This window comes from Catenuloplanes japonicus, from assembly GCF_000717135.1.
Taxonomy (GTDB): domain Bacteria; phylum Actinomycetota; class Actinomycetes; order Mycobacteriales; family Micromonosporaceae; genus Catenuloplanes; species Catenuloplanes japonicus.
Map to the genome: position 1 here is coordinate 1 of NZ_JNXY01000048.1, position 43,145 is coordinate 43,145.

The 43,145-nt window shown below is 72.8% G+C and carries 38 protein-coding genes and 1 pseudogene; 24 read left to right on the forward strand and 15 right to left on the reverse strand.

What is annotated here, in order from left to right; translation table 11 throughout:
- Positions 1-147 precede the first annotated feature (147 nt).
- On the reverse strand, positions 148-732 hold the full coding sequence (gene aroQ, locus OP04_RS45615) for a gamma subclass chorismate mutase AroQ (RefSeq protein ID WP_198154273.1): 585 nt from the start codon (positions 730-732) through the stop codon (positions 148-150).
- 137 nt (positions 733-869) lie between these two features.
- Between aroQ and OP04_RS45620 the strand changes: the two genes are divergently transcribed.
- The 4 genes and pseudogenes from OP04_RS45620 to OP04_RS45630 all read left to right on the forward strand — a co-directional run bounded on the left by OP04_RS45620 (position 870) and on the right by OP04_RS45630 (position 5,089).
- Entirely contained in the window at positions 870-3,797 is a 2,928-nt protein-coding gene (locus OP04_RS45620; protein ID WP_157241240.1) for a DUF4132 domain-containing protein, read from the forward strand.
- Positions 3,798-3,962: 165 nt separating this feature from the next.
- A pseudogene (locus OP04_RS56265) lies at positions 3,963-4,208 on the forward strand (CocE/NonD family hydrolase); the annotation flags it as partial.
- Positions 4,209-4,228: 20 nt separating this feature from the next.
- A complete protein-coding gene (locus OP04_RS52700) occupies positions 4,229-4,840 on the forward strand; it encodes a CocE/NonD family hydrolase (RefSeq protein ID WP_232323998.1) in 612 nt (203 codons plus the stop codon).
- A 69-nt stretch (positions 4,841-4,909) separates the two neighbouring features.
- On the forward strand, positions 4,910-5,089 hold the full coding sequence (locus OP04_RS45630) for a hypothetical protein (RefSeq protein WP_033346320.1): 180 nt from the start codon (positions 4,910-4,912) through the stop codon (positions 5,087-5,089).
- A 12-nt stretch (positions 5,090-5,101) separates the two neighbouring features.
- On the opposite strand, the gene OP04_RS45635 is transcribed toward OP04_RS45630, so the two are convergent.
- The 5 genes from OP04_RS45635 to OP04_RS45655 all read right to left on the reverse strand — a co-directional run bounded on the left by OP04_RS45635 (position 5,102) and on the right by OP04_RS45655 (position 9,714).
- Entirely contained in the window at positions 5,102-5,986 is an 885-nt protein-coding gene (locus tag OP04_RS45635; RefSeq protein ID WP_033346321.1) for a helix-turn-helix transcriptional regulator, read from the reverse strand.
- Positions 5,987-6,029: 43 nt separating this feature from the next.
- Positions 6,030-7,067, reverse strand: a complete 1,038-nt coding sequence (locus OP04_RS45640; protein ID WP_033346322.1) for a zinc-binding dehydrogenase — start codon at positions 7,065-7,067, stop codon at positions 6,030-6,032.
- 102 nt (positions 7,068-7,169) lie between these two features.
- Complete coding sequence (locus OP04_RS45645) at positions 7,170-7,925, reverse strand: GNAT family N-acetyltransferase (RefSeq protein WP_033346323.1); 756 nt, start codon at positions 7,923-7,925, stop codon at positions 7,170-7,172.
- Between the two features lie 263 nt (positions 7,926-8,188).
- Positions 8,189-9,277 carry a DNA glycosylase AlkZ-like family protein gene (locus OP04_RS45650; RefSeq protein ID WP_033346324.1) on the reverse strand — a complete coding sequence of 363 codons (1,089 nt, stop codon included), beginning with the start codon at positions 9,275-9,277 and terminating at the stop codon, positions 8,189-8,191.
- A gap of 20 nt (positions 9,278-9,297) precedes the next feature.
- On the reverse strand, positions 9,298-9,714 hold the full coding sequence (locus OP04_RS45655) for a nitroreductase/quinone reductase family protein (RefSeq protein ID WP_033346325.1): 417 nt from the start codon (positions 9,712-9,714) through the stop codon (positions 9,298-9,300).
- An 84-nt stretch (positions 9,715-9,798) separates the two neighbouring features.
- Between OP04_RS45655 and OP04_RS45660 the strand changes: the two genes are divergently transcribed.
- From OP04_RS45660 to OP04_RS45675, 4 genes are all read left to right on the forward strand, one after another.
- Entirely contained in the window at positions 9,799-10,707 is a 909-nt protein-coding gene (locus tag OP04_RS45660; RefSeq protein WP_051800070.1) for an RNA polymerase sigma factor, read from the forward strand.
- Positions 10,708-10,799: 92 nt separating this feature from the next.
- The gene (locus OP04_RS45665) at positions 10,800-11,903 is read left to right on the forward strand and encodes an acyl-CoA dehydrogenase family protein (protein WP_051800071.1); all 1,104 of its coding nucleotides are present in this window, start codon (positions 10,800-10,802) and stop codon (positions 11,901-11,903) included.
- Positions 11,904-11,954: 51 nt separating this feature from the next.
- The gene (locus OP04_RS45670; protein WP_198154274.1) at positions 11,955-12,923 is read left to right on the forward strand and encodes a GlxA family transcriptional regulator; all 969 of its coding nucleotides are present in this window, start codon (positions 11,955-11,957) and stop codon (positions 12,921-12,923) included.
- 68 nt (positions 12,924-12,991) lie between these two features.
- Positions 12,992-13,345: a cupin domain-containing protein gene (locus OP04_RS45675; protein ID WP_033346329.1), complete on the forward strand. Its 354-nt coding sequence runs from the start codon at positions 12,992-12,994 to the stop codon at positions 13,343-13,345.
- A gap of 348 nt (positions 13,346-13,693) precedes the next feature.
- Here OP04_RS45675 and OP04_RS45680 read toward each other — a convergent pair whose 3' ends face one another.
- A complete protein-coding gene (locus tag OP04_RS45680) occupies positions 13,694-14,698 on the reverse strand; it encodes a hypothetical protein (protein WP_033346330.1) in 1,005 nt (334 codons plus the stop codon).
- A 71-nt stretch (positions 14,699-14,769) separates the two neighbouring features.
- On the opposite strand from OP04_RS45680, the gene OP04_RS45685 reads away from it, so the two are divergent.
- The gene (locus tag OP04_RS45685) at positions 14,770-15,345 is read left to right on the forward strand and encodes a TetR/AcrR family transcriptional regulator (protein ID WP_085067309.1); all 576 of its coding nucleotides are present in this window, start codon (positions 14,770-14,772) and stop codon (positions 15,343-15,345) included.
- On the opposite strand, the gene OP04_RS45690 is transcribed toward OP04_RS45685, so the two are convergent.
- On the reverse strand, positions 15,241-16,215 hold the full coding sequence (locus OP04_RS45690; protein ID WP_408606859.1) for a helix-turn-helix domain-containing protein: 975 nt from the start codon (positions 16,213-16,215) through the stop codon (positions 15,241-15,243). The two genes, OP04_RS45685 and OP04_RS45690, sit on opposite strands and share 105 nt — an antisense overlap.
- Before the next feature lie 34 nt (positions 16,216-16,249).
- On the opposite strand from OP04_RS45690, the gene OP04_RS45695 reads away from it, so the two are divergent.
- The 5 genes from OP04_RS45695 (at position 16,250) to OP04_RS50910 (ending at position 23,711) form a co-directional block, all read left to right on the forward strand.
- Positions 16,250-18,916, forward strand: a complete 2,667-nt coding sequence (locus OP04_RS45695; protein ID WP_033346332.1) for an ATP-binding protein — start codon at positions 16,250-16,252, stop codon at positions 18,914-18,916.
- Between the two features lie 111 nt (positions 18,917-19,027).
- Positions 19,028-19,846 (forward strand): alpha/beta fold hydrolase, encoded by an 819-nt coding sequence (locus OP04_RS45700; protein WP_033346333.1) that lies wholly within the window; start codon positions 19,028-19,030, stop codon positions 19,844-19,846.
- Positions 19,843-20,637: an alpha/beta hydrolase gene (locus tag OP04_RS45705; protein ID WP_033346334.1), complete on the forward strand. Its 795-nt coding sequence runs from the start codon at positions 19,843-19,845 to the stop codon at positions 20,635-20,637. Before OP04_RS45700 ends, OP04_RS45705 begins: the two co-directional genes overlap by 4 nt.
- Before the next feature lie 796 nt (positions 20,638-21,433).
- Positions 21,434-22,063, forward strand: coding sequence for a maleylpyruvate isomerase family mycothiol-dependent enzyme (locus OP04_RS45710; RefSeq protein WP_033346335.1), 630 nt, complete (start codon positions 21,434-21,436; stop codon positions 22,061-22,063).
- A gap of 28 nt (positions 22,064-22,091) precedes the next feature.
- Positions 22,092-23,711, forward strand: a complete 1,620-nt coding sequence (locus OP04_RS50910; protein WP_051800073.1) for a diguanylate cyclase domain-containing protein — start codon at positions 22,092-22,094, stop codon at positions 23,709-23,711.
- Here OP04_RS50910 and OP04_RS45720 read toward each other — a convergent pair.
- Entirely contained in the window at positions 23,698-24,690 is a 993-nt protein-coding gene (locus tag OP04_RS45720) for an NAD-dependent epimerase/dehydratase family protein (RefSeq protein WP_033346348.1), read from the reverse strand. The two genes, OP04_RS50910 and OP04_RS45720, sit on opposite strands and share 14 nt — an antisense overlap.
- Positions 24,691-24,777: 87 nt before the next feature.
- Here OP04_RS45720 and OP04_RS55180 point away from each other — a divergent pair, with 87 nt between their 5' ends.
- Genes OP04_RS55180 through OP04_RS45740 form a run of 4 tightly spaced genes read left to right on the forward strand, consistent with a single transcriptional unit; the run spans position 24,778 to position 29,918 of the window.
- The gene (locus OP04_RS55180; RefSeq protein WP_033346336.1) at positions 24,778-25,623 is read left to right on the forward strand and encodes a helix-turn-helix transcriptional regulator; all 846 of its coding nucleotides are present in this window, start codon (positions 24,778-24,780) and stop codon (positions 25,621-25,623) included.
- 17 nt (positions 25,624-25,640) lie between these two features.
- Entirely contained in the window at positions 25,641-28,445 is a 2,805-nt protein-coding gene (locus tag OP04_RS45730; protein ID WP_051800074.1) for a BTAD domain-containing putative transcriptional regulator, read from the forward strand.
- A gap of 24 nt (positions 28,446-28,469) precedes the next feature.
- Positions 28,470-28,991, forward strand: coding sequence for an acyl-CoA thioesterase (locus OP04_RS45735; protein WP_051800075.1), 522 nt, complete (start codon positions 28,470-28,472; stop codon positions 28,989-28,991).
- A gap of 51 nt (positions 28,992-29,042) precedes the next feature.
- On the forward strand, positions 29,043-29,918 hold the full coding sequence (locus OP04_RS45740; protein ID WP_033346337.1) for a cyclase family protein: 876 nt from the start codon (positions 29,043-29,045) through the stop codon (positions 29,916-29,918).
- Positions 29,919-29,978: 60 nt separating this feature from the next.
- Here OP04_RS45740 and OP04_RS45745 read toward each other — a convergent pair whose 3' ends face one another.
- Positions 29,979-30,329, reverse strand: coding sequence for a hypothetical protein (locus tag OP04_RS45745; RefSeq protein WP_033346338.1), 351 nt, complete (start codon positions 30,327-30,329; stop codon positions 29,979-29,981).
- 16 nt (positions 30,330-30,345) lie between these two features.
- The gene (locus tag OP04_RS45750; protein ID WP_198154275.1) at positions 30,346-30,675 is read right to left on the reverse strand and encodes a PadR family transcriptional regulator; all 330 of its coding nucleotides are present in this window, start codon (positions 30,673-30,675) and stop codon (positions 30,346-30,348) included.
- Between the two features lie 243 nt (positions 30,676-30,918).
- On the opposite strand from OP04_RS45750, the gene OP04_RS48915 reads away from it, so the two are divergent.
- Positions 30,919-33,129: a transglycosylase domain-containing protein gene (locus tag OP04_RS48915; protein ID WP_157241242.1), complete on the forward strand. Its 2,211-nt coding sequence runs from the start codon at positions 30,919-30,921 to the stop codon at positions 33,127-33,129.
- 64 nt (positions 33,130-33,193) lie between these two features.
- Here the strand turns inward: OP04_RS48915 and OP04_RS45760 are convergent, their stop codons facing one another.
- Complete coding sequence (locus OP04_RS45760) at positions 33,194-34,525, reverse strand: FAD-binding oxidoreductase (RefSeq protein WP_033346339.1); 1,332 nt, start codon at positions 34,523-34,525, stop codon at positions 33,194-33,196.
- 166 nt (positions 34,526-34,691) lie between these two features.
- On the opposite strand from OP04_RS45760, the gene OP04_RS50915 reads away from it, so the two are divergent.
- Together OP04_RS50915 and OP04_RS45770 are read left to right on the forward strand one after the other, a co-directional pair.
- Positions 34,692-35,606 carry an AraC family transcriptional regulator gene (locus OP04_RS50915; RefSeq protein ID WP_051800076.1) on the forward strand — a complete coding sequence of 305 codons (915 nt, stop codon included), beginning with the start codon at positions 34,692-34,694 and terminating at the stop codon, positions 35,604-35,606.
- 53 nt (positions 35,607-35,659) lie between these two features.
- Positions 35,660-36,463, forward strand: coding sequence for an SGNH/GDSL hydrolase family protein (locus tag OP04_RS45770; protein WP_033346340.1), 804 nt, complete (start codon positions 35,660-35,662; stop codon positions 36,461-36,463).
- On the opposite strand, the gene OP04_RS45775 is transcribed toward OP04_RS45770, so the two are convergent.
- A complete protein-coding gene (locus OP04_RS45775; RefSeq protein ID WP_033346341.1) occupies positions 36,447-37,322 on the reverse strand; it encodes an alpha/beta fold hydrolase in 876 nt (291 codons plus the stop codon). The two genes, OP04_RS45770 and OP04_RS45775, sit on opposite strands and share 17 nt — an antisense overlap.
- A 118-nt stretch (positions 37,323-37,440) precedes the next feature.
- On the opposite strand from OP04_RS45775, the gene OP04_RS45780 reads away from it, so the two are divergent.
- Both OP04_RS45780 and OP04_RS45785 read left to right on the forward strand, forming a co-directional pair.
- Positions 37,441-38,010 (forward strand): TetR family transcriptional regulator, encoded by a 570-nt coding sequence (locus OP04_RS45780; RefSeq protein ID WP_033346342.1) that lies wholly within the window; start codon positions 37,441-37,443, stop codon positions 38,008-38,010.
- A 78-nt stretch (positions 38,011-38,088) separates the two neighbouring features.
- Positions 38,089-39,564: an aldehyde dehydrogenase family protein gene (locus OP04_RS45785; RefSeq protein WP_033346343.1), complete on the forward strand. Its 1,476-nt coding sequence runs from the start codon at positions 38,089-38,091 to the stop codon at positions 39,562-39,564.
- Here the strand turns inward: OP04_RS45785 and OP04_RS45790 are convergent.
- Both OP04_RS45790 and OP04_RS45795 read right to left on the reverse strand, forming a co-directional pair.
- Positions 39,561-40,490, reverse strand: a complete 930-nt coding sequence (locus OP04_RS45790) for an alpha/beta fold hydrolase (RefSeq protein WP_033346344.1) — start codon at positions 40,488-40,490, stop codon at positions 39,561-39,563. The two genes, OP04_RS45785 and OP04_RS45790, sit on opposite strands and share 4 nt — an antisense overlap.
- Positions 40,491-40,617: 127 nt before the next feature.
- Positions 40,618-41,448, reverse strand: a complete 831-nt coding sequence (locus OP04_RS45795) for a helix-turn-helix transcriptional regulator (protein WP_033346345.1) — start codon at positions 41,446-41,448, stop codon at positions 40,618-40,620.
- 101 nt (positions 41,449-41,549) lie between these two features.
- Here OP04_RS45795 and OP04_RS45800 point away from each other — a divergent pair, with 101 nt between their 5' ends.
- Positions 41,550-42,998 carry an aldehyde dehydrogenase family protein gene (locus OP04_RS45800; RefSeq protein WP_033346353.1) on the forward strand — a complete coding sequence of 483 codons (1,449 nt, stop codon included), beginning with the start codon at positions 41,550-41,552 and terminating at the stop codon, positions 42,996-42,998.
- The last annotated feature ends 147 nt before the right edge of the window (positions 42,999-43,145 follow it).

Consider the following 43,145-nt stretch of genomic DNA (forward strand, 5'->3'; position numbering starts at 1 on the left):
GCCCACAAACTGGCAGGGAGGAGCGCCAGCGACGACCGGTGCCCGCGGGAGCAACGCTGCCGGACCACGCCGGAAGCGGGAACAGGAACTGGATCTTGACCTTGACGGGCCGGACGGGCGGCGGAACCACCCGTCCGGCATTCGTGGTCAGGCCGCGCAGACCGGGGTGATCGCGTCCCGGAGCGCACGCTCGTGGAGGCGGTCGAGGTGGTACTGGCGGTCGGCCTTGTGCTCGGCCACCACCAGCGAGACGCGGCAGCGGGTGGTCGGGGCGCGCAGCTCGTCGGTGGCGGACAGCTCGCCGATGAACGCGATCGTGATCCGGTCCAGCTCCGGCCGCACCTCGGTGGCCAGGTCCGGACGCTCGGCCGGGGCCAGCTCCGGGTGGGCGGTCCACAGGTCGAACAGGCCCTGCTGGACCAGCTTGCTGGACTCGATCTGCGCGCGGAAGAACGTGACCGTCTCCGCGGTGTCGAGACCGGCCTCGGCCGCGAGCGCGGCGGCCTGGTCCAGCACTACCTGTTCCCGGACCGGGTCCTCGATCGGCGAGGTGGTGCCGAACTTGGCCGCGGCCACCTTGTCCGCGAGCAGGATGCGCTCGGCGGACAGGCCGACCAGCGAGGTGAGGCGCGGTGCGGTGGAGGCCGCCGCCGCGGGCGTGGCGGTGGAGGCCAGCGCCCCGGTCAGCATCAGCGTGCAGAGCCCGACGCGCATAACAGTCTTTCCGGACACTCGGGTGATCCTCTCATCCGTGCGACGACATGATTTGCCGTTAATGTCGCGCCTCTCATCGTATGTCCAGAAAGGACCGGCGGTTCTGTCGCACCCCGTCGGTACGCTCGCGGCGTTCGATGCCAATGGAGGTATGGATGCGATTCGATCACGGCTGGGACATGCCGGAGGTGTGGCGGGGCGTGCAGCTCCCCCGGCGCGGCGGGCAGCCGTTCGAGGTGCCGACGGCCGATCCCGCGGCGACGGAGCTGCTGCTGTCGGTGCTGGCGGCGTCCGACCTCCAGGACGCGAAGGATGCGGAGTACGACCCGGAGCTGCTCGAGGAGGCCCGGCGGTACGCGGCGGACCTGCCTCGCCCCGGAGCACCACTGTCTCCGCGCGGGGCGGCCGCGGCCGCGATGATGGTCGCGGACCGGATCAGGGAGTGGCGGGAGTTCGCGAACGATCCGGAGCCGATGTTCGCGCTCGGGTGGATCGCCCGTGACGGCGTGGTGTTCGCGGCGCGGGCCGTGGCCGAGATGGCCGGCATGATGCTGCACCCGTTGCGCGCGCCGGAGGCGTTCTGCCGCCTGCCGCGGCAGACCGGCGTGCCGCGGGCGTGGCGTGCCGGCAAGGACCCGGTCCACCTGCGGCGTCAGGACGAGGACAACGCGGTGTTCCGGACCGCGTGCCTGGTCCGCACGCACCTTGCGGCCGCGGACGACGCGACCTGGGCGGCCGCGGCCGAGGCGCTCCGCGGCTACCGGAGCGGCCCGCTCCCGCAGCGGATCGCCGTGTCCTTCGTGCTCCCGGACCAGGACGACTGGATCGACGAGGACATCGACGCGATGCCCTCGTGGTACGCGCGGTATCCGGAGCCTGAGCAGCTGATGCTGCCCGTGCTGCCGGCGCTCTCCGCGACCTCGGCCGCGCAGGTGCAGCGGCACGCCGACGTGCTCGCCGCGTTCGACGAGGCCGAGGGCCGCGACTTCTACCACGCCAGGCTGCACGCCCTGTCCAGCCTCGGCGCGCGCCCGCTGATCGCGACGCTGCTGGACGGTCTCGGGTCCGAGGCGGTGCACTTCCTGACCGCGCACCGGCAATACCGCGCCGAGGTGGGCCTCCAGCTGATCTTCGCGAATGCCATGAACAACACGCAGCTGGGTTACGTGCTGCGGATCCCGGCGGACGAGGCGATGCGGCACGTCATCCGGCACACGCTGGAGCACCGGCAGGCCGACTTCCAGCAGATCGGCGTGGTCAGCCGCGATCCGGAGCGCGCGATGCGCCTGCTCGCCGAGCCGGGCCTCCCGCCGATCGCGGCAGACCTGCGCGGCATGCACCTGCTGGCCGTGCTGCCGGCGGAGGAGCGCGCGCTGGTCGGCACCCGCCTCGCGGCCCTGCTCGACGGGATGGAGCCGGGCACCGCAGACCGTAAGCAGGTGGTCACCTGGCTGGCCTCGATCGACACGGACGAGGCGTTCGCGCTGCTCGCCGCGCGTGCGGACCGCCCGCTGATCCGCCCGCTCGTGGTGAAGGCCGCGGCCCGCAAGCCCGAGCGCGCCCTGCGCATGCTCACCGGGGACCTGCTGCGGGACCACGTGCTCGCCCGCCCGGACCTCGTCGCCCGGATGCTGCCGAAGCTGGACGAGGCGGCCCGCGCACGGGTCGAGGCGGTCCTCCCGCCGCGGGTGCCGTCCGGCCCGGTCGCGCCGGAGTCCGCGCTGCCCGCGGCGCTGCAGGCCGGCGTGAAGGCGAGGGCGCTCCCGCACTGGCTGGTCGTGCCCGCGCTGCCGCCGGTCCCGCTACGGACGCACGACGGCGCGGTGCTGCCGGAGACCGCGGTGCGGCGGCTGCTGGCGCTGTTGTCGCTGTCCACGTTCGCGGCACCGCATCCGGGGCTGGCGGAGGTGCGGGAGGCCTGTGATCCGGCCGCGCTGACCGCGTTCGGCTGGGCGCTGTTCACCCAGTGGGCGCGGGTCGAGCATCCGGCCGCGGACAAGCAGGCGCTGGTCGCGCTCACGTTCCTCGGCGACGACACGGTGCTGCCGCGGCTGACCGACGAGGTGCTCGGCTGGAGCGAGCACGCGACCGCGCGCGCCAGGACCGGCCTGGAGGTGTTCCTGACGCTCGGCACCGACACCGCGCTCACCTGCCTGCAGCGGATGGCGCGCACCGCGAGGACGAAGAGCTTCCGGAAGCTCGCCGCGGCGAAGCTGGACGAGATGGCGCAGGCGCGCGGCCTGACCACGGCGGAGCTGAACGACCGGATCGTCTCCGACCTCGGGCTGGACGCGGACGGCCGGTTCCTCCTGGACTACGGCCCGCGGCGGTTCACGGTCACGTTCGACGTGAAGCTCAACCCGCTGGTCGCGGACGCGGACGGCCGCCGGTTGGCGGGCCTGCCGCGCGCCGCCGCCTCCGACGACGCCGCGCTGGCGGACGAGGCGAAGCGGGCGTTCGCCGCGTTGAAGAGGGACGCGCGGTCGCTGGCCACGGACCGGATCCGCGCGCTGGAGGAGGCGATGATCACCGGCCGCTCCTGGTCCGCGGCGGAGCTGCGCACGCTGCTGATCGGCCACCCGGCCGTGCGGTACCTGACGCGGGCGCTGCTGTGGCAGGCGGCCGACGGTCCCGCGTTCCGGGTCGCGGAGGACGGCACGCTCGCGGACGTGGCGGACACGACGGTCACGCTCGCCGACGATCGGCGTGTCACGCTCTACCACCCGGCGCTGGCCGGCCCGGAGCTCGCGACCTGGGTGGAGGTGTTCGCGGACTACGAGATCTTCCAGCCGTTCCGGCAGCTCGACCGCGAGGTCCACCGGCCGGACGCGGCCCAGGCGGCGGCCCGGACGATCGCGCTGGACACCAGCGAGAAACGGGAGATCCTGTACCCGCTGGTCACGCGCGGCTGGTCGTTCACGCCCGAGGACGGCGTGGAGCGGCGGTGGCCCGGCGGGTTCACCACCCACATCACGCCGTTCGACGTGAGCGTCACCTGGCCGACCGGGGCCACGTTCGGGGAGATCGGGGCGGTGGCGGTCTCGGAGACGTTGCGCGAGGCCTTCCGGCTGAACATCCGGTAGCGGGGCCCGGGAGACGCCACCCCGCACGCGCTCGACCTGTTCGACCTGTAAGGAGACAAGCCCGTGAGCAGACAACGATTCGCCCGGTGGCGGCAGGCGCGCACCTACCGGGGGCTCGCGCCCGGTCCGTACGACATCAGGCTCGAAAAGGATCTTCAGGTGCCGATGGATGACGGGGTCGTGCTGCGCGCGGACCTGATCACGCCGATCGGCGAGACCGATCCGCGGTTGCCGACGATCGTGATCCGCGGGCCGTACGGGCGCCGCGGCGGCGCGGCCGGATTCGCCGGCGCGCTGGCCCGCGAGGGGTTCACCGTGCTGTTCCAGAGCTGCCGCGGCACGTCCGGCTCCGGCGGCGTGTTCACGCCGCAACTCGACGAGGAGCGCGACGGCCTCGCCACCCACCGCTGGGTGCCGAACAGTGGCACGATCTGCCCGCCTGGCCGCCGCCCGGTACCGCACCCGAGGTCTGGCACCTGCACCGCGAGGGCCGGCTCGACCCGGCCGTGCCGGACGGGGGTGTCACCCGCTACGTCTACGACCCGGACGACCCCACGCCCGCGGTCGGCGGCCCGAGCCTGATGCCACGCTCCGGCCCGGTCGACAACGCCGCGCACGAACGCCGCCCGGACGTCACGGTCTTCCGGAGCGAACCGCTGACCTCGCCGGTCACGGTCACGGTCGCGGGCGTGCCGGTCGCCCACCTCCGGTTCCGGTCCTCCCGGCCCAGTGCGGACGTGTTCGTCCGGATCTGTGACGTGCACCCGGACGGCCGGTCGATGACGGTCTGCGACGGCATTCGCCGTGTTGCCGCCGACGGCGCCGGGGACGTGGAGGTGCCGCTGTGGCCCACGTTCCACCGGTTCGCGGCCGGGCATCGGATCAGCGTGCAGGTCAGCTCCGGCGCGCACCCGCGTTACGCGCGTAATCCCGGCACCTGCGAACCGGCCGCCGTCGCCGCTGTCACGCACCGCGCCGAGCAGGAGATATCCCATGATCCGGGGCATCCGTCGCGGGTCACCCTGCCGGTGTGGCAGGCGTAACCCCGCGAAAGAACGCGCCGTGCCGCATGTCAGGCTTCAGAATGGTCTGCGACGAAAGGACCAACCACCATGGTGAAACAACCCAGCGAGTCTCTGAGCCGCCGCTCCGGCCGCGGCACGGACGCCTCCACGCTCGCCGGCCGCGTCGAGAACCAGTCCGAGGCGGCCCGCCGCAAGCAGAGCCTCGCCGAGAAGATGCGCGCCCGCACCCAGGACGCCACCAAACAGGACGGCGACAAGCCCGCCTGACCCGCACCGGCCTCAGTGGATCTCCGTCCGCTGGGGCCGGTCGCTCGTCTCATGGGTGACGGCCCAGGAGGCCAGCAGTGCGAGCGCGTCCGCGTGGGGTGTGCCGGGCTCGGCGGAGAAGATGGTCAGGACGTGGCCGGGCTCGGCCTGGAGGTCCAGGCTCTCGTAGGCCAGCGAGAGGTCCCCGACCACGTGGTGGTGGAACGTCTTCACCCCGCCGCCGTGGATGCGCACGTCGTGCGAGCCCCACCGTCGGCGGAACTCGTCGCTGCGGGTGGAGAGCTCGCCGACCAGTTCCTGGAGGGCGCGGTCGAAGGGATCGCAGCCCACGGCGGTACGGAGGTTCGCCACGCACATGTCGGCCGCGTGCGCCCACTGCGGGTAGAGGCGGTGCGCGGCCGCGTCGAGGAACGTGAAACGGATCAGGTTCGGGACACCGCCGGTGTAGACGTCGGTGTAGAGCGCGCGGCCGAGCAGGTTCGCCGCGACCAGGTCGGAGCGGCTGTTGGCCACGATCGCCGGGCCGGTGGTGATCGCGTCGAGCGCCCACCGCAGGCTCGGCCGGACCGCGGGCGACCGGGGCTCGCGTCGGCGGGGGCGCATCGCCGCGGTGGTCCCGTCCGCGGCCTGGGCCAGGTGGAACAGGTGGGCGCGCTCGGCGTCGTCGAGCTGCAGCGCGCGGGCCAGGGCGTCCAGGACGCCGGCCGAGACGCCGCCGAGCGCGCCGCGTTCCAGCTTCGTGTAGTACTCGACGCTGACCCCGGCCAGCGCGGCGACCTCGCCTCGGCGCAGGCCGGGGACCCGGCGTCGACCGGCCTGCGGCACGTGCGCCCGCTCCGGGGTGATCTTGGCTCGCCGCGAGGTCAGGAACTCGCGGACTTCAGCGCGGTTGTCCACCCCGCCACGGTACGTCGGCGCAGGTCAGCCGAGACAGACCCGCTCAGTACACCCTTATCAGCACCTTGAGCGCGGATCGGTCGTCCATGGCCCGGTACGCGTCCGGGATCTCCTCGAGGCCGAGCGTCCGGTCGAAGACCCGGCCGGGGTCGATCGTGCCGTCCAGCACGTCCGGCAGCAGCTCCTCGATGTAGTTGCGGACCGGGGCCGGACCGCCGGTCAGCGTGAGGTTGCGGCCGAACAGTCTCCAGCCGACGTCGCCGTCCGCGTACTGCGGCACGCCGACCCGGCTGATCACGCCACCGGCCCGGACCACGCCGAGCGCCTGCTCGTAGGCCGGCCGGTGCCCGACGCATTCCAGCACCGCGTGCGTGCCGTCGCCGCCGGTCAGCTCGCGGACCCGCGCGATGCCCTCCTCGCCGCGCGCCGCGACCACGTCGGTCGCGCCGAACTCGAGGCCGAGATCGGTGCGCGCCTTGTGCCGGCCCATCAGGATGATCCGCTCCGCGCCGAGCCGCCGCGCGGCGAGCACCGCGAGCAGGCCGACCGCGCCGTCACCGATCACGGTCACCGTGGTGCGCGCGGTGACCCGCCCGCGGACGGCCGCGTGGTGGCCGGTGGCGAGCACGTCCGCGAGCGTGAGCAGCGACGGCAGCAGCGCGGCGTCCTCCGCGACCGGCAGCCGGACCAGCGTGCCGTCGGCCTGCGGCACGCGCACCGCCTCGGCCTGGCCGCCGCCGATGCCGTTCATGGCGAAGAAGCCGCCGTGCCGGCAGGAGGTCTGCACGCCCTCGCGGCAGAGGTCGCAGGTGTTGTCCTGCCAGGCGAACGACGCCACCACCAGGTCACCGCGCGTCACGGTGGTGACGTCCGCGCCGATCTCCTCGACCACGCCGAGGAACTCGTGGCCCATCGGCGCGCCTGTGCCCTCCGGGGTCATGCTGTGGTACGGGTGGAGGTCGCTGCCGCAGACGCAGGACCGCACCACCCGTACCACCGCGTCGGTGGGTTGTTGCAGCACCGGGTCCGGCACGTCGATCACGCGGACGTCGCCGGGGCCGTACATGAGAGTTGCGCGCATTTCCAGTTCCCGTCACATCGGGGTCCCTACTGACGCACCTAGACAAACAGGCAGGTCAGCGGCGCGGGAGTTCCTGATGTGGCAGGTACCGGTAGTACCTCGCTACCGTGCGTCGCGCAGGTACAGCCGCTTGCCGGACGCGCGGAAGCCGATGCGCTCGTAGACGCGCCACGAGTCCTCACCGGAGGCCTCCAGCCAGGCCAGGTCCGTCCCGCGGGCGCGGAGCCGCGCGGTGATCCCGGCCGTGACCGCGCCGCCGAGCCCGCGCCGCCGGAACGCCGGGCGCACCGCGATCCCGGCGATCTCGCTCACGCCCTCGTGCGGCGCGACCGCGAGCCCGCCACCGGCACACGCACCGTCGTGGTCCACGGCCATCAGCACGATGCCGCCCTGTTCCTGCACGCGGGTCAGGCGTGCGACGTCAGCGTCCGAGGCGATCGGCTCCTCGCCGAACGCCTCGTTCTGCGCCGCCACCAGACGTGCGCGATCCGCATCGTTCTCCGGCTCCTGCAGAGCGAACCCGGGCACATCAGGGGGTACGACGTGCGCGCCTCCACCGTGGACGAGGTATTCGTGCCGGGCCTCCAGGGTGAACCCCCGCGCACCGAGCAGGGCCTCCAGGCCGGGGACGCAGGCCGCGACGTACTCCAGGCGCGGCATGCGGTCGTGCGCACGGAACGCGGAGACCAGGCCCTCCACATCGGAGGGCGTGATCTCCGCGCCCGGGAGCGGGGTGGCGTAATTGACGCCGGGATTGCCGGTCGCCGGGTCCAGCCCCAGGACGAACGGGCCGAGCGCGACCGCCAGCGGACGGCGGAGAAGGTTGGCGACGACGGACTTCTGGATACGCAGATCCACACTCACTACAGACCTCAGATCGAGAGAGAACGGTGTTCGATGAACGCCGGACCGCCTCACACCACGCATCGGCCGGCGGCAGAGCCCCGGCGGACGGGTTCAGGCGGCCCGCAGGCCGGCCCGGATCATTGGCGTTCAGTCCCTCAGTCGTAGGTGTGCCTCACACGCTTCCACAGCCCTCCCCCACGGTCAAGATCCGGACGCCCCGATCGCGGAAGGTGCCGACGTGTGAACAGGGTCCGGCGACGGCTGCGCCGGCGAGATCACCGGTCCGCGCCGGGCGCGGCCTCCACCGGATCCAGGCCCAGCCACTCCGCCAGCGCGTCGATCTCGGCGCGGACCGCGTCGGACTCGGCCGGGGTGAAGGGCGCGTCCTCGTGGATCGCGTCGACGCGGAGGACGCCGGCGCGGCGGTCGGCGGTGGCGTCGAGCTTGCCGATCAGGCGGTCGCCGGACAGGATCGGCATCGCCCAGTAGCCCCAGCGGCGTTTCGCGGCCGGCTTGTACATCTCCAGCTGGTAGTCGTACCCGAAGAGGTCGGTGAGTCTTCTGCGGTCGAAGACCAGGCGGTCCAGCGGGGACAGCAGCGCGGTGCGACCGGTGAAACCGGCGTCCAGCAGCGCGGGGTCGACGCGCCAGCGCCCGCGCACGCCGTCGACGGTGGCGAGCTCGCCGACCGGCTCCTCGCCGGGGCTCGGGCGGGTGATGCCGAGCGCGCGGAGCCGCCGGGTCGCGCGCGCCCGCATCGCCTCGTCGTAGGGCACCGGGTCGTCGGGGTAGATGCGGTCGGCGAGGTCCCACAACCGCTGGGTGCCGCGGCGGCCGGCGGCCGCGACCTCGCCCCGGGCCACCATCAGGTCGACCAGCTTGCGGACGTTGCGATCATTCGTCCAGCCGGAGGAGCGCCACGGCACGACGCAGGTGTCCGGCAGCTCGCGGACGGTCAGCGGGCCGTCGCCGCGCAGGCGGGCGATGATGTCGCGGCGGCAGCCGTCGTTGGCGTCGACCCAGTCGCGCAGGTCCTCCTGCCACTCGGTCAGCGGCGGGCGGCCGGGCCAGACGGCCATCTCGGCCTGGTAGAGCGCGAGATCCCCGGCCGGGTGGATCATGTTGTCCAGTTCCAGAAGGCGCTGCTCGTCGAGCGCGTCCCGCAGGTCGCGCGGGTGATAATCCGCCCCGAGGCGGGCCCACAGGACCAGGTCGGCGCTGGGTGCGACGGCCGCGGTCGGGTCGTGCTGCACGCGCGTCAGGTGGCGCACGACCTCGAGCAACTCTGCGGGCGCGCCGTCCGCGTCGAGCAACTGGGCGCGGACGGCGAGCCGACGAGCCTCGACCGGGGACAACTCGATCACCAGACGAGGCTAGTCCCTTCTCAGCGCACCGTGATCACGGCGAGCGGGAACTTCCGGTCCGTCTTCTTCTCGTAGTCGGCCGCGTCCGGCCAGTACGCGCGCCACGTGGTGTAGAGGTCGTCCCACTCCGTGTCGCGGCCGGGCCGTACCACCCGGTGCTCTGCTTTCAGGGTTTCCGCGCCGAGCTCGATCGTGGCCGGACCGTCGAGCGCCTCCAGGTTCGCCACCCACTGCGGGTCGGCGGGCGCGCCGCCCGCACTGCCGCAGACCAGGTAGGACCCGTCGTGCGGCGCCGCGACCAGCGGGTTGACGCTCTCCTTGCCGGTCTTGCGGCCCGGCGTGTGCAGCAGGAGCGTCGTCTTGCCCTCCCAGTACCCGTCGAGCACGCCGTCGTTGGCGCGGAACTTCTCGATCACCGTGTCATTGAAGGAAGCCATGCCGAACAGATTAGTTGCCGCACCGACGTTCTGCATCGACTATGGTCCGTGTTACCGCCGGAATCGATGGGTTACGGTGTCCGGATGATCCCGGACGACGAGCTGGCGCGGGCCGCCGCGGCCGGGGACGTGCCCGCGTTCGCGCTGCTGACCGCGCGGCACCGGGCCGGGATGCGGGCCACCGCGATCGCGCTGCTCGGCTACACCGACGAGGTCGACGACGCGGTGCAGGACGCGGTGCTGACCGCGTTCCGCCGGCTGCCCACGCTGCGCGACCCCGGTTCCGCCGGGCCGTGGCTGCGGGCGATCGTGCGCAACGTGTGCCGGACCCAGCTGCGCGCCCGCCGGCCGATCCCGGTCGCGGAACCGGAGCTGTACCTGCCCGCGGCCGCGGAGCCCCGGCCGGACGAGATGCTGGACACGGCCGACGCGCGGGACTGGGTGCGGCACGCGGTCGGGCGGCTGTCCGCGCCGATCCGCGAGGTGGTGCTGCTGCGGTACTTCAGCGGCTTCTCGTCGTACCACCAGATCGCGCAGTTGTGCGGCATCGGCGTGGACACGGTCGGGAGCCGGCTGCGGGACGGGCGCCGGATCCTGGCCCGCACGCTGCGGGACACGGCCGGGGAGGCCTACCGGACCGCCGACGCGGAGGCCGAGACGCACTGGGCGCTGGCGCGTCAGCACTTCACGACCATTCACCGCGGCGGGTACGCGAGCGTGATCGAGGACTGGTACCGGCCGGACTTCTCCGTGATGTTCCTCGGCGCGCTCACCGGTGACCGGACCGCGTTCGGCACGCTGATCGACTGGACCATGGAGGCCGGCGTGGTCGGTACGCTGCGCGACGTGGCCGGTAGCGACGACGTGCTGGTCTGGGAGGGCGCGTTCCACAACCCGCCGGAAAGCCCCGACCACTGCCCGCCCACGTTCGCCTGGATGCTGCGCCTGCGGGAGGGCCGGGTGGCGAGGATCGGCGTCGCGTACGGCGTCTGAGTCCTGGATCACACCGCGCGGGGCGCAGTTTTCGCGCGGACCGCGCGTCCGGTCCCGAGGGCCCGGACGGCGGGCCCCGTGAGAGGACCATCGTGTCGATCGACAAACTGCCCGAGCTGCTGCGCCCCGTGATCGAGAAGCACCGCGACGCGAACGAGGCCGACGGCCGCCTCGCGCCGGAACTGGTCGCCGAGCTGCGCGAACACGGCGCTTTCCGGCTGTTCACACCCGTGGAGATGGGCGGTTACGAGGTGACCGTCGGCGCCGCGCTGGACTTCTACGCCACGATCGCGCGCATCGACGGCCCGACCGCGTGGGTGCTGTGGAACCTGAACGTCGGCTTCGGCACCGGCTGGCTGCCCGAGGAGGCCGTCGCCCGCATCTGGGCCGCCCCCGACCCGCTGATCGCCCACTCAGGTCAGCCCGGCCTGCTCACGCCCGCCGACGGCGGCTACCGGATCAGCGGCCAGTGGAAGATCGTCAGCGGTGCGCACCTCGCGGAGTGGTTCCTGCTGGCCGGCGTGGATCCCTCGGTCGGCGTGCGTTTCTGCGCCGTGCCCCGCGCCGACGTGACGGTGCTGGACACGTGGGACACGGTCGGCCTGCGCGCGTCGGACAGCAGCGCGGTCGCCGTCGCGGACCTGTTCGTGCCGGCACACATGACCCAGGCGCTGTTCGCGCCCGCGCGCGTCGACCGCCCCGCGTACCGCCTGCCCGCCGTCAACCTGCTCATGCCCGGCTGCGCCGCCGTGCTGATCGGCATGGCCCAGGCCGCGATCGACGAGCTGATCACGATCGCCACCACGAAACGGGGCATGGACGGCGTCACCCTGGCCTCGAAGGATCACGTGACCGCCGCCGTAGGCCGCGCGCTCACCCAGGTCGCCGCCGCCCGTGGCCTGCTGCTGGAGACGCAGCGCGACCTGGACCGTACCGTTGCCGCCGGTCTGCCGACGACCGACGGGCAACGCGCGGCGGTACGCGGTGCGATGTGCCTGGTCACGGAGACGTCCCGGGCCGTGCTCGTCTCCATGTACGAGCTCGGCAGCTCCGACCCGCTCTACCGCGCCAACCGCCTCGGCCGCATCTTCCGCGACGGCATGGCCGCAGCCCAGGCCGCCAACCTGTCCACCACCCAGTGGACGCTCCCGGGCCGCCTCGCCGTGGGTCAGCCGGTCGGCTGGCCGTACATCTGATCTGCTTCTCACGTGCACTGTCCGCCGCTGGTCGTGTGATAGAAACGGCCCGTGGCGGATGGATCCTCTCAGCACCGCGTTGTCGTGGTCGTCGACGAGCATTCGAACCCGTTCGAGCTCGGCTGCGTCCTGGAGATCTTCGGCCTGCACCGCCCCGAGCTCGGCCCGCAGCTCTACGACGTGCGCCTGTGCACCCCCGTACCGTCCGTGGGGATGCGCCAGGGTTTCTTCACCCTCACCGGCGTCGGTGGCCTGGAGGAGACCGCCACCGCCGACACGCTCATCGTCCCCAACCGCCCCGACGTCGGCACCCCCACCCGACCGTCCGTGCTGACCGCGATCCGCGACGCCCACGCGCGCGGCACCCGCCTGATGAGCCTCTGCAGCGGCGCGTTCACGCTGGCCGAGTCCGGCGTCCTGGACGGCCGCCGCGCCACCACCCACTGGCAGCTCGCCGACGCGTTCCGCTCCCGATTCCCCTCGGTGTCCCTGGAACCCGACGTCCTCTTCATCGACGACGGCGACATCCTCACCTCCGCCGGCAGCGCCGCCGCCCTCGACCTCGGCCTGCACGTCGTCCGCCGCGACCACGGCGCCGAGATCGCCGCCGCCGTCGGCCGCCGCCTGGTCTTCGCCGCCCACCGCGACGGCGGCCAGAAACAGTTCGTCGAACGCCCCGTCCCCGCTCTGCTGGACGAATCCCTGGCCCCGCTGCTGGCCTGGGCCCAGCAGCGCCTCGATCGCCCCCTCACCGTCCGCGACCTGGCCGACCGGGCCGCCGTCAGCCCCGCCACCCTGCACCGGCGCTTCCGCGCCCAGCTCGGCGCCACCCCGCTGGCCTGGCTCACCGGCGAACGCCTGGCCCTGGCCTGCCGCCTGATCGAGCGCGGCGAACGCCGCATCGAGATCGTCGCCCGCGAGAGCGGCCTCGGCACCGCCACCAACCTCCGTACCCTGATGCGCCGCGACCTGGGCCTGACCCCGTCCGAGTACCGCCGCCGCTTCGCCCCCGCGGCCTGACAGCATCCTTACGCTTTCTGCGATCCTCGCACCTTTCAGCCCCGTCTCCCGCCCGGCACGATCACCTCATGATCACCAAGACCTCGCTCGCCCCCGTCGCCAAGTCCCTCACCGAATACTGGTCCCAGCACCTCGTCGCCGAGGCCAACGGCAACCTCTTCAAGGTCGCCAAGGGCATCGGCTCCACCACCTGGCACACCCACCACGACCAGGACGAGACCTTCCTCATCCTCGACGGCCACCTGACGGTCCAGCTCCGCGACGGCAACGTCCACCTCACCCCCGGCGACCTCCTCGTCATCCCCCGCGGCGTCGAGCACTGCCCCCTGGCCACCGAAGACGTCTTCTTCCTCCTCATCGGCCCCTCCATCACCTCCACCCCCACCGGCGGCAAACCCGCCTGGAGCACCACCCCTCACTAGCCCCCGCCCTCCCACACCCCGAGACCACCCCAGGACCCAAGATCCTTGCGTCTCCGGTGGCCCTCTCCCGGCGCGCGAAAGGGCCACCGGAGACGCAAGGATCTTGAACAGCCCCGACGCCCGCCCACGGGCGGGTCTTTTGTCTTTCATGCGCAAGCACCGAAATTTCGGCACATAGCGCCCTGCGGAATCGATCGACCGCGACCTACACCCGACGCTGAAGGTTCAGTAACCGTGCCCGCCGATGCTGCTGGCGCCCGGCGGGAATCGAAGAGTCTTCCCGGACCACGCCGGAAGCGGGAAGTGACCTAGTTCTTGACCTTGATCTGCCGCCCGATGCCGCGCACCTCACGACTTCGCGCGATCACGCCCGTAGTCCGCCAGCGCATGAAACGCCGCCTTCGGCACCCATGACCCGTCCGGCAGAACCCGCACCACCCCACGGGCCGCCAGGTCGAAGTCGCGCTCCGGATCCCCCGTCGTCGGCAGGTGGCGGTTGGCGAAGGTGTAGACGAAGGCCGCCTCGACCCCGCCCGCCTCCAGGTCGCGGAGCAGGTCGAGGACGTAGCGCGCCTGGGCCTCCTCGTCGCGTTCCAGCACCGCGGTGAGCGCGACCGCACGCCCGTCCGCACCGTACGTGACCGGCTCCGGCGAGCCCGCCACCTCCCCCGCCCCGCGGAACGTGCAGGATCCGAACTCCGTTGCCGCATAGGGTTTTCCCTGCCCGACCGCGGCTGCGAGCGTCTGCGGGAACGCCGCCGCGTTCGTCGCGTCGCGGTAGCCGCCGTCGCCGGCGATGATGTCGAACAGCGACCAGTCCACATCGTCCAGCGGCAGCGACGCGTAGCTGATCGGCCCGTGGAAGCGCTTGCGCACCTCGGGCACGGCCTCGGCCAGGAACCCGCGCACCGCGGCCCGCGCCGCGCCCAGCGCCTCCCGCAGCCGCCCCGGATCGCCGGTGAGCAGCGCCATCCTCTCGGCCAGGTCACGCCCCGGCAGGAAGTCGTCGGTGAACATCGCGATCTCGGAGCCGGTGAGGTAGACGACGGACGCGCCGGTGAGGCGCAGGCGTTCCGCGCGTTCGGCGCCGTCGAGCACGAAGGCCATCAGACCGGCGCGGTCGAGCCCGTTCGTGAACGGGCAGTACCAGACCTCCAGCCCGGCTTCGGCCGCGAGCCGGGCGGCCACCTCGAGGCGGTCCTGGAGGCCGCCGGTGATGCGGACCGCGTCGCAGTGGAGTTCGTCGCGGATGACGCGCAGGTCGCGCCGGACCGTTTCCGGGTCGAACGGCTCGTGCGTGGTGGATCCGCCGCTGACGAAGCCGGTGTCGTAGTTCATGCCGAAGATGCGCATCAGAAGCCTTCCGCCACCAACAATAGGGTACGACCCGTACCCTATAAGGTACGGGGCGTACCCTGCAAGGCGTGAGACGACGGGGCGAGGAGCTGGAGCGGGCGATCCTGGACGCGGCCGCGCAGGAGCTGCGCGAGTCCGGCTACGCCGGGATGACCATGGACCGGGTGGCGGCGCGGGCCGGGACGAACAAGAACGCGATCTACCGCCGGTGGCCGCACCGGGCCGCGCTGGGCGTCGCGGCCTACCGGCAGCTGTCCGACGACGTGATGCCGCAGCCGGACACCGGCACGCTGCGCGGCGACGCGCTGGAGCTGCTGCGGCGCGCGAACGAGACCTGGTCGTCGCCGCACGGCGTGATCCTGCGCGCGCTGCTGGCCGCCGCGGCCGACGAGCCGGAGCTGCTCACGCTCATGCGCGCACCGTCCGGCGCGGACACCATGGACCGCGCCTGGCTGTCCGTTCTGGAGCGTGCGGCGGGCCGGGGCGAGGCGCCGGCCGCGGCCGTGCATCAGCGGGTGGCGAGCACGCCGATCATGCTGTTACGCGCCGAGTACGCGACGCGGGGCGTCCCGTCCGTCCCGGACGGGATCCTGGCCGAGATCGTGGACGAGGTCTTCCTGCCGCTGGTCCGCGGCCGCGCGTGAGGCGGTGTATCCGAACGTCGCCTTGAACAGCCGGCTGAAGTGCGCCGGGTCGGAGAAACCCCAACGAGCCGCAACCGATGCCACGGTACGCCCCGGGGCCGCCAGATCCGCATGGCAGCGTTCGAGCCGGCGGCGGCGGATCAGCGCCGCGACCGTGAGCGGCTGGTCCTCGAACAACCGATGCAGCCGCCGCACCGACAGGTGATGATTTTTCGCGATTTTTGCCGGTGAAAGGTCTGGATCAGACAATCTGGCCTCGATGTAGCCCTCGATCCGCGACCGCAGCGCGTCGTCCGGGGCCAGCCGGAGGTCCCCCAGCTGCGCGGACAGCGCCACCGAGATCAACTCCGTAATCGCGGCCGCGGACCGTGCCGCCTCCGCAGCCCGGAACCCGGTCGCGGACCGCACCATGTCCTTCACCAGCGCGGACACCAGCGCGCCGGGCCCGCGATCGCCCCGGATCCGGACACCGGCCAGCCGTGCCGCCTCGTCCGCGTGCAACCGCAGCGAGGCGCGCGGCACCAGCACGGTCACGTTCGTGGTCTCCGTGCCGGCGAACTGCACCGGCCGCGCCGGATCGATCAGCACCAGGTCCGACGGCTCCAGCACGGCCACCGACCGCCCCTGCTCCGCCCGCACCCGCCCGCGCGTCAGCAGATACAACTGCCAGGTCCCGCCGTCGTCCCCGCGCGCGATCCGCGCGTCCCGGAAGCACTCCCCCGCCGGCGTCCGCAACTCCGCGAACCGCAACGGCCCCAGATCCCCCGTCACCACCCCGGCCCGGAACGCCTCCCCGCCGTGCTTCCGGCTGAGCAGCGGCGGCAGCCCGCTCGCCTCAAGCGACTCCACGAACGCGTCGATGGTGGACACGCCACCCATCATGCGGCACGCATAGGATTTCGGGGTGATCCTGGGGCGCGGGGCTGAGGTCGAGGCGTTGGCCGCGTTGCTGGAGGGGGCGCGGGCGGGGCGCGGGGCGGCGCTGGTGGTGCGCGGGGAAGCCGGGATCGGGAAGTCGGCGCTGCTGGAGGATCTGGCGGGGCGGGCGGGGCGGCGCGGGGTCCGGGTGCTGGCGACCGCGGGCGTGCAGGCCGAGGTGCACATCCCGTACGCGAGTCTGCACCGGCTGCTGCGCACCGCGCCGGACCTGGCCGGGACCGCGGGATCCGTGCTGGGCTCGCCGGACACGCTGCCGTTCCGGGCCGCGACCGCGCTGCTCGACGCGATCGCGGCCACCCGCGGCACGGTGCTGATCACGGTCGAGGATCTGCAGTGGCTGGACGATGCGAGCTGGGACGCGCTGGCGTTCGCGGCCCGGCGGCTCGGACCGGAACACGCCGCGATGCTGATCACCGCACGCGACGGTGCGGACGTGGACCGGCGGCTGTCCGGCGCCGGCCTGTCGCGGCTGCGCCTGGAGCCGCTGGGCCGCGACGACTCGCGTGCGCTGCTGGGCCGGGTGGCGCCGGGGCTGACCGGTTCGCTCGCCGACCAGGTGCTGGAGGCCGCGGCCGGGAACGCGCTCGGGCTGGTGGAGCTGGGTGAGGCCGCGGCGCGCACCGGTGCGGCCGCGCTGACGGCCGACCGCCTGCCGCTCAGCGAGCGGCTGGAGCGCACGTTCTCCGGGCTGGTCGCGGAGCTGCCCGCGGTCACGCGCACGTTGTTGCTGGTGGCGGCGCTGGACGACGGCGACGATCTCGGCGAGATCGTGCGCGCGGGCGCGGCCCTCACCGAGGAAGCCCCGCGGCACGAGGACGTGGATCCGGCCGTGGCGACGCGGCTCGTGCAGGTCGACGACCGGTTCCGGGTGCGGTTCCGGCATCCGCTGCTGCGGTCCGCGCTGTACCAGTCCGCGTCCCCGGCCGAGCGCCGCCGGATCCACGCCGCGCTGGCCGCGGTGCTGGCCGACGATCCGGACCGGACCGTGTGGCATCGCGCGGCGGCCGCGGCCGGGCCGGACGAGGAACTGGCCCGGCTGCTGACCGAGACCGCGACCCGGGCCCGGCACCGGCAGGCGCCCGGCATCGCGGTGACCGCGCTGGAACGCGCGGCCCGGCTCAGCGAGGATGCGGTCGCGCGCGGGCACCGGCTGCTCGCCGCCGTGGAGATGGCCTCCGAGCAGGGCAACACCGTGTCGCAGGCCCGGCTGCTCGCGGAGATCCGGACGCACGAGCTCTCGGCCGGCGACCGGGCGCTGCACGAATATCTGGTGGAGACGCACCACGGCACCCGCTGGTCCGGCAGCGAGCGGATCCTCGGCTTCGCCACCACGCTGGAGACGCTGGTCGCGGCCGGGGAGAGCACGCAGGCGATCCGGTTGCTGGACACGTTCACGCTGCGCGCGCACCACTCCGACCTGGATCCGGCGGTACGCGCACGGCTGATCGAGGTGATCGCGCGGATGCCGGCGGACGACCCGCTGGTCCCGCCGGCCATGGCGCTGGTCGCGCCGATCGAGCGGGGCGCGGAGGCCCGGCGGCGGATGCTGGCGTTCCGGGCCGCGGGCGCGCTCGATCCGTACGCCACCTATGCGCTCGCGCTCGGCGCCACCGCGATCGGCGACTGCCCGGCCGCGAGCGACTTCCACGCCGTCGCCACGCACGGCCTGCGCCAGCAGGGGCGCATCGGCGTGCTCTACCGCTCGCTGATCAGCCACGCCATGAACGCGGGCCACCTCGGCGACGCGCGCACCGCGCTGGCGCTGATCCCGGAGGGCGAGGCGCTGGCCCGGGAGATCGGCGAGCCGAACTGGCTGCCCGCCGCCTGGACCGCGGCCGGCACCGCGGAGGCGCTGCGCGGCGATCCGGCCGCGGCGGAGAAGCGCGCCGCCGACGCCGAGGCCGTCCTCCTGCCCTACGGCAGAAACACCCTGCTCGCGGGGGTACGCCAGGTGCGCGGCATCGCCGCGCTGGCCGCAGGACGCCCGGACGAGGCGTATCGGGAGCTGAGCCGGGTCTTCGACCGTGCGGACGACGGATACCACCTCTACACCGGGTTCATGCTGGTGGCGTTCCTGGCCGAGGCCGCGGCCGGCTGCGGCGCCACCGGCGGGCTCCGGCGGCTGGTCACGGCGCTGACGCCGGTCGCGGACCAGAGCCGCTCCCCAGCGCTGACGGCCGGACTCGGGTACGCGCGGGCGGTGCTGGCGGACACCGCGGAGGGCTGGCAGGCCGCGCTCGCGGACGACCTCACCGGCTGGCCGTTCGAGCAGGCGCGGCGGCAGCACGCCTACGGCGCCTGGCTGCGCCGCCGTCGCCGGCCCGCGGAGTCCCGGCCGCTGCTGCGCGCCGCGGCCGCCACGTTCGACGCGCTCGGCGCCACCGCGTGGGCCGAGCGGTCCCGGTCGGAGCTGCGCGCGTCCGGCGAGTCGCTACGCAAGCCGCAGGAGGCCGGGCTCACGCCACAGGAGACACAGATCGCGCGGCTGGCCGCGGAAGGGCTGAGCAACCGGGAGATCGCGGACCGGCTGTTCCTGTCGCCACGCACGGTCACCACCCACCTGTCGCGGATCTACCCGAAGCTGGGCATCCGATCACGCGCGGAGCTGGGGCGGGCACTGCCGAATACATAGATTTACGTACGCGAGGAGCGCGCCCGCGTTCGTACGGTGAGGGGACGAGCTTTCCCACCGTACCCACGAAGGGTCTTGATCTTTGATGTCTTCTCCTCCGGACGTGGCCAGATGAGCTTCGTGACCACCGCCGACGGCACGCGGATCTTCTACAAGGACTGGGGAGCGGGGCGGCCGGTCGTGCTCAGCCACGGGTGGCCGCTGAACGCGGACAGCTGGGAGGCGCAGCAGCTGTTCCTGGCGGACAACGGGTACCGGGTGATCGCGCACGATCGGCGCGGGCACGGGCGGTCCACGCAGACCTGGCACGGCAACGAGATGGACACGTACGCGGACGACCTCGCCGCGCTGATCACCGAGCTGGACCTGCGGGACGTCACGCTGGTCGGGTTCTCCACCGGCGGCGGGGAGATCACCCGCTACATCGGACGGCACGGGACCGGTCGGGTCGCGCAGGCGGTGCTGGTCTCGGCCGTGCCGCCGCTGATGGTCCGGCGCGACGACAACCCCGGTGGCGTGCCGATCGAGGTGTTCGACGGGCTGCGGGCCGGGTCGCTGGCGGACCGGTCGCAGCTCTACCGGGATCTCGCGGACGGGCCGTTCTTCGGCGGTCTGGCGTCGCAGGGGATCCGGGACGCGTTCTGGCTGCAGTCGATGGCGGCCGGGCACCGCAACGCCTACGAGTCGATCGCCGCGTTCTCCGCCACGGACTTCCGTGAGGACCTGGCCCGCTTCGACGTGCCCACGCTGGTCGTCCACGGCGACGCGGACCAGGTCGTGCCGTTCGAGGTCGGCGGCGCCGCGTCCGCCGCACTGGTCAAGAAGGCGCGCCTGATCGTCTACCCGGGCGCGCCGCACGGCATCACCGACACCCACAAGGAGCAGCTCGGCAACGACCTGCTCGCGTTCCTGAAGGAGCACACGGCATGAGCACCATTGTCCTGATCCACGGTCTCTGGGTGACGCCGCGCAGCTGGGAGCACTGGATCCCGTACTACGAGTCGCGGGGTCACACCGTCGTCGCGCCCGCGTATCCCGGCTTCGAGGTCGAGGTGGAGGCGTTGCGCGCGGATCCGGCGCCGATCGCGACCGTAACCGTGCCGGAGACCATCGCGCACCTGGAGAAGGTCATCGCCGCCCTGCCGGAGAAGCCGATCCTGATCGGCCACTCGTTCGGCGGCGCGCTCACCCAGCTGCTGCTCGACCGCGGTCACGGCGCCGCCGGCGTGGCCATCGACTCGGCGCCGCCGGAGGGCATCCGGGTCACGCCGCCGTCCCAGATCAAGTCCCTGTTCCCGATCCTGAACAACCCGGCGAAGCGCCACCAGGCCGCCGGTTTCACGGCCGAGCAGTGGCACTACGCGTTCACGAACACGCTGCCCGAGGCGGAGTCGCGGGCCGCCTACGAGCGATACGCGATCGCCGCGCCCGGCAGCTGGGTCTGGTCCTACGGCCTGATCGCGAACTTCAAGCCCGGCCGCCAGGAGACCTGGGTCGACTTCCACAACGCCGACCGTGCCCCGCTGCTCCTGATCGCCGGCGGCGCCGACCACATCATGCCGCCGTCCGTGAACCGCTCCAACGCCGACCACTACAAGGCCCCCGGCACCATCACCGAGTTCCACGAGTTCCCCGGCCGTTCCCACTGGACCTGCGCCGAGCCCGGCTGGGAGGCGGTGGCCGACAAGGCCCTGTCGTGGGCGCTCGCGCACGCCCGCTGACCGTTTTCTGCTGCTTCGAGGGCGGGCGCGGCTTCTCGCGCTCGCCCGTGCCACACCGTTCCTGCCATCCGCGGCGATTTTCGACCACTTTCGTAGGCGGCCCGAACCTTGGTGCCTATAAGGCGAAATTTCGGGCGCGCGGCGCCCGAATGCAAAGCACACAGAATCGCAACAGCCGAGACCAATCCCGGCCATCACGAATCCCGTGCCGGCACCCGCCGAAAGGCAACAGCCAAGACCAAAGCCGACCGCCGCGAATCCGGCATCAGTGCCCGCCGAGAAACGCGACAGCCGAGACCGAGAGCCGACCGCCATGACACTCTGGCATCGGCGCCCGCTCTGGTGACTGCGAACCGCATCCGGCTCGCGACAACGTTCGACCGCGAATCCCGTGCAGAAAACCGCAGCCGAGGCCAGAAACGCGACCAGCAGGGGTTTCTCCCGGCCCCGCGCGGAACCGGCTCCGATCGGCGGGCCGAAGCGGAGCGCCGGCGGAGTCTTCGGCACGTCGGAGGTTTGCCCGCGGGAGCATGCGGACCGCGACCACGCTGGAAGCGGGCACATCGTGGGGTCCGGGGCTCGGGCCCCGGAGAAGCAGAGCGCCCGCGGGAGCATGCGGACCGCGACCACCCTGGAAGCGGGCACATCGTGGGGTCCGGGGCTCGGGCCCCGGAGAAGCAGAGCGCCCGCGGGAGCATGCGGACCGCGACCACGCCGGAAGCGGGCACATCTAGATCTTGATCTTGCCAAGGACGTGCCGTCAGCGAGCCGCGCGGGCAGCCGATACGATCCCGGGATGCGCCGTGAGGAGATCTGGGATGCGATTCATGCGGAGCGGGCGGCGATCGCCGCGGAGCTCGACGGGCTCGATGCGGCGCAGTGGCAGCAGCGGTCCCTGTGTGACGCGTGGACGGTGGAGGAGACCGTCGCGCATCTGACCGCCGGGGCGAGTACCGGGATGATCAAGTGGCTGGCCAGCATGGCGGGCGCCCGGTTCGACCCCGATGTGCACAATCGGCGGCGAATCGAGGAGTACCGTGGCGCCACGCCGGCGGAGACGCTGGCACGGTTCCGGCGGACCGTCGGGATCAGCACGGCGCCGACCGGTCACACCGCCGCGTGGCTCGGGGAGACCGTGGTGCACGGGCAGGACATCCGGCAGCCGCTGGGCATGACACGCACGCCGCCGGTGGCGGCCGTGACCGAGGTGGCCCGGTTCTTCGCCGCGCGGGATTTCACCGTGGCCAGTCGCCGCAGCATCACGGGGCTGCGGCTGGAGGCGACGGACGGGGAGTTCGCCGCCGGTACGGACGGCCCGCTGGTCAGCGGCACCACGCTGGCGCTCACGATGGCGATGGCCGGCCGCGCGGTCTACTGCGACGATCTCACCGGCCCCGGCGTCGAGACGCTGCGGAACCGCTTGTAACGGGGCAAACAGTGCCGATGAGAGGGGTGTGGGGTGGCTGCGTGACCGGCTGACGCCGCGCCGCAGGGCGGGCGGGGCGCTGGTGTCGCTCGTGCTGGTGGCGGGGCTCGCGGGTACGGCCGGGGCGGGTGTGCTGGTCGAGACGGAGGAGGACCGGTTCACGGGTCAGGTGATGGACAACTACGCGACGCTGCTGACGGACGCGGTCGAGGATCAGGTCACCCGGTACCGCGACACCATGTCCGACATGTCGTACGCGATCGGCGCGCAGTCGAACCTGACGCAGGACGACTTCGCCCGGATCACCGCGGGCCTGGACGCGGCCCGGCTGACCGGCGCCGGCAGCATCTCGTTCGTGGTACCGGCCGCGCCCGCGGAGATCGCGGCCGTGCAGCGGCGCTGGCGCGCGCAGGGCGCGACCGATCTGACGCTGCGCCCGGACCCGGACCAGCCGAAACACGCGTTTCTGATCTTCGAGAAGGCGTTCGACGACCGGGACGACATGCGCGGCGTCGACCTCGCCGTGAGCACGGAGATCGTCACTGCCCTGCACACCGCCCAACGCAGCGGCGGGCTCGCGATCAGCCCGCCGTTGCGGCTGGTGCGCGACCGTGAGCTTCCGGCGGACAAGCAGCAGATCTCGGTCACGCTGGCCACGCCGGTCTACAGCGGGCTCGGTTCGGCCGCGCCGGACGAGTTCATCGGCTGGATGGTGATGGGCCTGCGCGGCCAGGACTTCCTGGCGCAGACCTTCCTCGACCACGGGCAGGGCGCGGTGCACGTCAGCCTGGCGGACCCGGCTCGCGACGGTGCCACGCTGGCAGAGGTCACGCCCGGCACCCGGGACGACGAGCATCCGCTGGAACGGGTCACCGCGCTCACCGCAGGGCAGCGCCAGTGGCAGCTCACGATATGGCCGACCAGCCGGCTGGCCGCGGCGACGGACCGGGGCGTGAGCGGGCTGACCGCGGCCGCGGGCGTGGCGCTGTCCGTGCTGCTGGCCGCGATGACCGCGGTGCTGACCGGCAGCCGCAACCGCGCGCTGGAGCGGGTCGAGCGCGCGACCGCGGAGCTGCGCCTGGACATCCGGCGCCGGGAGCAGGTGGAGACGCAGCTGCGGGAGAGCGAGGAGCAGCTGCGTCACCTGGCGTTCCACGATCCGCTGACCGGGATCGCGAACCGGATGCTCTTCCTGGACCGGCTCGCCCACACGCTGGCCACGCACGCGCGCAAGCAGCGCATCTTCGCGGTGCTCTTCATCGACCTGGACGGCTTCAAGGAGATCAACGACCGGCGCGGGCACGACGCGGGCGACACCGTACTGCGCGTCACGGCGGACCGATTGCGACACGGCCTGCGCGCCACGGACACGGTGGCCCGGTTCGGTGGCGACGAGTTCGCGATCATCCTGGAGGATCTGGCCAGTGCCGCGGACGCCCGGCCGACCGCGCAGCGGGTGATCGACGTGCTGTGCGAGCCGATCGACGTCGGCGGCGTGCCGGCCCGGGTGTCCGCGAGCGTGGGCATCGCGGTCAGTTCCCCCGGCGCCGGCGCGGCCGACATCCTGCGCGACGCGGACACGGCCATGTACGCGGCGAAGACCGCCGGGAAGAACCGCTACGCGGAGGCGGGCGTCACACCAGGTTGAGGTCGAGCAGGCTGCGCCCGGCGTCGGTGATCGAGTCCGCGGCCGGGCGGGTGCGCCAGCCGAGCACGGCCTCCGCGTGCGCGGCGCTGAGCCGGGAGCGGACGCCGAGGCTCGGGGCGAGCTGGGCCATCTCGGCGTTGAACGGCGCGGCCGTGCGCACCACCCAGTCCGGCAGCGTGCGGCGCGGGACCTTCGCGGCCCGGTCGCCGAGCCGTTCGCGCAGGATGCGGGCCATGTCCGACAGCCACAGGAACTCGCCGGACGCGATGAACCGCCGGCCGGCCGCGGCGGGCGCGGTCATCGCGTCCGCGTGCAGGACGGCCAGGTCGCGGACGTCGACGACGGAATATCCCATCCGTGGCGTGACCGGCATCCTCCCGGCCAGCATCAGCCGGATCAGGCCGACCGAGGGCGCGTAGTCGCCGTCGAGCGCGGGTCCCTGGATGTTCGCGGGCAGCACCGCGACCAGCTCGGGGCCGTCCGGCCAGGCACGGGCGAGCCGCCAGGCGTCCTGCTCGGCGAGCGTCTTGGCGCGCGGGTAGACGTACTGCGGCCGGTCGGGCAGGTCGGTCCAGACGCTCTCGTCCGCGAGCGTGCCCGGGGTGGCGGGCATGGCGGCCGCGGTGGACGAGGTGAGGACCACGCGGCGGACGCCGGCCCGGCGCGCCGCCTCGAGCACGCGCCGGGTGCCCTCACGTGCCGGCCGGATCACGTCCTGCCCGCGGAACTCCCCGGCCGGCATGGGCGACGCGGTGTGCACGACGTAGTCCACGCCGTCCACGGCCGCATCCCAGCCGCCATCCTGCAGCAGATCCGCCTCATAAAACCGGATATTTCCGGAAATACGGTGCTTAACCGTGTCGGCCCGGCGCAGGCTGCGGATGGTGGTGCGCACCTGGAAACCACGGTCCAGCATCTCTCGCAGGATGTAGCCGGCGGCGAACCCGGATCCGCCGGTGACGAGCACTGTTTCGGTCATGACCAAGACCATCCGGGGGTACGCCGCGCGCATCCAGGGACCGGTGGTGCATGGGTAAGCGGCGCGCGGACACCTACGCTCAGGATCATGGACAGGCGAGGGCTGGCGGCGTTCCTGCGCGGCAAACGGGAACGGCTGAAGCCGCAGGACGCCGGCCTGCCGATCGGCCCGCGCCGGCGTACCCCCGGATTGCGCCGCGAGGAGGTCGCGCAACTGGCGCAGATCTCCGTCGACCACTACAGCCGCCTCGAGCAGGCGCGCGGCAAGCACCCGTCCCGCCCGGTGCTCAACGGCATCGCCCGCGCGCTGCGCCTGTCCGACCAGGAGCGCACCCACCTGTTCCGGCTGGCCGGCCAGGCCGAGACGGAGACCGGGACCGGCCCGGCCGAGGACGTTCCGGCCGGCACGCTGCGGCTGCTGGAGCGCATGAACGACGCCGGCGTGATCGTCTTCAACGGCGCCTGCCGGGTGCTCGCCTGGAACCCCCTCGCTGCCGCGCTGTTCGAGGACTTCTCCGCGCTCGGCACCCAGGACCGCAACTTCGTGCGCCGCTACTTCCTGCACCCGGACCCGGAGCGGCGCGGGTACGGCATGCCCGGCGTGGGACGGTTCGCCGGGACCGCGGTCAGCTACCTGCGCGTCGCGTCCACCCGCTACCCGCACAACGCGGAGATCCGCGCGCTGATCCGGGACCTGCTGGCCGGCAGCCCCGAGTTCGCACGGCTCTGGCACGACCAGGAGCTGCGCATCGAGCACCACAGCCACCAGGTGCTCGATCATCCCGCGGTGGGCCGGCTGGAGCTGGACTTCGAGATCCTCACGATGCCGGACCGCGACCAGCAGGTGGTCATGTTCACGGCCGAACCGGGCTCACCGGTCTACCGCGCCCTCGAACTACTCCGTGTGATCGGCACGCAGGACATGACCGTCTGATTGGTAGCCTTCCGAGCGTGCTGGACTACCGCGTCCTCGGGCCGCTGGAGGTGTGGCGGGACGGCGCGCCGGTGACGATCGGCGGGCCGCGGCACCGTGCGGTGCTGGCCGCGCTGCTGGTCCGGCCGAACACGGTGGTCTCGGCGGGCCGGCTCGCCGAGATGCTGTGGGCGGAGCCGCCGCCGCGCGCGACGGAGCTGCTCTACGTGCGGGTGGCGGAGCTGCGGCGGGCGATGCGCGCGGCCGGCGGCGAGGACGGGCCGGACCTGGTCACGCACGAGAACGGCTATCTGCTGCGGGTCGCGGAGGACGGGCTCGACGCGTGGCGGTTCGCGCGGCTGATCGAGGACGCGCGGCGTGCGGACCAGGCCACCGCGGGTGAGCGGCTACGGGCGGCGCTGGCGCTGTGGCGCGGGCCCGCGTTCGCGGAGCTGGCGGGCGGGGCCGAGGCGGAGGTCGCACGGCTGGAGGAGCTGCGGATCCGCGCGGTCGAGGCGCGCGTCGACGCGGACCTGGCGACCGGGCGGCACGACGAGGTGATCGCGGAGCTGGTCGCGCTGGTCGCGGCGCACCCGCTGCACGAGCGGTTCTGGGGGCAGCTGATGCTCGCGCGCTACCGGGCCGGGCGGGCCGGGGACGCGCTCGCCACGTTCGACGACGCGCGACGGGAGCTGGCCCAGCGGCTGGGTGCGGATCCGGGGCCGGAGCTGCGGCGACTGCACACGGAGATGCTGCGGCAGGACACGGCGCTGGCACCGGGACCGGCCCGCACGCCGGGCCTGCCGCTGACCGGCTTCGTCGGCCGGGAGCGCGAGCTCGCCGACGCCGACCGGCTGCTCGCCGCCCACCGGCTGGTGACGATCACCGGCGTCGGCGGCGTCGGCAAGACCCGCCTGGCCGCCGAGATCGCCGCCCGCGCACCGGGCAAGTGGTTCGTCGAGCTGGCCTCGCTCACCCAGCCTGACCTGCTGCCCGAGGCCGTCGGCGACGCGCTCGGCCTGCCGTCGCACCACGCGCGCCCGCGTACCGAGCTGATCATCGAGCACCTGTGCGGCGCGAACGGAATCCTGGTCCTGGACAACTGCGAGCACCTGGTCGACGCCGCCGCCGCTTTCGCGGTCACGGTCCTGGCCGGCTGCCCCGGCCTGCGCGTGCTGGCGACCAGCCGGGAACGCCTCGGCATCACCGGCGAGGCGCTGCTGCCGTTGCAGGGCCTGGGCCTGCCCGAACCCGGTACCGCCACCGCCGAGTCCGCCGGTCGCGCACCCGCCGTGCGCCTGTTCGTGGCGCGCGCGACCGCGGTCGACCCCACGTTCGCGCTGACCGACGACTCGGCCGCGGCCGTCACCGCGAGCTGCCGGGAGCTGGACGGCCTGCCGCTGGCGATCGAGCTGGCCGCCGCCCGGGTCAACGCGTTCGCGATCGACGAGCTGGCGGCCCGGCTGGACGACCGGTTCGGCCTGCTCAGCCAGGGCAGCCGCACGGCCGCGCCCCGGCACCGCACGCTGCACGCGGTCGTCGACTGGAGTTACCGCCTGCTCAGCGACGAGGAACGCGGCATGTTCACCCGGCTGAGCGTGTTCGCCGGCCGCTTCGACCTGGACTGGGCCGAGCAGTTCGCCGCGGACCTGCACCCGCCGGCCGCGGTCGCCCGGCTGATCGCGGCGCTGGTCGACAAGTCGCTGCTGATGCGCGAGGCCGGCCGCTACCGGATGCTGGAGACGCTGCGCGCCTACGGCCTGGAGCAGCTGGACGCCTCCGGGCGGCTGGAGGCCGTGCGCGACCGGCACGCCGCGCTGGTCGCCGGCCTCGCGGACAGCCTGTGGAACGAGCGCGTGGGCAGCGGCCGGGACCGCTGGGTGCGCCTGCTCGACACCACGATGGAGCAGTTCCGGGCCGCGATGGAGTGGGCCGTGGCCCGCGGCGACGCCGCCACCGCGCTGCGCGTCGCGGCCGCGCTGTCCACCTACTGGCACAGCCGCGGCCAGTACGTGGTCGGCCGCCGATGGATGACGCTCGCGCTCGAGGCCGACGGGGAGGTACCGCCGGCCGTGCGCGCCCGCGCGCTGAGCGGCCTGATCGTGATCACCTCGATGCAGGGGGATCTCGAGGTCGCCAGAGCCGCCGGCGCCGAGGCCGTGACGATCTTCACGCAGATCAACGACCGCCGGGGGTACGGGCTGGCGATGCGCCGCCTGGCCACCGCGGAGGGCTTCGGCGGCACGCTGGACCGGGCCGAGGCGCTGATGGTCGAGTCGCACGCGGTCGCGGTCGCCACCGGCTGGCCGTGGCTGCTCGGCTGGACGCTCACCCAGCAGGGCCTGGTGGCGAGCGCGCGCGACGACTGGGAGCTGGCCGCGCGCCTGAGCACGGAGGCGGAGGAGGTGCTGCGCGACACGGACGACCCGGAGGTGCTGACGTTCGCGACACTGCTGAGCGCGGAGGCGGCCCGCAACCTCCGCGGACCGGCCGCGGGCGCGGAACGGCTGTGCGCGGCGCTGCGCGCGTTCGTCCGGGAGCGGCTGCTGTGGGGCCTGTCGCTGGCGCTGTTCTACACCTCGCGCGTCTTCGGCGACCTGGACCGGCCGCACCGGGAGGTGCTGCTGCTGTCCGCCGGGCACGAGCTGCGCCGCACGACCGGCGGCAGCTTCTTCTTCTGGCTGGCCGACCACCAGGAGCGGCGGCTGGCACAGCTGCGGGACGTCCTCGGCGAGGCGGACTTCCGGGCGCAGTGGGACGCCGGGCGCACCCGGCCGGTCGGGGAGATCATCGACGAGGCGTGCGCGGAGCTGACCTTCACGGCGCTCCCGAAGGTCGTGTGAAGGCCCGTCGTCGATCATGGCGCGATGTTCCTTGCCATCACGGACGCGTACCACCTGCTGAGGTCCCGGTTCCGGCCGGCCGTCGACCCGTTCGACGTGCTGGAGACGCGGATGCGGGTGCTGCCGCACCACCTGGACGCGCTGGTCCACATGAACAACGGCGTCTACCTGACGCTGGCCTCGTTCGCCCGCTGGGAGTTCGTGATCCGCAGCGGCGCGGGCGACACGTTCCGCCGGCTCGGCTGGTACGGCGTGATCGCCAGCCAGGTCGTCCGCTACCGCCGCGGCCTGCGGCTGTGGCAGCGGTTCACGGTCGAGACGCGCTTCCTCGGCCTGGACGGGCCGAACATCGTCTTCGAGCACCGGTTCGTCCGCGACGGCGAGACCGTGGCCCGGATCGTCGCCTGCGTCCGGATGATCCACCGCACCGGCGGCCCGGTGACGCGCACCGCGCTGATCGAGGGCATGGCCGACCCGCGCATCACGGACGCGCCGGAGTGGACCGCACGCTGGACGTCCTCGGCCATGATGCCGATGGCGGATTGACCGCTGATCAGCACGTCAACGTCCACGTCGGACCGCGTATCGTGCCGCGTCATGGCTATCGACTTCCCGTCCAACTGGGGCCGCTGGGGCGACGCGGACGAACGCGGCGCGGTCAACCTCATCGATGACGAGGCTCGCGCGCGCGGCGCCGCGGAGGCGCGCACCGGCGTGACCGTCTCGATCGCGCGGCTGACCCGGCCGTCGCCGCTGACCGGCGGCCCGATGGCGTCGCTGACCGCGTCGTCGACCGCGGTGCAGACCGCGATGATGTTCACCGGGTCGCCCGCGATGGCGATGGCCGAGCTGATGATCATCACGACGCATCACCCCGAGGTGACGCACCTGGACGCGATGGCGCACTGGATCGACGACGGCCGGACCTACCCCGGTGTGGCGCTGGCGGACAGCGCCGGGCCGGGCGGGGTCCGGCACGGCGCCGCGCACGTCTACGGCGGCGGCATCCTCACCCGTGGCGTGCTGCTCGACCTGGCGCCCGGCGGCGGCCGTCTCGACCCGGCACACCCGATCACGGCGGCGGACCTGGACGCCGCGGCCGCACGCGCCGGCACGGAGGTGCTGCCCGGCGACGCGATCGTCACGCGAACCGGCTGGAACTACGTGGACGACGACGGGAAGACCACGCCGGGCATGACGCTCGGCGCGGTCCGCTGGATGCACGAGCACGGCGTGGCGATCTGGGCCGGCGACGTCGGCGACGGCCACCCCCCGATCAAGGACGAGGCGCCGGGCGCGCTGCACCGGTTCGCGCTGGGCAGGCTCGCGATCCCGCTGATCGACGCGGCCGACCCGGACGAACTGGCCCAGGTCTGTGCCGAGCTGGGCCGGTGGACGTTCCAGTTCGTCGTGGCCCCGCCGCGGATCGCGGGCACCACCGGCGTACCCGTGAATCCGCTCGCGATCTTCTGACCACATCGTGATCGGGGGGTCCTTCACGTCGCGGGAACGACGTGATGGACCCCCCGATCATCAGAGGGATCCGACCGGTTGCAGCACCGGGCGCGGGGCCTCACGGGTGCGGCCGTCCGGGCCGGACGCGGCCAGCAGCGCCACCGGCAGCATCATCGCCAGCGCCGGTGGGACCAGGGAGAACAGGCCCGGCTCGTACCCCTCGATGCTGAACACGATGTCGGCCACGAAGCTCAGCGGGATCACGGCGGCCAGCAGCACCACCACGTGGGCGGGCACGGCGGCGAGGGTCAGCGCGGTCCACAGCGCGGCGGTCCGGAAGCGGGCGCGCGGGCGGTCGCGGCGCAGCAGCGCGACGACCACGACCGCGAGCGGCAGGCCGGCCGGCGGCGGGCGGCCATGGCCAGGCACCAGAGCGCGAGCCGGTTCACGCGGTCTGCGGTGACGTCGTGCCGCCGAGGCCGCGGTGGAGCCGCTGCTGCAGCGCGGTGAGCTCGGCGCGGGCCGCGACCTCGCCGTCGGGGGTGAGGCGGTAGTAGCGGCGGGCCGGGCGTCCGGCCGCGACCGGGTCGAGGTCCTCCCACAGCGACTCGACCCAGCCGGCGTTCTGCAGGCGGAGCAGGATCGGGTAGAGCGTGCCGCTGGGGTGGCCGCTGGCACGCATCAGGTCCAGACCGTAGCGGTCGGCGGCGGGGTCCTCCAGGAACGCGGCCAGGACCGTGGCGACCGCCGCGGTCACGCGCAGGGGTGGCGTCATGGCGCACACGCTACCTCCTAGCTCGAAATGCTACATAGGGTCCGGCCTGGCATTCTCACGGAAACAGCACCGTACGGTACGAGTGTGATCCAGCTCTCACCCCGTGCGGCAACCGCACGCCGCCCAGGTGATCTTCCTGTTCGGACACTCCCGAGGGGACAGAGCCCCTCGCCGCGTCGATGGATCTTCCATGGTCTTCTAGGCGCTGCCCAATCGCCTATATAAAGGGGGATCCGTCCCACAATGCAGGTCTCGGCACTGCTGGCTGCCCTGGAGCCCGACTCGGCCCCGGACGGCACGTCAAAAGCACGCAAGATAGTCACCCTGGCGTTGCTCGGCGTGCTGGGCGGAGGTGTGGTGGCCGGCGCCGCGCTCCCGGTCAGCTCCACCGCCGGCGTGGCGGCGAAGCTGGCCAGCGAGTCGTTCGAGAACCTGCCGGACGCGTTGCAGACGCCGCCGACCGCCCAGAAGTCGCTGCTGTACGCGAACGACGGCACGACCCTGATCACCGAGTTCTGGGAGGAGAACCGGACCGACGTCAGCAGCGAGGGCATCGCGCCGGTGATGAAGGACGCGATCATCGCGGCCGAGGACACCCGGTTCATGGAGCACGGCGGCGTGGACATCAAGGGCCTGCTGCGCGCGTTCGTGTCGAACACGCAGGGCGGTGAGGTCTCCGGCGCGTCCACGCTGACCATGCAGTACGTGCGCAACGTGCTCAAGAACGACCCGACCGTCACCGCGGAGGAGCGCAAGGCCGCGACCGAGCTGAGCACCACGCGCAAGCTGCAGGAGATCCGGTTCGCGATCGCGATCGACGACGAGCTGCCGAAGGAGGAGATCCTGCGGCGCTACCTGAACATCGCCTACTTCGGCAACAAGTCCTACGGCGTCGCCGCGGCCGCGAGCGGCTACTTCTCCACCACGCCGGACAAGCTCACGCTCGGCCAGGCCGCGATGATCGCCGGGCTGGTGAAGTCGCCGGACGAGTACGACCCGGTCAACAACGACGAGGGCGAGGCGCTCGGCCGGCGCGACTACGTGCTGGACGCCATGGTCGGCACCGGCGCGATCACCCGGCCCGAGGCGGACGCCGCCAAGGCCGAGCCGCTGAACCTGAAGCCGACCAAGGCGACCAGCAACTGCACCGCGGTCTCGGAGGCGCACAACAGCTGGGGCTTCTTCTGCGACTACTTCGTGTCCTGGTGGCGGGAGCAGGAGGAGTTCGGGTCGTCGCCGTCCGCCCGCGAGGCCGCGCTGAAGACCGGCGGGTTCCACATCGTCAGCTCGATGGACCCGCTGATCCAGAACGAGGCCGCGCGCGAGGCGACGGAGATCTACGACGTCGACGACAAGCGCGCGGCACCGATCGCGGCGATCGAGCCGGGCAGCGGCAGGGTCAAGGCGATCGCGGTCAACCGGCACTTCAGCATCGAGGGCAACCCGTCCGGCGGCAACTACCCGAACACGGTCAACCAGCTGGTCTCCGGCAGCAGCACGTCCGCGGGCTACCAGTTCGGCTCCACGTTCAAGATGTTCGTGGCGCTGGCCGCGCTGGAGAACGGCATCACCATGGACCGCAGCTTCGTCACCAAGGGGCCGTACATCTCGCAGTTCCCCGGCGGCAGCGACCCGAAGTGCCCGGCGTCGCCGTACTGGTGCCCGAGCAACGCCAGCGCCAGCTACCAGGACGGCTGGCAGAACATGTGGACCGCGTTCGGCAAGTCCTCCAACACCTACTTCGTGAAGCTGGAGGAGACGGTCGGCGTCGACGAGGCCGTGGACGTGGCGAAGCGGCTCGGCATCCAGTTCCGCGCGAAGGCCGACGCGAAGCTCGCGGCCGCGCCGGACGACTGGGGCTCGTTCACGCTCGGCGTCTCGCTGACCACGCCGCTGGACATGGCGAACGCGTACGCCACGCTCGCCGCGGACGGGAAGTACTGCACGCCGCTGCCGGTCCAGACGATCACGGACACCACCGGCACGGCGAGCGAGGCGGCTTCGAAGGTCACCCAGCCCGAGTGCAAGCAGGTGCTGGACAAGGACGTGGCGCGGGCCGGCGTGGACATCGCGCGCTGCCCGGTCGGCCAGCAGCCGGCCCACTACAACTGCACCAAGGGCACGTCGGCCGAGGTCAACACGATCGTCGGCCGCCCGGTCGCCGGCAAGACCGGCTCCGCCTCGGACAACGCCACCGAGTCGTTCATCGGGATCACGCCGCAGCTGGCCATCGCCGGCATCGCGGTCAACCCGGACAACCCGAACGACTTCGTGGGCGCCGCGGTGCAGGACGAGGTCATCGTCGCGGTGGCCCGCCTGCTGCGCGACTCGCTGAAGAACCAGCCGATCAAGCAGTTCACGGCGCCGAGCGTGAAGATCTCCTTCAGGTCCGGCTCGGCGTCGAGCGCGGAGACACCACCGAGCACGCCGCCGTCCACGCCGGCCCGGGACTGAGAAGATCAAAATCATGCGGGGGTACGGCGTACCCCCGCATGATTTTGTGGTTGTCGACGGGTGATCAGGGCAGCGGGATCGCGCGGAACATCCGCTCCGGGTCGTACTTCTCCTTCAGCGTCCGCAGGCGCCCCGCGTTCTCGCCGAAGCTGAACGGGATCTGACCGGCCGCGTCCGGGCCGAGCAGGTTGGCGTAGCCGCCGGGCAGCGCGAACGGCCGCAGCGCCTCGTCGAGCGCCCGCGACCAGGCCCGGTTCTCCGCGGACGCGTCCGCGCCGGTCCACACCGAGATGATCTCGATCATGCGGTGCGGCGTGCGGACGCCGAACGCGGTCGCGTCCGCCGGGACCCGGGCAGCCGCGCCGCCGAACCCGTGCAGCGCCACGGCCGAGAACGGCGACGGCTTCCGCGCGATGTGCTCCACCAGCACCCGGACGACCTCGTCGGACAGCGCCGGCACCCAGCGGGTCCGCAGGTCGACGTGCCGGCCGTAGGGGAACATGGCGCTCACCTCGGCCGCGGCGGACGCCAGGCTGCGCTCGGCGATCACGGCCATCAGCGGCGCGCCGAGCCGGGCCAGCGCGTGCACCGGGCCGTCCTCGGCCAGACCGGTCGCCGGATCGCCGCACCAGGTCGGCGACAGCATCAGCACCGGCGTGCCGTCCGGGCCGCTGATCAGCGCGATCTGCACGGTCAGCTCGTCCTGGTGCGTCGCCTCCCGGAACCCGGCCAGCACGTCGGCGGCCTGCGCGAGCGGGTAGAGGATCGTGCCGGCCACGACGGACGGCGGCCGGTGCAGGTCGAACCGGGCCTCCACGACCACGCCGAAGTTGCCGCCACCGCCGCGCAGCGCCCAGAGCAGGTCGTCGTCCGCGGTCACCAGCGAGCCGTCGGCCAGCACGACCTCCGCACCGGCCAGGTTGTCGGCCGCGAGGCCGTACCGGCCGCTGAGCGGGCCGTAGCCGCCGCCGGTCGCCAGCCCGACCGCGCCCACGGAGCCGACCGTGCCGGTCACCGCGACCAGGCCGTGCGCCTCGGCCGCGGTCAGCAGCTCACCGAGGCTCGCACCGCCGCCGGTGACGGCCTGGCGGGCGTCCGGGTCCACCCGTACCGCGGGCAGGCCGGACAGGTCGAGCGTGATCGCGCCGTCGCGCACGGACCGGCCCGCCCAGTCGTGGCCGCGTCCGCGCACGGTCAGCGGCACGCCCAGGTCACGGGCGACGGTCACCGCGGCCTGCACGTCGGCGGCCCGCTCCGCGCGGACGACCACGCCGGGCCGGTGCGCGACCGCGCCGTTCCACGGCGTGACCGCGGCGTCGATCTCGGCGGCGCCGGCCAGGATCCGGCCGGGGCGCAGGCGCGCCGCCAGGGCGTGTACGGCGGGGTGCTCAGTCATCGGTGGACACTCCAGGTCTCAGCAGCTCAAGGCCGGTTTCCGGCACTGCCGACCACGCTATCGACGGTCCGGCAGCACGCCGTTGTCCTGGCGTCCGGGATTCATGACCATTCCTCGTGCCGGGCCGTCATCCCCGCGTCATCGGCGGTGGGGAGAATGACCGGTGATGCCCACTTCCCTGCGCGCGCCGACCGGCGCGGACTTCACCCGGATCGAGGCGCACGGCGCGTGGAGCATGTCGTTCGCGCTCCCGGCCGGCCCGCGGATCTCCATGGTCACCGAGGGCAGCGCGGTGCTGACGTCCCGGGCACTCGGCCTGGAGATGACGCTCGGGCCGGGTGACTGCTTCATCCTGCAGAAGGGCGTCGACTTCACCGTGTCGTCCGACCGGCAGGGCCGCACCGGGCCGACCGTGCGCCCGCGACCGGACGACGACTGGCCCGCCGCACTGCGGTTCGGCGCGTCCTCCGGGCCGGCGACCACGATCCTCTGCGCCAACCTGGGCTTCAGCGGCGCCGGCGCGGAGGAGGTCACCGGCGAGCTGCCGCCCGTGCTGCCCCTGCCGCTGGAGCCGGGTGCGGCCCGGACGATCCGCGCCACGTTCGACCTGCTGGCCGACGAGAGCCCGGACAGCCCGCTGATCGGCAACCGGCTGATGGACGTGCTGTTCGTGAAGGTGTTCCGCGCGCTGATGGCCGGCACACCGGGCGGCGTCGTCCGGCTGTTCCGCAATCCCGCGCTGGCCCGTGCCGCCTACGTCGTGCACCGCGACCCCGGCCGCGCCTGGACCGTCGAGATGCTGGCCCGGGAGGCGCAGATGTCCCGCTCGACGTTCGCGACCGCGTTCCGCGACGCGGTCGGCGAGAGTCCCGGCCAGTACCTGATCCGGTGGCGGCTGCACCACGCCCGGCACCTGCTGGCCGAGACGTCGCTGTCGCTGGCCGAGGTCGCGGACCGGGTCGGGTACGAGTCGGCCGCCGCGCTCAGCAAATCCTTCCGCCGGCGGTACGGGCTGGCGCCGGGCGCATGGCGTCAGCGGTCCTCGCCCGATCAGGTGGTGGAGCGGTTCGCGCACGGATGACCACGAGGTCCACAATGCACGGTGTCCGAAACCGTCGAGATTAAGGTGTTCCATTGCGTAAAGGACTGTCTGTCCTGGCCGCGGTCGCGATAGCCCTGCTGGCCGGCAGCCCCGCGCACGCCGCCCCGATCACCACCGGCGAGTACGTGGCGCTCGGTGACTCCTACGCGTCCGGCGTCGGCGCGTTCCCCTACGACCCGGCGAGCGGTGACTGCCGGCAGAGCCCGGTCAGCTACCCGCGGACCTGGGCGAAGAACCATCCCACGGTCGCGTTCCAGGACAAGACGTGCAGCGGCGCGAAGATCGCGGACGTGCGGGCGAACCAGCTCGGCGCGCTCAGCGACGCGACCACGCTGGTCACGCTCACGGTCGGCGGCAACGACGACGGCTTCACCGGCACCGTCACCGCCTGCCTGACCGGCACGGAGGCGGACTGCAAGTTCGCCACCGACCTGGGCGCCTACTACGCGCGTACCCAGCTGGTCGAGGATCTCGTGGTCCTCTACGACGAGATCAAGGGCCGGGCGCCGCACGCACGGATCGTCGTGCTCGGCTACCCGCGCGTGGTCGACGAGGGCACCGCGAGCTGCGGCGCGCTCAGCCCGACCGCGGCCAACCGCAAGCAGCTCAGCCACAACGCCGACCACCTGGCCGAGGGCACGCGCGACGCCACGGTCCGGTCCGGCGTGACGTTCGTGGACATGCGGTTGCCGTTCGCCGGGCACGAGGCCTGCACGCCGGAGCCGTTCATCAACGGCGTCGACCCGGCGCACATCACCGAGATCTTCCACCCGAACGCGTACGGCCACTCCGTGGTCTACACGTTCATGCTCCAGGTGATCACGGACCTGAGCTGAGCAGCGACCGTACCGCGGCCGCGAACGACGCCGGCTGTTCCTGCGGCGGGTTGTGACCGACGCCCGCGAGCGGTTCGCCCCGGAACGGTCCGGTGAACCGCTCGCGGTCGTCGCGCGGCGTGCCGATCAGGAAGCCGTCCGAGTCCGGCGTCAGCGACACCGTGGGCACGGTGATCGGCGGTCTCGACGCCAGCCGGTCCTCCAGGTGCTGGTAGGCCGGGTCGCCGGGCGCGTTGCCGTACCGGTGGCGGTAGGAGTGCACGACCACGTCGACGAAGTCCGGGTTGTGCAGGCTCGGCGCGGACCGGGCGAACTCGGCGTCCACGTCGGCCCAGGTCGGCGACCAGTCCCGCCAGAGCAGCCGGCACAGCTCCTCCCGGTTCTCCCGCAGCCCGCGCCGCCCCAGCTCGGTCTGGAGGTAGTGCTGGTACCACTTGGCCCGCTCGCGCGCGGGGGACTCCGGTTCGGCCGTACCCGCGATGTCCTGGATGTTGTAGCCGCCCACGGTGACCAGGCCGATCACCCGCTCCGGATGCAGCGCGGCCACGATGCAGGCGGCCCGGCCTCCCCAGTCGTAGCCGCCGACGACCGCCCGCGCGATGCCGAGCCCGTCGAGCAGCTGGAGCAGGTCGTGCCCGAGCGCCGCCTGCTGCCCCGACCGCGGCGTCTGCGCGGACCGGAAGCGTGTCGGCCCGTACCCCCGCAGATAGGGCATGATCACCCGCGCCTCCGGCAGCAGCGCCGCAACCTCCGGATAGCTGCGCGGGTCATAGGGAAAGCCGTGCAGCAGCACCACCGGCACCCCGTCCTGCGGTCCGGACACGAGATATCCGATCTCCAGCGTCTCGGTCGTCACCATGTGGATCACCTGTCAGACGGTAGGCGGGTACGGGCCCTGCCGGAAATGCGCGACGCGCGTCGGTCATGCCCCACAGGCATGATCCGGGGGTACGAACGAGTTCGTTTACGCTGGCCGGATGAACAAGGCGGACGCGAGCAGGCGACGACTGCTGGATGCCGGGGCGGTCGAGTTCGCGGCGCACGGGGTGGCGGGGGCGCGCGTCGACCGGATCTCGGCGGACGCGCGGGTCAGCAAGGCGCAGCTGTACGCCTACTACGGGAGCAAGGAAGCGCTGTTCGACGCCGTGCTGTCGGACCGGGTCTCGGTGATCCTCGGCGAGGTGCCGCTGACCCCGGAGGATCTGCCGGGGTACGCGGTGCGGCTCTACGACGCCTATCTGGCGGACCCGCGCATGGTGCGGCTGGCGACGTGGGCGCGGCTGGAGCGTACCCCCGTGGGGCATTTGTTCTCGGCGGCGGACGAGGTGCCGAAGGCCGAGGCGATCGCCGGCGCGCAACGGGACGGGCTGGTCGATGACGCGCTGCCGCCGGCGGATGTGCACTCGATGGTGGTGTCGCTGGCGATGACCTGGTCCCCGGCGAGCATCACCTACGCCGCGACGGCCGATGATCCGGGTGCGGACCATGATCGCCGGCGGGCCTCGCTGGCCGAGGTGGTCCGCAGGGCGTTCAGCCCCCCGATTTAAAACGAACTGGTTCGTTTGCATTCGCCACGGAGACGACCTACCTTCGAGGAGTACGAACCAGTTCGTTTTGGAGGCCCTGTGCTCACCGTCGCACCCGCATCACGACCCGCCCCGGCGTTCCTGGACGGCGCGCCGAAGCAACTGCTGATCGGCGGCACCTGGCGCCCGGCCGCGTCCGGCGAGACGTTCGAGACGCGTGACCCCGCCACCGGACGTGCCCTCACCAGCGTGGCCGCGGCCGGACCGGCGGACGTCGCCGCCGCGGTCGCCGCCGCACGGGCCGCGTTCGAGGACCCGTCCTGGGCGGACATCTCGCCCTACCAGCGCAGCCGGATCCTGCTGCAGATCGCGGACGTGCTGGAGCAGCACGCGGACGAGCTGGCCGTGCTGGACTCGCTCGACATGGGCGGGCCGCTGTGGATGACCCGCTGGCTCGTCGACCACTCCGTGGAGGTCATCCGGCACTACGCCGGCTGGCCGACCAAGTTCTACGGGCAGACCGCGCCGGCCGACCCGGGCGCGTTCCACTACACGCTGCGCCAGCCGCTCGGCGTGGTCGCGGCGATCACCGCGTGGAACGGGCCGGTGCTGCAGCTGGCCTGGAAGCTCGGGCCCGCGCTCGCCACCGGCAACACCGTGGTCGCGAAGCCCGCGGAGTGGTCGCCGCTGACCGCGCTGCGCATCGGCGAGCTGCTGCAGCTCACCGACCTGCCGCCGGGCGTGGTCAACATCGTCACCGGCGACGGCGCGCACACCGGCGAGGCGCTGATCACCCACCCCGGCGTCGACAAGATCTCGTTCACCGGCTCGCTGGCCGTGGGCAAGCACATCCTGGAGGTGTCCAGCCGCGACCTCACGCGCGTCACGCTGGAGCTGGGCGGGAAGTCGCCGACGATCGTGTTCGACGACGCGGACCTCGAGGCCGCGGCGCGCGGCGCGGTGGCCGGGTTCGCGCAGGGCAGCGGCGAGGGCTGCGTCGCCGGGACCCGGATCCTCGTGCAGGCGTCGATCCGCGACGAGTTCCGGGCGCTGCTGCTGCGCGAGATGGAGGCGTACGCGCTCGGCGACCCGTTCCACCCGGACACCCGGATGGGCCCGCTGATCTCCGCGACGCACTTCGCCCGCGTCGACTCCTACCTGGACGCCGCGCGTGCGGACGGCGGCACGCTGGTCACCGCGGGCGCCGCACGCGACCTTTACATGCCGCCGACGCTGATCGAGAACGTCGGGCCGGACGCGCGCGTCGTCCGCGAGGAGATCTTCGGCCCGGTCGCCGCGCTGATGACGTTCACCGACCTCGACGACGCCGTGGCCCAGGGCAACGACACCATTTACGGCCTCTCCGCCTCGGTCTGGACCCGCGACCTGGCCCGCGCCCACCGGGTCGCACGACGTTTGCAGGCCGGCACCGTGTGGGTCAACACGTACGCGGAGATGAGCGCGGGCACGGTCCCGTTCGGCGGCTTCAAGCAGTCCGGCCTCGGCCGCGAGCACGGCACCGACGTCCTCGCGGCCTACACCGAGGTCAAGAGCGTGATGATCCGCCTCCCCTAACGGGTCATCTTCACGATCTCGTCCAGGACCAGCGCGGGGGCGTCCTTGGGGACGTCGTGCGAGGTGCCGAGGGCGGTGACGAGCGTGCGGTCCGGGCCTGCCTTCGCGAAGGAGGCGGCGGCGTCGCGCCAGTGCTGGGCGTCGTCCGGAGAACCGTCGAACGGGGTCTTCTCGGAGACGATGACCGTGACCGGGATGGTGCCGGGCCAGGTCAGCTTGTGATAGGCGGCGTGGACCGGGCCGAAGCTCTCGGCGGTGGCGATCAGCTGGCGGGTCTGCTTCGTCGAGGGCTGGGCCTTGAGCGCCTCGATCTGCGGGGCGGTGGCCGCGATGATGCGGGCGGTCTGCTCCTCGGTGAAGAACGGGGGCAGGTTCGCGTCGACCAGGACCGCGGCCGCGATCAGGTCCGGGTGGGTGCGGGCCGTGTAGGTGGCGACCTCGCCTGCCTGCGAGTGGGACACCAGGACGACGCCCTCGGTCATGCCGAGCCGGCGCAGCCCGGACTCCAGGTCGGAGGCGGCGGCCTGCGGGTCCCAGGCGCCGGGCACCTCGTCGCTGTCGCCGAGGCCGGCGCGGTCGTAGGTGATGACCGCCGCGCCGGTGGTCCGGGCGAGCTGCGGGACCAGCGCGGACCAGTAGGACGAGTCCTCGCCGCCGCCGGCGTCCAGCACGATCGCGGGCAGGCGGCCGGGCGTGACGTGGAACGCCAGCGTGTGCCCGTTGGTCTCGACCATCCGCAGCTCGGAAGCGGGCGTACCGGAGGCGGGTGCCGAGGACGCACCGGCGACAGGCGCCGAGGGTGCGCCCGCTTCCGGGGCCTCGACGGGCCGCCCTTCGCTGCAGGCGACAAGGCCGCCCGCCATCAGCACGGGCAGGGCGAAGGCGACGGCTGCCCGGCGTACCCGGGACGGTGTCTGGCTGGTCATGTTTTTCCTCAAGCGGTGAGGCGAACAGGGGCGGACCTGATTCTTCGCCCGCCGCTCCCCCGCATCGATCCTGCTGACTCCCCGGTCAGTCCTGCGGCCACCGTCCGCGCTCGTCCGGGGGTTGCCCCTACCGCGACGTCATGCGCTGGAGGCCGATCGCGGCCAGCAGGTCGAGCTTGCCGCGCGCGTCCGTGCCGGGGCGCGCGGTGTGGACGACCAGGCGGAGGTCGGTGCCGCGGGTGGCCAGCACGTCCGAGGTGAGCGGGATCTCGCCGACGTCCGGGTGGACGACGGTCTTGCTGGCGTGCTCGTGGTAGTCGACGGCGCGGCGCGCCCACAGTGCCCGGAACCGCGGGCCACGCTGCAACCGGGCGACGAGCGCGGCCACGTCCGGATCGTGCGGGTAGCGGCCGGTGGTGGCACGCAGGTCCGCGACCAGCGACTCCTCGAACTCGGCGCGTTCGCCGGGCGTCTGCCGGGCGCGGATCGGGAAGCCCTCGAACTGCATGATCAGCACGTTGCGGCCGTCGTCCGTCACCCGGGTCGGGTCGCCGAACGTGGCGGCGAACAGCGGGTTCCAGTGCAGCAGCTGCCAGGTGGCGTCGTAGACCGCGAGCGGGCCGGCCTCCAGCTGCGCCATGATCCGGTGCAGGCTGGACGGGATCAGGCGTGGCACGCGGTCCGGGCCGGCGGCGTGACCGGCGAGGCTCATCAGGTGCGCCTGTTCGTTGTCGGTGAGCTGCAGGGCGCGGGCGAGCGCGGCGCACACCTGCGCGGACGGCGTGGTCGACCTGCCCTGTTCGAGGCGCTCCACGTACTCCGCAGAGATCCCGGCCAGCATGGCCAGCTCGCCGCGCCGCAGGCCGGACACCCGTCGTGGCGCGGCGTGCACGAGCCCGGCCGAGGCCGGGTCCAGCCGGTCCCGCCAGGCGCGGAGCGCAACACCGAGGTCATTCACCCCGCCATGGTGCCTCAGAACGACCCGAAGAGCGTCTTACCGGTGGTACGACGATGAACTGTGCCTTCTCCCCCACCGCGACGATCCGCACGATCGATGCCATGAGTGACACAGCCCAGCACTTCATCGGCGGCGCGTGGACGTCGTCCGATCGGATCAGCGAGTCCGTCAGCCCGTCGACCGGCGAGGTCGTCGGCACCTACTACGACGGCGGCGAGAAGGAGGCTGCCGCCGCGGTCGACGCGGCCGTGGACGCGTTCGAGACCAGCGACTGGACTCGGCTGCCGCACCTGCGCGCGACCGCGATCCACCGGCTGGCGGACGCGCTGGAGGCCCGGGTCCCGCAGATCGCCGCGATGCTGTCCCGGGAGAACGGCAAGCTGCTCCCGCAGACGATGTGGGAGGTCGGCGGCGCGGTCGAGTGGCTGCGCTACGCGGCCGCGAGCGCGCGGACGCAGGTCGCCGGGCGGGCCGCCGAGGTCGCGCCGGGCCAGTACTACCAGTCGGTCCCGGAGCCGGCCGGCGTCGTCGGGATCATCACGCCCTGGAACTCGCCGATCATGCTGACCGTGCGCGCGCTCGGCCCGGCGCTGGCCGCGGGCTGCACCGTCGTGATCAAGCTGCCGGCCCAGACCGCGCTGACCGGCGTGCTGTTCGCCGAGGCCGTCGCCGCCGTGGCCGAGTTCCCGCCCGGCGTGGTCAACATCTTCACCGAGTCCGGCAACACGGGCGCGCCGTTCCTGGTCGAGTCCGAACTGGTCGACGTGGTCAACTACACCGGCAGCACGCCGGTCGGGCGCCGGATCGCCGCGGCGGCCGCGCCCTCGCTCAAGCGGGTCGGGCTGGAGCTCGGCGGGAAGACGCCGCTGATCGTGTTCCCGGGCGCGGACCTGGACGTCGTCATCCCCACGCTGGTCCAGGCGTCCGTGATGATGAACGGGCAGTTCTGCTGCACCGGCTCGCGCGTGCTGGTGCACCGCGACCTCGCGGACGAGGTGCGCACCCGGCTGGCCGAGGCGCTCGGGCAGGTGCGGCTGGGCGTCTGGGACGACCCGGAGGCGCAGCTCGGCCCGCTGATCGACCGTGCCTCGGTGGACCGGGTGGACGCGATCGTCGAGGAGGCCGCGTCGTACGGCACCGTGCTGGTGCGTGGCGGCCCGGTCGTCGAGGGCCCGCTGGCCGGCGGCGCGTTCTACCGCCCGAGCCTGGTCGAGGTGGCCGGCACCGACGTGCGGATCGTGCAGGAGGAGGTGTTCGCACCGGTGCAGACGTTCGAGGTCTTCGACGACGAGGCCGACGCGCTGCGCCGGGCGAACGCGACGATCTACGGCCTGGCCGCCTCCGTGTTCAGCCCCGATCCGATGCAGGCGCGTCGCATCGCACGCCGGCTCCGGGTCGGTTCGGTGTGGATCAACACGTGGAGCATCGTCAGCGAGCACTTCGAGGAGACCGGCGTGAAGGGCAGCGGCCACGGCACGCTCTGCGGGCCGCGGGCGATCGAGGAATTCCAGATCCTCAAGGTGTACGCGGAAGCGGACCCGACGCTCTGAGTCCGGTCAGCGCCGCCGGCGCTTGCTTCTGCCCTTGCCACCACGGATCCGACCCGAAAATCGAAAGGTGAGTGGGCAGGCGACAGCGCCCGGCGGAGCCGGGTGGGGTGTGGGGTGGGGTCAGGTGGTGGCGGGGTTGGTGTCGTG

Coding starts and splice junctions, on each gene's coding strand:
- OP04_RS45620 (WP_157241240.1), top strand. CDS start 870: ATGCGATTCGATCACGGCTGGGACATGCCGGAGGTGTGGCGGGGCGTG.
- OP04_RS45630 (WP_033346320.1), top strand. CDS start 4,910: ATGGTGAAACAACCCAGCGAGTCTCTGAGCCGCCGCTCCGGCCGCGGC.
- OP04_RS45640 (WP_033346322.1), bottom strand. CDS start 7,067: ATGCGCGCAACTCTCATGTACGGCCCCGGCGACGTCCGCGTGATCGAC.
- OP04_RS45655 (WP_033346325.1), bottom strand. CDS start 9,714: ATGGCTTCCTTCAATGACACGGTGATCGAGAAGTTCCGCGCCAACGAC.
- OP04_RS45660 (WP_051800070.1), top strand. CDS start 9,799: ATGATCCCGGACGACGAGCTGGCGCGGGCCGCCGCGGCCGGGGACGTG.
- OP04_RS45675 (WP_033346329.1), top strand. CDS start 12,992: ATGATCACCAAGACCTCGCTCGCCCCCGTCGCCAAGTCCCTCACCGAA.
- OP04_RS45680 (WP_033346330.1), bottom strand. CDS start 14,698: ATGCGCATCTTCGGCATGAACTACGACACCGGCTTCGTCAGCGGCGGA.
- OP04_RS45700 (WP_033346333.1), top strand. CDS start 19,028: ATGAGCTTCGTGACCACCGCCGACGGCACGCGGATCTTCTACAAGGAC.
- OP04_RS45705 (WP_033346334.1), top strand. CDS start 19,843: ATGAGCACCATTGTCCTGATCCACGGTCTCTGGGTGACGCCGCGCAGC.
- OP04_RS45710 (WP_033346335.1), top strand. CDS start 21,434: ATGCGCCGTGAGGAGATCTGGGATGCGATTCATGCGGAGCGGGCGGCG.
- OP04_RS45720 (WP_033346348.1), bottom strand. CDS start 24,690: ATGACCGAAACAGTGCTCGTCACCGGCGGATCCGGGTTCGCCGCCGGC.
- OP04_RS55180 (WP_033346336.1), top strand. CDS start 24,778: ATGGACAGGCGAGGGCTGGCGGCGTTCCTGCGCGGCAAACGGGAACGG.
- OP04_RS45735 (WP_051800075.1), top strand. CDS start 28,470: ATGTTCCTTGCCATCACGGACGCGTACCACCTGCTGAGGTCCCGGTTC.
- OP04_RS45740 (WP_033346337.1), top strand. CDS start 29,043: ATGGCTATCGACTTCCCGTCCAACTGGGGCCGCTGGGGCGACGCGGAC.
- OP04_RS45750 (WP_198154275.1), bottom strand. CDS start 30,675: ATGACGCCACCCCTGCGCGTGACCGCGGCGGTCGCCACGGTCCTGGCC.
- OP04_RS48915 (WP_157241242.1), top strand. CDS start 30,919: ATGCAGGTCTCGGCACTGCTGGCTGCCCTGGAGCCCGACTCGGCCCCG.
- OP04_RS45760 (WP_033346339.1), bottom strand. CDS start 34,525: ATGACTGAGCACCCCGCCGTACACGCCCTGGCGGCGCGCCTGCGCCCC.
- OP04_RS50915 (WP_051800076.1), top strand. CDS start 34,692: ATGCCCACTTCCCTGCGCGCGCCGACCGGCGCGGACTTCACCCGGATC.
- OP04_RS45775 (WP_033346341.1), bottom strand. CDS start 37,322: ATGGTGACGACCGAGACGCTGGAGATCGGATATCTCGTGTCCGGACCG.
- OP04_RS45780 (WP_033346342.1), top strand. CDS start 37,441: ATGAACAAGGCGGACGCGAGCAGGCGACGACTGCTGGATGCCGGGGCG.
- OP04_RS45790 (WP_033346344.1), bottom strand. CDS start 40,490: ATGACCAGCCAGACACCGTCCCGGGTACGCCGGGCAGCCGTCGCCTTC.
- OP04_RS45800 (WP_033346353.1), top strand. CDS start 41,550: ATGAGTGACACAGCCCAGCACTTCATCGGCGGCGCGTGGACGTCGTCC.